General features: G+C 60.8%; 55 protein-coding genes (2 of these 55 cut by a window edge). 39 read left to right on the top strand and 16 right to left on the bottom strand.

Features of this window, described 5'->3' with window-relative positions; genetic code table 11:
• The 13 genes from AQ621_RS04350 to lpxC form a co-directional block, all read left to right on the top strand.
• Positions 1-262: the 3' portion of a peptidoglycan D,D-transpeptidase FtsI family protein gene (locus AQ621_RS04350; RefSeq protein WP_058340457.1), read on the top strand. Its footprint begins 1475 nt before the window's first position; the window shows 262 of its 1737 coding nt (coding positions 1476-1737); the start codon falls outside the window, past its left edge; its stop codon occupies positions 260-262.
• Between the two features lie 4 nt (positions 263-266).
• Complete coding sequence (locus tag AQ621_RS04345; protein WP_058340414.1) at positions 267-1751, top strand: UDP-N-acetylmuramoyl-L-alanyl-D-glutamate--2,6-diaminopimelate ligase; 1485 nt, start codon at positions 267-269, stop codon at positions 1749-1751.
• Positions 1748-3145 (top strand): UDP-N-acetylmuramoyl-tripeptide--D-alanyl-D-alanine ligase, encoded by a 1398-nt coding sequence (locus AQ621_RS04340; RefSeq protein ID WP_058340413.1) that lies wholly within the window; start codon positions 1748-1750, stop codon positions 3143-3145. Before AQ621_RS04345 ends, AQ621_RS04340 begins: the two co-directional genes overlap by 4 nt.
• The gene (gene mraY, locus AQ621_RS04335; protein ID WP_058340412.1) at positions 3130-4215 is read left to right on the top strand and encodes a phospho-N-acetylmuramoyl-pentapeptide-transferase; all 1086 of its coding nucleotides are present in this window, start codon (positions 3130-3132) and stop codon (positions 4213-4215) included. Before AQ621_RS04340 ends, mraY begins: the two co-directional genes overlap by 16 nt.
• A gap of 15 nt (positions 4216-4230) precedes the next feature.
• Positions 4231-5571 (top strand): UDP-N-acetylmuramoyl-L-alanine--D-glutamate ligase, encoded by a 1341-nt coding sequence (gene murD / locus AQ621_RS04330; RefSeq protein ID WP_058340411.1) that lies wholly within the window; start codon positions 4231-4233, stop codon positions 5569-5571.
• An 11-nt stretch (positions 5572-5582) separates the two neighbouring features.
• Positions 5583-6770, top strand: a complete 1188-nt coding sequence (gene ftsW, locus AQ621_RS04325; RefSeq protein ID WP_227508224.1) for a putative lipid II flippase FtsW — start codon at positions 5583-5585, stop codon at positions 6768-6770.
• On the top strand, positions 6763-7848 hold the full coding sequence (gene murG, locus AQ621_RS04320; protein ID WP_058340409.1) for an undecaprenyldiphospho-muramoylpentapeptide beta-N-acetylglucosaminyltransferase: 1086 nt from the start codon (positions 6763-6765) through the stop codon (positions 7846-7848). The genes ftsW and murG overlap by 8 nt, the downstream gene beginning before the upstream one ends.
• On the top strand, positions 7841-9286 hold the full coding sequence (murC, locus tag AQ621_RS04315; protein WP_058340408.1) for a UDP-N-acetylmuramate--L-alanine ligase: 1446 nt from the start codon (positions 7841-7843) through the stop codon (positions 9284-9286). The genes murG and murC overlap by 8 nt, the downstream gene beginning before the upstream one ends.
• Positions 9279-10256 carry a D-alanine--D-alanine ligase gene (locus AQ621_RS04310; RefSeq protein WP_022988686.1) on the top strand — a complete coding sequence of 326 codons (978 nt, stop codon included), beginning with the start codon at positions 9279-9281 and terminating at the stop codon, positions 10254-10256. Before murC ends, AQ621_RS04310 begins: the two co-directional genes overlap by 8 nt.
• A complete protein-coding gene (locus AQ621_RS04305; RefSeq protein ID WP_058340407.1) occupies positions 10249-11088 on the top strand; it encodes a cell division protein FtsQ/DivIB in 840 nt (279 codons plus the stop codon). Before AQ621_RS04310 ends, AQ621_RS04305 begins: the two co-directional genes overlap by 8 nt.
• A 36-nt stretch (positions 11089-11124) precedes the next feature.
• A complete protein-coding gene (gene ftsA, locus AQ621_RS04300; protein ID WP_022988688.1) occupies positions 11125-12360 on the top strand; it encodes a cell division protein FtsA in 1236 nt (411 codons plus the stop codon).
• 100 nt (positions 12361-12460) lie between these two features.
• Positions 12461-13618, top strand: coding sequence for a cell division protein FtsZ (ftsZ, locus tag AQ621_RS04295; protein WP_022988689.1), 1158 nt, complete (start codon positions 12461-12463; stop codon positions 13616-13618).
• A gap of 215 nt (positions 13619-13833) precedes the next feature.
• Positions 13834-14748 (top strand): UDP-3-O-acyl-N-acetylglucosamine deacetylase, encoded by a 915-nt coding sequence (lpxC, locus tag AQ621_RS04290; RefSeq protein ID WP_022988690.1) that lies wholly within the window; start codon positions 13834-13836, stop codon positions 14746-14748.
• A gap of 11 nt (positions 14749-14759) precedes the next feature.
• On the opposite strand, the gene AQ621_RS04285 is transcribed toward lpxC, so the two are convergent.
• Complete coding sequence (locus AQ621_RS04285; RefSeq protein WP_058340406.1) at positions 14760-15215, bottom strand: DUF721 domain-containing protein; 456 nt, start codon at positions 15213-15215, stop codon at positions 14760-14762.
• 231 nt (positions 15216-15446) lie between these two features.
• Here AQ621_RS04285 and AQ621_RS04280 point away from each other — a divergent pair, with 231 nt between their 5' ends.
• The 6 genes from AQ621_RS04280 (at position 15447) to ribA (ending at position 22705) form a co-directional block, all read left to right on the top strand.
• Entirely contained in the window at positions 15447-16385 is a 939-nt protein-coding gene (locus AQ621_RS04280; RefSeq protein WP_227508223.1) for a M23 family metallopeptidase, read from the top strand.
• Between the two features lie 89 nt (positions 16386-16474).
• A complete protein-coding gene (gene secA / locus AQ621_RS04275) occupies positions 16475-19222 on the top strand; it encodes a preprotein translocase subunit SecA (protein WP_058340404.1) in 2748 nt (915 codons plus the stop codon).
• A 103-nt stretch (positions 19223-19325) separates the two neighbouring features.
• Positions 19326-20543 (top strand): bifunctional glutamate N-acetyltransferase/amino-acid acetyltransferase ArgJ, encoded by a 1218-nt coding sequence (gene argJ / locus AQ621_RS04270; RefSeq protein WP_058340403.1) that lies wholly within the window; start codon positions 19326-19328, stop codon positions 20541-20543.
• Positions 20524-21504, top strand: coding sequence for a Nudix family hydrolase (locus AQ621_RS04265; RefSeq protein ID WP_145840243.1), 981 nt, complete (start codon positions 20524-20526; stop codon positions 21502-21504). Before argJ ends, AQ621_RS04265 begins: the two co-directional genes overlap by 20 nt.
• A 48-nt stretch (positions 21505-21552) precedes the next feature.
• Positions 21553-22041: a cyclic pyranopterin monophosphate synthase MoaC gene (gene moaC, locus AQ621_RS04260; protein ID WP_058340456.1), complete on the top strand. Its 489-nt coding sequence runs from the start codon at positions 21553-21555 to the stop codon at positions 22039-22041.
• A gap of 52 nt (positions 22042-22093) precedes the next feature.
• Entirely contained in the window at positions 22094-22705 is a 612-nt protein-coding gene (gene ribA, locus AQ621_RS04255; protein ID WP_022988697.1) for a GTP cyclohydrolase II, read from the top strand.
• Between the two features lie 42 nt (positions 22706-22747).
• On the opposite strand, the gene dxs is transcribed toward ribA, so the two are convergent.
• From dxs to AQ621_RS04235, 4 genes are all read right to left on the bottom strand, one after another.
• Positions 22748-24679 carry a 1-deoxy-D-xylulose-5-phosphate synthase gene (dxs, locus tag AQ621_RS04250; protein WP_058340401.1) on the bottom strand — a complete coding sequence of 644 codons (1932 nt, stop codon included), beginning with the start codon at positions 24677-24679 and terminating at the stop codon, positions 22748-22750.
• 120 nt (positions 24680-24799) lie between these two features.
• Positions 24800-25696 carry a (2E,6E)-farnesyl diphosphate synthase gene (gene ispA, locus AQ621_RS04245; RefSeq protein WP_058340400.1) on the bottom strand — a complete coding sequence of 299 codons (897 nt, stop codon included), beginning with the start codon at positions 25694-25696 and terminating at the stop codon, positions 24800-24802.
• Positions 25696-25953: an exodeoxyribonuclease VII small subunit gene (locus AQ621_RS04240; RefSeq protein WP_022988700.1), complete on the bottom strand. Its 258-nt coding sequence runs from the start codon at positions 25951-25953 to the stop codon at positions 25696-25698. The genes ispA and AQ621_RS04240 overlap by 1 nt, the downstream gene beginning before the upstream one ends.
• A gap of 57 nt (positions 25954-26010) precedes the next feature.
• Positions 26011-26784: an NRDE family protein gene (locus AQ621_RS04235; RefSeq protein WP_058340399.1), complete on the bottom strand. Its 774-nt coding sequence runs from the start codon at positions 26782-26784 to the stop codon at positions 26011-26013.
• 93 nt (positions 26785-26877) lie between these two features.
• Between AQ621_RS04235 and AQ621_RS04230 the strand changes: the two genes are divergently transcribed.
• The 4 genes from AQ621_RS04230 to AQ621_RS04215 all read left to right on the top strand — a co-directional run bounded on the left by AQ621_RS04230 (position 26878) and on the right by AQ621_RS04215 (position 30029).
• Positions 26878-27675 (top strand): sulfite exporter TauE/SafE family protein, encoded by a 798-nt coding sequence (locus AQ621_RS04230; protein WP_058340398.1) that lies wholly within the window; start codon positions 26878-26880, stop codon positions 27673-27675.
• A 10-nt stretch (positions 27676-27685) separates the two neighbouring features.
• Positions 27686-28474: a prolipoprotein diacylglyceryl transferase gene (gene lgt / locus AQ621_RS04225; protein WP_022988703.1), complete on the top strand. Its 789-nt coding sequence runs from the start codon at positions 27686-27688 to the stop codon at positions 28472-28474.
• Complete coding sequence (locus AQ621_RS04220; RefSeq protein ID WP_058340397.1) at positions 28471-29310, top strand: thymidylate synthase; 840 nt, start codon at positions 28471-28473, stop codon at positions 29308-29310. Before lgt ends, AQ621_RS04220 begins: the two co-directional genes overlap by 4 nt.
• Positions 29311-29513: 203 nt before the next feature.
• Positions 29514-30029: a dihydrofolate reductase gene (locus tag AQ621_RS04215; protein WP_058340396.1), complete on the top strand. Its 516-nt coding sequence runs from the start codon at positions 29514-29516 to the stop codon at positions 30027-30029.
• 19 nt (positions 30030-30048) lie between these two features.
• Here the strand turns inward: AQ621_RS04215 and AQ621_RS04210 are convergent, their stop codons facing one another.
• Positions 30049-31575: a DEAD/DEAH box helicase gene (locus tag AQ621_RS04210; protein ID WP_058340395.1), complete on the bottom strand. Its 1527-nt coding sequence runs from the start codon at positions 31573-31575 to the stop codon at positions 30049-30051.
• Between the two features lie 197 nt (positions 31576-31772).
• On the opposite strand from AQ621_RS04210, the gene AQ621_RS04205 reads away from it, so the two are divergent.
• Positions 31773-32561 carry an acyl-CoA thioesterase gene (locus AQ621_RS04205; RefSeq protein ID WP_058340394.1) on the top strand — a complete coding sequence of 263 codons (789 nt, stop codon included), beginning with the start codon at positions 31773-31775 and terminating at the stop codon, positions 32559-32561.
• Positions 32562-32575: 14 nt separating this feature from the next.
• Here the strand turns inward: AQ621_RS04205 and AQ621_RS04200 are convergent, their stop codons facing one another.
• From AQ621_RS04200 to AQ621_RS04190, 3 genes are all read right to left on the bottom strand, one after another.
• A complete protein-coding gene (locus tag AQ621_RS04200) occupies positions 32576-33475 on the bottom strand; it encodes a haloalkane dehalogenase (RefSeq protein ID WP_058340393.1) in 900 nt (299 codons plus the stop codon).
• Between the two features lie 122 nt (positions 33476-33597).
• On the bottom strand, positions 33598-33846 hold the full coding sequence (locus AQ621_RS04195) for a hypothetical protein (RefSeq protein WP_058340392.1): 249 nt from the start codon (positions 33844-33846) through the stop codon (positions 33598-33600).
• Between the two features lie 97 nt (positions 33847-33943).
• Entirely contained in the window at positions 33944-34294 is a 351-nt protein-coding gene (locus AQ621_RS04190) for a hypothetical protein (protein ID WP_022988710.1), read from the bottom strand.
• Positions 34295-34426: 132 nt separating this feature from the next.
• On the opposite strand from AQ621_RS04190, the gene AQ621_RS04185 reads away from it, so the two are divergent.
• Together AQ621_RS04185 and AQ621_RS04180 are read left to right on the top strand one after the other, a co-directional pair.
• Positions 34427-35518, top strand: a complete 1092-nt coding sequence (locus AQ621_RS04185; RefSeq protein ID WP_058340391.1) for an AI-2E family transporter — start codon at positions 34427-34429, stop codon at positions 35516-35518.
• Between the two features lie 124 nt (positions 35519-35642).
• Positions 35643-36017, top strand: a complete 375-nt coding sequence (locus AQ621_RS04180) for a peptidoglycan-binding domain-containing protein (RefSeq protein ID WP_145840242.1) — start codon at positions 35643-35645, stop codon at positions 36015-36017.
• Positions 36018-36102: 85 nt separating this feature from the next.
• Here the strand turns inward: AQ621_RS04180 and ilvD are convergent, their stop codons facing one another.
• Entirely contained in the window at positions 36103-37938 is a 1836-nt protein-coding gene (gene ilvD / locus AQ621_RS04175; protein ID WP_058340389.1) for a dihydroxy-acid dehydratase, read from the bottom strand.
• Positions 37939-38097: 159 nt separating this feature from the next.
• Here ilvD and AQ621_RS04170 point away from each other — a divergent pair, with 159 nt between their 5' ends.
• On the top strand, positions 38098-38694 hold the full coding sequence (locus tag AQ621_RS04170; protein WP_082640878.1) for an LON peptidase substrate-binding domain-containing protein: 597 nt from the start codon (positions 38098-38100) through the stop codon (positions 38692-38694).
• A 6-nt stretch (positions 38695-38700) separates the two neighbouring features.
• Here the strand turns inward: AQ621_RS04170 and AQ621_RS04165 are convergent, their stop codons facing one another.
• Genes AQ621_RS04165 through AQ621_RS04155 form a run of 3 tightly spaced genes read right to left on the bottom strand, consistent with a single transcriptional unit; the run spans position 38701 to position 42169 of the window.
• Positions 38701-40161 (bottom strand): bifunctional DedA family/phosphatase PAP2 family protein, encoded by a 1461-nt coding sequence (locus AQ621_RS04165; RefSeq protein ID WP_058340388.1) that lies wholly within the window; start codon positions 40159-40161, stop codon positions 38701-38703.
• Positions 40158-41156, bottom strand: a complete 999-nt coding sequence (locus AQ621_RS04160) for a GGDEF domain-containing protein (protein ID WP_058340387.1) — start codon at positions 41154-41156, stop codon at positions 40158-40160. The genes AQ621_RS04165 and AQ621_RS04160 overlap by 4 nt, the downstream gene beginning before the upstream one ends.
• Positions 41153-42169, bottom strand: a complete 1017-nt coding sequence (locus AQ621_RS04155) for a GGDEF domain-containing protein (RefSeq protein WP_058340386.1) — start codon at positions 42167-42169, stop codon at positions 41153-41155. Before AQ621_RS04155 ends, AQ621_RS04160 begins: the two co-directional genes overlap by 4 nt.
• A 145-nt stretch (positions 42170-42314) precedes the next feature.
• Here AQ621_RS04155 and AQ621_RS04150 point away from each other — a divergent pair, with 145 nt between their 5' ends.
• The 10 genes from AQ621_RS04150 (at position 42315) to lipB (ending at position 51373) form a co-directional block, all read left to right on the top strand.
• Positions 42315-43571: a glutamate-5-semialdehyde dehydrogenase gene (locus AQ621_RS04150; RefSeq protein WP_058340385.1), complete on the top strand. Its 1257-nt coding sequence runs from the start codon at positions 42315-42317 to the stop codon at positions 43569-43571.
• Between the two features lie 4 nt (positions 43572-43575).
• A complete protein-coding gene (nadD, locus tag AQ621_RS04145) occupies positions 43576-44226 on the top strand; it encodes a nicotinate-nucleotide adenylyltransferase (RefSeq protein WP_058340454.1) in 651 nt (216 codons plus the stop codon).
• Positions 44227-44319: 93 nt separating this feature from the next.
• Entirely contained in the window at positions 44320-44670 is a 351-nt protein-coding gene (gene rsfS / locus AQ621_RS04140; protein WP_022988720.1) for a ribosome silencing factor, read from the top strand.
• Between the two features lie 2 nt (positions 44671-44672).
• Positions 44673-45143, top strand: a complete 471-nt coding sequence (gene rlmH, locus AQ621_RS04135) for a 23S rRNA (pseudouridine(1915)-N(3))-methyltransferase RlmH (RefSeq protein WP_022988721.1) — start codon at positions 44673-44675, stop codon at positions 45141-45143.
• Positions 45144-45151: 8 nt separating this feature from the next.
• Positions 45152-47047 carry a penicillin-binding protein 2 gene (mrdA, locus tag AQ621_RS04130; RefSeq protein ID WP_058340384.1) on the top strand — a complete coding sequence of 632 codons (1896 nt, stop codon included), beginning with the start codon at positions 45152-45154 and terminating at the stop codon, positions 47045-47047.
• Positions 47047-48189, top strand: coding sequence for a rod shape-determining protein RodA (gene rodA / locus AQ621_RS04125; RefSeq protein ID WP_022988723.1), 1143 nt, complete (start codon positions 47047-47049; stop codon positions 48187-48189). The genes mrdA and rodA overlap by 1 nt, the downstream gene beginning before the upstream one ends.
• A 113-nt stretch (positions 48190-48302) precedes the next feature.
• On the top strand, positions 48303-49202 hold the full coding sequence (locus AQ621_RS04120) for a septal ring lytic transglycosylase RlpA family protein (RefSeq protein ID WP_058340383.1): 900 nt from the start codon (positions 48303-48305) through the stop codon (positions 49200-49202).
• A gap of 39 nt (positions 49203-49241) precedes the next feature.
• A complete protein-coding gene (locus tag AQ621_RS04115) occupies positions 49242-50423 on the top strand; it encodes a D-alanyl-D-alanine carboxypeptidase family protein (protein WP_058340382.1) in 1182 nt (393 codons plus the stop codon).
• A gap of 41 nt (positions 50424-50464) precedes the next feature.
• Entirely contained in the window at positions 50465-50734 is a 270-nt protein-coding gene (locus AQ621_RS04110) for an HP0495 family protein (RefSeq protein ID WP_036219349.1), read from the top strand.
• Complete coding sequence (gene lipB, locus AQ621_RS04105) at positions 50735-51373, top strand: lipoyl(octanoyl) transferase LipB (RefSeq protein WP_058340381.1); 639 nt, start codon at positions 50735-50737, stop codon at positions 51371-51373.
• Between the two features lie 6 nt (positions 51374-51379).
• On the opposite strand, the gene AQ621_RS04100 is transcribed toward lipB, so the two are convergent.
• Entirely contained in the window at positions 51380-52471 is a 1092-nt protein-coding gene (locus tag AQ621_RS04100; RefSeq protein WP_058340380.1) for a GGDEF domain-containing protein, read from the bottom strand.
• A gap of 254 nt (positions 52472-52725) precedes the next feature.
• Here AQ621_RS04100 and AQ621_RS04095 point away from each other — a divergent pair, with 254 nt between their 5' ends.
• A complete protein-coding gene (locus tag AQ621_RS04095; protein ID WP_058340379.1) occupies positions 52726-54171 on the top strand; it encodes an ABC1 kinase family protein in 1446 nt (481 codons plus the stop codon).
• Here the strand turns inward: AQ621_RS04095 and AQ621_RS04090 are convergent.
• Positions 54111-54554 (bottom strand): YqaA family protein, encoded by a 444-nt coding sequence (locus tag AQ621_RS04090; RefSeq protein ID WP_058340378.1) that lies wholly within the window; start codon positions 54552-54554, stop codon positions 54111-54113. The genes AQ621_RS04095 and AQ621_RS04090 overlap by 61 nt on opposite strands.
• 131 nt (positions 54555-54685) lie before the next feature.
• On the opposite strand from AQ621_RS04090, the gene AQ621_RS04085 reads away from it, so the two are divergent.
• On the top strand, positions 54686-54928 hold the full coding sequence (locus tag AQ621_RS04085) for a GrxA family glutaredoxin (RefSeq protein ID WP_022988731.1): 243 nt from the start codon (positions 54686-54688) through the stop codon (positions 54926-54928).
• A gap of 75 nt (positions 54929-55003) precedes the next feature.
• Here the strand turns inward: AQ621_RS04085 and AQ621_RS04080 are convergent, their stop codons facing one another.
• Positions 55004-55553 carry the 3' end of a 6-phosphofructokinase gene (locus tag AQ621_RS04080; protein ID WP_058340377.1) on the bottom strand. It continues 713 nt past the right edge of the window, so 550 of the gene's 1263 nt are visible here — the last part of the coding sequence; the start codon falls outside the window, past its right edge — the gene reads right to left on this strand; the stop codon is at positions 55004-55006.

The following is a 55553-nucleotide window of genomic DNA, read 5'->3' as shown; positions in this document are numbered from 1 at the left end:
CGGCACGGTGCACCTGGTGGGTGCCCAGGGCTATGAAGACAGCCAGTACAAGGCCATTTTTGCCGGCATGGCGCCCATTGATGATCCGCGAATCGTAACCGTTGTGGCCGTTGATGCGCCGCAGTCCGGGGAATACTACGGTGGTGAAGTTGCCGCCCCGGTATTTGCCCGGGTTATGGGAGACGCATTGCGACTGCTGAATGTGAAGCCTGAACTGGAAGTGTCCGACGCCAAGGCGACGGCATCCGGAGAGAGAGGTTAACGCCATGTGCATCACATCAATCAGCACTCTGCTTCAGGGCATTGTGGACGTGCCATCGGTCTTTGACGTGACCATCCACGGCCTTCAGACGGACAGCCGGGCGGTACGATCGGGCGACGCCTTTATTGCCCTGGCGGGTTCTGCCACGTCAGCGGAACACTATGTAGATGATGCCATCGCTGCGGGTGCTACCGCAGTGTTGCTGGAAGCCAGTGAACACCGGGAATGTCATGAACGCTCAGGCGCCCTGATTGTTCCGGTTGTCGGCCTGCGCGCCCAGTTGGGGCGCGTCGCCACCCGGTTTTTCGAGCATCCGTCCCGGCATTTGCGGCTTATTGGGGTCACCGGTACCAACGGCAAGACTTCGGTAACCCAGTACATCGCCCAGCTGCTGAAAGACACCGGCACCCCGTGCGGCGTGCTGGGCACCCTGGGTTATGGCATGCCGGGCAACCTTATGCCGGCCACACATACCACGCCGGACGTGGTGCAGGTGAATCGTGTGCTGCATCGCATCCGGACCGATGGTGGCAGGGCTGCGGTGATGGAAGTGTCTTCCCACGCTCTGGATCAGGGCCGGATCGACAAGCTGACCATGACCGGAGCCGTGTTTACCAACCTGACCCGGGACCACCTGGATTACCACGGCAGCATGGAGGCCTACGGCGAGGCCAAGGCCAGGCTGTTCCAGCGTGAGGAATTGCACTTCTCGGTGATCAATTTCGACGATCCGTTCGGGCGCCAGCTGTATGGCCAGCTTGAAGGGTTGTGTGACCGTGTCCGCTACAGCCTGCACGAGGGGCAGACCGAGTTGTGGCTGAAAGAATTCAGACCTGAAGCTTCCGGCTTCCGTGCCCTGGTGGATGGCCAGTGGGGCGAATTTGAGCTGCAGGTGCCGCTGCTTGGCAGCTTTAACGCCAGTAACGTGCTGGCGGCCCTGGCCACGGTGCTCACCCTGGGTGTACCGCTGGAGCGTGCAGTCGAAGCCAGCTCGCACCTCACGCCGCCTCCGGGCCGGCTTGAGCGTTTCACCGGTGCCGATGGCAAGCATGTCATTGTGGACTACGCGCATACCCCGGACGCCCTGGCCAATGCCCTGGCGGCCTTGCGGCCCCATGCGGCAGGCAAGCTGATTTGTGTATTTGGCTGTGGCGGCGACCGGGATGCCGGAAAACGCCCGGAAATGGCAGCAGAAGCGGAAAAGCGTGCAGATGTGGTGATCGTGACTGACGACAACCCGCGCTCTGAAGATCCGGCGAAGATTGCTGCCGATATTGTGCAGGGCTTTTCTGCAGGTGCCGCGTACCGGGTTATCCATGACCGTGCGGCGGCCATCGCCGAAGCCATTGCCATGGCCGGTCCGGACGACCTGGTGCTGGTGGCCGGAAAGGGCCACGAGGCCTACCAGGAAGTGGCTGGCCAGAAGCTGCCATTCAGTGATGCCGAGCAGGTGCGCCACCACTTGAACCTCAATGGAGGTGTGGCATGATGCGCGCCTTTTCGCTGGCGGAAGCTCAGGGCTTCCTGCAGGCCAAACTGGCCGGCGCGCCGGTGGATGCGGATACGCTCCGCTTTGATGGTGTGTCGACCGATACCCGGGCAGTCAAGCCGGGCCAGTTGTTTGTGGCGCTGCGCGGCGACCGTTTCGATGGCCACAAGTTTCTGGAGCAGGCCCGGGCACAGGGTGCGGTGGCGGCAGTGGTCGATACCGCAGATGACACCGTTGCCATGCCGCAACTGGTAGTGGCCGATACCGTCAATGCACTGGCAGGTCTGGCGGCCGCAAATCGAAGCGAAAGCCGGGCAGCGCTGGTGGCGATTACCGGTAGCAGTGGTAAGACCACCGTGCGGCAGATGACTTCCGCCATTCTGGCGCAGATGGGGGCTACCCTGGCGACAGAGGGCAACCTGAACAATCACATCGGGGTTCCGCTGACCCTGTTCCGGCTGGAGCCTGCGCATCGTTACGGTGCCATCGAGCTGGGTGCCAGCGGGCTGGGCGAGATTGCCCACACGGTGAACATTGTTCGCCCGCAGGTGGTCATTCTGACCAACGCCGGGCAGGCGCACCTGGAAGGTTTCGGCAGTTACCAGAATATCGTGCAGGCCAAGGGTGAGATTATTGATGGCGTGGCCGCCGATGGTGCGGTGGTGCTGAACCGGGACGACCCTGCCTTTGACCAGTGGTTACAGCGGGCCGGATCGAAGCGGGTCGTGAGTGTGTCCCGCATGGGGCACCCGCAAGCGGATTACCGCGCCAGGGCAGCAATCCAGGCAGACCAGTCCCAGGCGCTGGAGATTGACGGCCCTGACGGCTGGCATTGCCGCCTGGTACTGCCGCTGCCGGGTGAACACAACATTACCAATGCACTGCTGGCGCTGGCGGCATGCCGGGAGCTGGGTGCGACCGAACAGCAGCTGGTGCACGGGCTGAGCGGTGTGCAGCCGGTAAAAGGGCGGTTGCAGGTACTGAAGCTGACCGACGATTTCACGGTGATCGACGACAGCTATAACGCCAATCCCGCGTCCATGAAGGCGGCGCTGGATGTCCTGGCGGCCTGTCCGGGTACCCGGGTGGCCGTATTCGGCGCCATGGCTGAGCTGGGTGAAGGCGCTGAGGCGCTGCACCAGGAAGTAGGCGCCCACGCCCGGGCAAAGGGTATCGAACGCCTGTTGGCGGTGGGTGCCGGTAGCGAAGGCTACGCCCGGGGTTTCGGAACAAATGCCGAGCAGGTCCAGAGCCATGAACAGGCGATGGAGGCCATTCTGAATGGCCGGCAGGGAAATACCACTGTACTGGTGAAAGGTTCTCGCAGTTCCGCCATGGATCGCGTGGTGGAGGGAATTCAGAAAAAGGTGACAAACACATGCTGCTCTGGCTGACAGAGATACTATCGCAATACTTTTCATCACTGACGGTGTTTCAGTACCTGACCCTGCGCGCCATTCTGGGTGTGCTGACGGCGCTGCTGATCTCGCTGCTGATCGGCCCGGTGATGATCCGGAAACTCAGCCAGTACCAGATTGGCCAGGCGGTTCGGGATGATGGCCCGCAAACCCACCTGAGCAAAGCAGGCACCCCCACCATGGGCGGCGCGCTGATTCTGGTGGCTATCGCGATTTCCACCCTGCTGTGGGCAGACCTGAGCAACCGCTATGTCTGGATTGTACTGCTGGTCACCTTGTTGTTCGGTGCCATTGGCTGGGTAGACGACTACCGCAAGGTGGTGGAGCGTAATCCGCGCGGCCTGCCGGGCCGCTGGAAGTATTTCTGGCAGTCGGTGATTGGTGCCGCGGCGGCGGTAGGGCTGTATTTCAGCTCCTCATTGCCCCAGGAAACGTCCCTGTACCTGCCGTTCCTGAAAGATGTGTCCATCACCCTGGGGCCGGTGATGTTCATTCTGCTGACCTATTTTGTGATTGTCGGCAGCAGTAACGCGGTGAACCTGACAGACGGCCTCGACGGCCTGGCGATTATGCCTACGGTGATGGTGGCCAGCGCCCTGGCCATCTTCGCGTATGTGTCCGGCCATGCCCAATTCGCCAACTACTTGCTGATTCCGCATCTGCCGGGAACCGGCGAGCTGATTGTGTTCTGTTGTGCCCTGGTGGGCGCGGGCCTGGGTTTCCTCTGGTTCAACACCTATCCGGCCCAGGTATTTATGGGTGATGTAGGTGCGCTCGCCTTGGGGGCGGCTCTGGGTGTGGTGGCTGTGATCGTCCGCCAGGAAATCGTGTTGTTCATCATGGGTGGTGTGTTTGTGATGGAAACCATCTCGGTGATCCTGCAGGTGGCATCGTTCCGCCTGACCGGCCGCCGGATTTTCCGGATGGCACCGTTGCACCACCATTTCGAGCTTAAGGGCTGGCCCGAGCCGCGAGTCATCGTGCGCTTCTGGGTCATTACCGTGGTCCTGGTCCTGGTTGGCCTGGCCAGTCTGAAAATCCGATAGGAAGTTGCTACGGCTATGAGTGTCATTGTTTCGGATCGTCGCACATTGGTAGTAGGGCTCGGTAAAACCGGGCTCTCCTGCGTGCGCTATCTGTCTGGAACAGGCAGGGACATTGCCGTGGCCGACAGCAGGAGTAACCCGCCGGGGCTGGATGAGCTGAAGGCCGGCTGGCCGGATGTGCCGGTGTACCTGGGCGATTTCGATGAAGAGCTGTTTGCCCGTTTTAACGAACTGGTGGTCAGCCCGGGCATCAGCGTTGCCGAGCCCGCCATTGCCGGTGCCGCGCAGAAAGGCGCCGTGATTCGCGGTGACATCGACCTGTTTGCGGAAGCCGCAGACGCACCGATCATCGCCATTACCGGTTCTAACGGTAAAACCACGGTGACTACCCTGGTGGGCGAAATGGCGAAGGCGGCCGGCCGCAAGGTTCAGGTAGGCGGCAATATCGGTACCCCGGCCCTGGATCTGCTGGGTCAGGGCGTTGATCTGTATGTGTTGGAACTGTCCAGCTTCCAGCTGGAAACCACGGCGGAACTGAATGCCCAGGCTGCCACCGTACTGAACGTCAGTGACGATCATATGGACCGGTACCCGGACAAGATGGCGTATTTCCAGGCCAAGCAGCGGATCTATCGCGGTTGCCGCAATGCCATTGTGAACCTGGACGATGCCCTGAGCACGCCGATGGCCCGGGATAACCTGAGATTTCTGTGTTTCGGTTTTAACCGGGTGAATCCGGAAACCTTCAGCACCCGGGATGACGAACGGGGCACCTGGATTACCTTCGGCTTCGACAACCTGCTGCTGGCCAGCGAACTGAAACTGATGGGCCTGCACAACATCAGCAATGTGATGGCTGCGCTGGCCCTGGGCCACGCCGCCGGCCTTGCGATGGAACCGATGCTGCAGGTGGCACGTGAGTTCCGTGGCTTGCCTCATCGCTGCGAGTTTATCCGGCAACTGGGCGGCGTGGATTACATCAACGATTCCAAGGGTACCAACGTGGGTGCCACGGTTGCCGCCATTGAAAGCCTGGCCCCCGAGCAGGGCAAGGTGGTGCTGATTGCCGGCGGTGATGGCAAGGGTGCTGATTTCCAGCCGTTGGCTCAGCCGGTGGCACAGCATTGCCGGGCGGTGGTGCTGATTGGCCGTGATGCACCGGCGATTGCCGCCGCCTTGCCGGAAGACGTGGTGACGGTGATGGCGAGCAGTTTTGAGCGGGCGGTGTCTGATGCCCGGGAAATGGCCCATGAGGGCGACCGGGTCTTGTTATCGCCGGCTTGCGCCAGCTTCGACATGTTCCGGGATTACAACGATCGGGGTGATCAGTTCCGCACCCTGGTGGAGGCACTGTGATGCAGGCAGGTATGACCATACCGCAAATCAGGACCTGGGACGGCCAGTTGCAGCCGCTGCCGGTGTTGGTGGTGTCTGCGGTAGCCCTGCTGGTGGTGGGTGTGGTGATGATCTCCTCGGCCTCCATGGATATGGCCGAGGCCACCCTGGGCAATGGCTATCACTATGTGATCCGGCAGTTGCTGTATGCGGCCATGGGCTGCGTCGCCGCGCTGATTGCGGTGAACGTGCCAGTAAGCTGGTGGGAGCGCAGTGGCTGGCTGATGCTGGGTATTGGCCTGGCGGTGCTGGTGCTGGTGCTGACGCCGCTGGGGCGGACTGTTAACGGTTCTACCCGCTGGATCCCGATGCTGGTGTTCAATGTGCAGGTATCGGAAGTGGCCAAGCTGTGCCTGATTGCCTACCTGGCAGGCTACGTGGTGCGCCGCCGGGAAGAGCTGCTGAATACCTGGCCCGGCTTCCTGAAGCCCCTGGTTGTTCTGGGTGTGGCTTCGGTGCTGCTGGTAATCCAGCCCGACTTTGGCGCCACGGTGGTTCTGGTGACCGCGGCGGCGGGCATGATTTTTCTCAGTGGTGTGCGGCTGACCCGCTTCGCACCGCTGATCGCCATCCTGGCGGTACTGGGCACGGTGCTGGTGGTTACCCAGCCGTACCGGCTGAAGCGGGTAGTGAGTTACCTGGACCCCTGGAAGGACCAGTTTGATTCTGGCTATCAGCTCACCCAGTCACTGATTGCCTTCGGGCGCGGTGAGTGGTTCGGCGTTGGCCTGGGCAATTCGGTGCAGAAGCTGTTCTTCCTGCCGGAAGCCCACACAGACTTTATTTTCTCGATCATTGCCGAGGAGTTCGGGCTGGTCGGTGCATTGATTGTGCTGGGGCTGTTTACCGCCCTGGTGGTGAGCGGGTTTGTGATTGCCCGCCGGGCGGAAAAATCGGGCATGCCGTTCGGGGCCTGTTTCAGCTATGGCCTGACGCTGCTGATCGGTTTGCAGGCCGGCATCAACATGGCCGTTGCCACCGGCCTGCTGCCCACCAAGGGCCTGACCCTGCCGCTGGTGAGCTATGGCGGCTCCAGCCTGATGGTCACCTGCGTGGCGATCGGGGTGCTGGTACGGGTTGAAATGGAACGGCTGGATCGGGTTCGTATGTCCGAACAGGAAAAGACAAGCAAGGTACGGGGAGGGGCTGTGTATGACTGAACCTCGCCGTTTTCTGATGATGGCCGGTGGTACCGGCGGCCACGTATTCCCGGCCCTGGCAACGGCCCGGGCGCTGCAGGAGCGCGGCCATGAAGTTTACTGGCTCGGCGCCAGTGGCGGCATGGAAGAGCGGCTGGTGGGTAACACCGATATTCCGTTATCCACCATTCATATCTCCGGCCTGCGGGGCAAGGGCAAGCTGGCGCTGCTGCTGGCGCCGTTCCGCCTGATGCGGGCTCTGGGCGAGGCCTGGACACTGCTGCGCCGGATCAATCCGGATTGCGTGGTGGGTATGGGCGGCTTTGTGACCGGCCCTGGTGGAGTAGCCGCCTGGATGCAGCGCCGGCCGCTGGTGGTGCATGAGCAGAACGCGGTTGCCGGTATGACCAACCGCTGGCTGACCCGCTTTGCCGAAACCGTGCTGGAAGCTTTTCCCGGCAGTTTCGGCGACAAGGTCATTACCCGCTGCACCGGTAACCCGGTGCGCAAGGATGTCGCCGAGCTGCCGGAGCCGGCAGAGCGTTTTGCCGGCCGAACCGGGCCGGTACGCATCCTGGTAGTGGGCGGCAGCCTGGGCGCCCAGGTGTTCAACGAACAGTTGCCGAAGGCCCTGGCGCTGTTGCCGGAAGCCGACCGGCCGCAGGTGCGCCACCAGTGTGGCGAAAAGAATCTCGAAGCCGCGCAGCAGTCCTATGATGCTGCCGGCGTGAAGGCCAGCGTAGAGCCCTTTATTGCGGATATGGCAGAAGCCTACGCCTGGGCAGACCTGGTGGTGTGCCGGGCGGGTGCCCTGACGGTGTCGGAGCTGTGTGCTGCCGGGGTAGGCGCGATCCTGGTGCCGTTCCCCCACGCGGTGGACGACCATCAGACCCGCAACGGCCAGCACATGGTCAAGGCCGGTGCCGCCATTCTGGTGCCGCAGCCAAGGTTTACCCCCGAGGCACTGGCCGACACCCTGAAAGGGTTGTCCGGTGACCGGGAAAAAATTCTGGGAATGGCGCAGGCCGCGCGCTCGCTGGCCCGTCCCGATGCAACGGAGAGAGTCGTGAATTACTGTCTGGAGGCCGCCAATGGCTGATGCAAACAATCCGCCGCTGGTGTACCAGGTGCCGGAAATGCGCCGAATTCGCCATATCCACTTTGTCGGTATCGGCGGTGCCGGCATGAGCGGTATTGCCGAAGTATTGAAGAACCAGGGCTACGACGTGTCCGGTTCCGACATCAAGGAAAGCCCGGTAACAGACCGGCTTCGGGCCATGGGTGTGGAAGTGCAGATCGGCCACCGCGCCGAGAACAGCGCCAGGGCAGATGTGGTAGTGGTGTCCACCGCCGTGGGCAGTGATAACGCGGAAGTGGCAGCGGCCCGCAGCCGCCGGGTGCCGATTGTGCCCCGGGCGGAAATGCTGGCGGAAATCATGCGCTATCGCCACGGCATTGCGGTAGCCGGCACCCACGGTAAGACCACCACAACGAGCCTGATTGCCTCGGTGCTGGGTGAGGCGGGGCTGGACCCGACCTTCGTGATTGGCGGCAAGCTCAACAGCGCCGGCACCAATGCCCAGTTGGGTGGTTCCCGCTACCTGGTGGCGGAAGCCGACGAAAGCGATGCCTCGTTCCTGCATCTCACACCGGTTATTTCCGTGGTCACCAACATCGAAGCGGACCACATGGACACCTACGGTGGCGATGTCGAAAAGCTGAAGCAGACGTTCGTCGATTTCCTGCACAACCTGCCGTTTTACGGTGTGGCAGTGATGTGTGTAGACGACGACTATGTGCAGGAAATCATTCCCCGCATTTCCCGCGCCATCATCACCTACGGCATCGATAACCCCGACGCGGACTACCGCGCCGAGCAGATTACCTCGGACGGCCTGAAAACCCGCTTTGTGGTGCGCCGCCCCGGTGGCCGGCCAGACCTGGCCGTGGAACTGAAGATGCCGGGTCGCCACAACGTGCTGAACGCACTGGCGACCATCGCGGTGGCAACGGACGAAGGCGTGGACGACCAGGCGATCTGTCGCGGGCTGGCCGGCTTTGCCGGTGTCGGCCGCCGGTTCCAGGTTTACGGCGAGTATCAGATTCCGAAAGGTACTGTGACCCTGGTGGATGACTACGGCCATCACCCCACTGAAGTGGAAGCCGTCATCCGTGCCGCCCGGGATGCCTGGCCGGGCCGCCGTATTGTGATGCTGTATCAGCCGCACCGGTTTACCCGTACCCGGGACCTGTACGAAGACTTCGTACGGGTGCTGGCAGAAGTCGACGGCCTGCTGCTGATGGATGTGTATTCCGCCGGCGAACCCGCCATTCCGGGCGCTGACGGTCGGGCCCTGTGCCGGAGCATCCGTCAGCGGGGCAAGGTGGAACCGGTGTTTGTGGAAGACAACCGCGAGATTGAAAGTCTCCTGACCAACGTGTTGCAGGATGGCGACCTGCTGATTACCCAGGGGGCAGGAGACATTGGTGGAGTAGCGGCACGACTGGCCGCAGCAGGAGTAACAGCAAGTGAGTGATCTGACGCATACCGACGCACAGCCGTATCAGGCATCGCCCGGGCTGGTGAAAGCCCTGGGCCGGGTGGCGGTATTCATGGGCGGCGATTCGGCCGAGCGGGAAGTGTCGCTGAAGAGCGGCCAGGCCGTGCTGTCGGCCCTGCAATCTGCTGGTGTGGATGCCGTGGGTATGGATATCCGGGGCTGCCTGCTGGGTACCGTCGAGAATCCGGAGTTTGACCGGGTGTTTATTGCCCTGCACGGTCGTGGTGGTGAAGACGGCACCCTGCAGGCGATTCTGGGCCAGGCGGGTATTCCCTACACCGGCAGCGAAGTGCTGGCATCGTCACTGGCCATGGACAAACTGCGCACCAAGTATGTGTTCGAAGGCTGCGGCCTGCCGACACCGGCATTTCGGGCCATGAAATCGGTGGATGAAGCCGAAGCTATTGTGGCAGCTCTGGGCACACCCCTGAGCGTCAAGCCGGCCCACGAGGGCTCCAGCATTGGTATCCGCAAGGTGCGAAGCGCCAGCGAGCTGGCAGAAGCCTATGAAGCGGCTGCCGCCATGGACGACCTGGTGCTGGTGGAAAAATGGATCGAAGGGCCGGAGTTCACCGTCAGCCTGTTGCAGGACCGGGCCCTGCCGGCCATCGGTCTGAGCACCGACCACGATTTCTATGATTACGACGCCAAGTACCTGGCTGATGACACCCGCTACCGCATTCCCTGCGGACTGGCGCCGGATGATGAACTGCGGCTGCAGCACCTCGCCCTGGAAGCCTTCCGGGTGCTGGGCTGCCGCACCTGGGGCCGGGTAGACATCATGCAGGATGCCGATGGTGAGTTCTGGCTGCTGGAAGTAAACACCGTGCCGGGCATGACCGACCACAGCCTGGTGCCGATGGCGGCAAGGGCTGCGGGCATCAGCTTTGAAGAACTGGTGGTGCGCATCCTGAAGGACACCGTGCAGGAGGCTGCGAATGCTTGAAACACTGCAGATCCGGAGCCGGGCGGTACCGCCCGAGCAGCCCCGGCGCCGGGGGGCAACCTCCGTGGGTCCGGAGCGGGACCGGTTTGGAGTGTTGAAAGCCATTCTGGCGACTGTGCCCTGGATGCAGGTAGGGCTGGGAGCCCTGGTGGTTCTGCTGGCGGCCATGGTGCCCTGGGGCACCGACCGCCTGCTGACGGCCATGGATCAGCAGATTCTGGCGGTGGATGTGCGCGGCAACTTTATTGGTGAAAACCCGGTGGACGTAGAGCGGGCAGCCAGTGCCTGGGTCGGCAAGAGCTATTTTGCCACCGACCTGGCCGACATCAAGGCTGAGCTGGAGCGCCGGCCCTGGGTCGAGTCTGCTGCCGTCAGGCGGGTATGGCCCGGTCGCCTGGAAATCGACATCCGGGAGAAAAAGCCACTGGCCTACTGGACAGATGGTCGCCTGGTCAGCCGCGCCGGGGAACTGTTTGCCCCGGCCAATCCGGAAGTTGCGGGCAAGCTGCCCCGGTTGGCAGGGCCTGACGAGCGGGTGCGAGATGTCATCGACATGGCCCGCAATATGAGCGAGCAATTACTGGGATACGGGCTGGGCTTTGCCGGCCTGACCCTTGAACAAAGGGGGGCCTGGACCCTTACCCTGGCCAACGGCATCGAAGTGGTGCTGGGCCGGGACCAGGTAGAGCAGCGCTTCGAGCGTTTTATAACAGTTTACGAGAACCGGCTGGCTTCAAGAGTCAGCGAAGTCAGCCGGGTTGATGCCCGTTACTCGAACGGAGTCGCGGTGCAGTGGAAAGCGGATGTGGCACAGGCCACTCCGAAATCCTGATAACGATTATTACGAACCTGGGGTTTGGTGAAACACATGTCATCGGTTGAAACGGAAAACATGATTGTCGGCCTGGATATCGGAACCTCCAAGGTGGTTGCGATTGTCGGCAAGCGCAAGATGGATGGAACGATCGAAGTAGTGGGGATCGGTTCCCACCCGTCCCGCGGCCTCAAGCGTGGTGTGGTGGTGAATATCGAAACCACTGTTCAGGCTATCCAGCGCGCCGTGGAAGAAGCGGAGCTGATGGCGGGGTGCCGGATTCACTCGGTGTATGCCGGCATTGCCGGCAGCCACATCAAGAGCCTGAATTCCCACGGCATCGTGGCCATCCGGGACCGGGAAGTGACCCAGGCGGATATCGACCGGGTGATCGATGCTGCCCAGGCTGTGGCCATTCCGGCGGATCAGAAAATCCTGCATATCCTGCCGCAGGAATTTGTGATCGATAACCAGGAAGGCATCAAGGAGCCTATGGGCATGTCCGGCGTGCGCCTCGAAGCCAAGGTGCACCTGGTTACCTGCGCCGTGAACGCCGCCCAGAACATTGAAAAGTGCGTGGAGCGCTGCGGCCTGGAGGTGGACGACATCATCCTGGAACAGCTGGCCTCGAGCCACGCCATTCTCACCGAAGACGAGAAAGAGCTGGGTGTGTGCGTGGTGGACGTCGGTGGCGGTACCACCGATATCGCCGTGTTTACCGGTGGCGCCATTCGCCATACTGCGGTGATTCCCATCGCCGGCGACCAGGTGACCAACGACATCGCCATGGCCTTGCGTACGCCCACCCAGAACGCAGAAGAGATCAAGATCAAATATGCCTGTGCGCTGACCCAGCTCGCAGGCGCCGACGAAACCATCAAGGTGCCCAGTGTGGGCGATCGCGCACCCCGCGATCTGTCCCGCCAGGCCCTGGCAGAAGTGGTGGAGCCCCGTTACGAGGAGCTGTTCACCCTGGTTCAGTCGGAGCTGCGCCGGTCCGGGTTTGAAGACCTGATTCCGGCCGGCATCGTGATTACCGGCGGTTCTTCCACCATGGAAGGGGTGGTGGAACTGGCCGAAGAAATCTTCCACATGCCGGTCAGGCTTGCCTGTCCGCAGAAAGTCTCCGGCATGACGGAAGTGGTCAACAACCCGATTTACGCCACGGGCGTGGGGTTGCTGATCCATGGCTTCCGGCAAATGGATCTTGGCCGGGCGCCGGCGCTCAAGGGTGAGGATGCACCCTCACTGGTTGAGCGGATGAAAGCCTGGTTTACCGGTCATTTCTGACGGTAGGCCGGGGGTAAGGCACGAAGGTTTCTCGAAAAGCAAAAAACGATCGAAATAGCCGGCCGGGACAGGTCGGAAACCGCACGAAGGAGTAGGGGATATGTTTGAACTCGTTGATAATGTTCAGCAAAACGCAGTAATCAAGGTTGTCGGTGTTGGTGGTGGTGGCGGTAACGCTGTTCGCCACATGCTTAACAGCGACATTGAAGGTGTGGAATTTATCTGCGCCAACACAGACGCCCAGGCACTGAAGAACCTGGACGCCCGCCAGATCATCCAGCTCGGTGGAAACATCACCAAGGGCCTGGGTGCCGGCGCCAACCCGGAAGTCGGTCGCCAGTCTGCGCTGGAAGACCGTGACCGCATTGCCGAGGCCCTGAGCGGCTCAGACATGGTGTTCATCACCGCAGGTATGGGCGGTGGTACCGGTACCGGTGCTGCGCCGATCGTGGCAGAGGTTGCCCGTGAACTGGGTATCCTGACCGTTGCCGTGGTCACCAAGCCGTTCCAGTTCGAAGGCGGCAAGCGCATGAGCGTGGCTGAATCCGGCCTGAAGGAACTGGAAGAGAGCGTTGACTCCCTGATTACCATTCCGAACGAAAAACTGCTGGCGGTCATGGGCAAGAAAACCAGCCTGCTGGACGCCTTTGCCTCCGCCAACGACGTACTGCTTGGCGCTGTGCAGGGTATTGCCGACCTGATTACCCGTAACGGTATGATCAACGTCGACTTTGCCGACGTGAAAACCGTAATGTCCGAAATGGGCATGGCGATGATGGGTACCGGCCGCGCCACCGGCGAGAACCGAGCCCGTGAAGCAGCAGAAGCGGCCGTACGCAGCCCGCTGCTGGAAGATATCAACCTGCAGGGCGCCAAGGGCATCCTGGTTAATATCACTGCCGGTATGGACCTCAACCTGGGTGAGTTCTCCGAGGTGGGCGATATCGTTCGCGAATTCGCGTCTGACTCCGCCACCGTGGTGGTGGGCACCGTGATCGATCCGGAAATGACCGAAGAACTGAAGGTTACTGTGGTTGCGACCGGTCTGGGCGGTGAGCGCGAGAAGCCGACCAAGGTGGTGGATAACACCCGTACCCTGGATGGCAAGACCGACTACAACCAGCTGGACCGCCCGGCGGTGTTGCGTCGTCGCGCGGTAACCCAGGGCAATGTGGCACTGGACCAGAGCAAAGAAAGCGAAGAGCAGGGCGTGGACTATCTCGATATTCCCGCATTCCTTCGCCGGCAGGCTGATTGATAATCTGTCTCAAATATGACGGAGGTCCGGTTTCTGATGTTTCTCCAGGGAACCGAAAGCCTTAGTCAAACGTGAGCTGATTGACCATAGCCGATGACTATTGCAAAAGTTAAGTAAAGTCATGCTGGTTAAATGGTGCTCAGTCTTGAATTCTGATATTCTGCGGGCAGTTTTTTGCTCAGAATATCGAACTTTTGTGACGGAATAATGAACCGATGATCAGACAACGGACACTCAAAAACACCATCCGCGCGACTGGTGTAGGCCTGCACTCAGGGGAAAAGGTTTACCTGACGCTGAAGCCGGCACCTGTCGATGCAGGAATCATCTTCCGCCGCACCGACCTGGACCCGATGGTCGAGATCCGTGCCTGTGCGGAGAATGTGGGTGAGACCATGCTGTCCACGACGCTGGTAAAAGACGGTGTCCGTGTGGCGACGGTTGAGCATTTGCTCTCGGCCATGGCTGGTCTCGGAATCGACAACTGCTATGTCGAACTCAGTGCGGCAGAAGTGCCGATCATGGACGGTTCCGCCGGCCCGTTTGTATTCCTGCTGCAGTCTGCAGGGATCGCCGAGCAGGAAGCCGCCAAGCGCTTCATCCGCATCAAGCGTGAAGTCACCGTGGAAGAAGACGGTAAGAAAGCAACCTTCCTGCCGTTCGAAGGCTTCAAGGTCAGCTTCGGTATCGACTTCGACCATCCGGTGTTCAAGGGTCGCGCCCAGACCGCAACGGTAGACTTCTCTTCCACGTCGTTCGTGAAAGAAGTATCCCGTGCCCGTACTTTCGGCTTTATGCGGGATATCGAGAAGCTGCGGGCCATGAACCTGGCCCTCGGTGGTAGCGTCGACAACGCCATCGTGGTTGACGACTACAAGATCCTGAACGAAGACGGTCTGCGCTACGACGACGAGTTCGTCAAGCACAAGGTACTGGATGCTATCGGCGACCTTTACCTGTTGGGCAACAGCCTGATTGGTGAGTTCCGTGGTATCAAATCAGGTCACGACCTGAACAACAAGCTGCTGCGCAAGCTCAGGGCTGAAGAAGATGCATGGGAAGTGGTGACCTTCGATGACGAAGCCACTGCACCTATCTCTTATATGAAGCCTGTGCTGGCGGTGGGTTAAGGCCGGACGCCTTAATCCCGCACGTGGCTGGCGAGTTTTTCGAGAACCTCGCGCAAAGCTTTATCCTTCGTGTGCCCGGCTTCCTCTTTGAGGAGCCGGGCATTTTCTTGGCTCAAAGGTATTTTTTCGACTTTCTTGCGCGCCCGATATCTGAGCGGGCTGACCTTGATGCGCACCTTCCAGACAAAGCGGAACAGTTCGTTCTCCCGTAATGCCTCCATAATTTCGTGCTGGCGGAAGCGCAATCGCGTGGCCTTGCTGGCGTTATCTGTAGCCAGAACCAGTTCGCCATCCTGGCAACTGACAAATCGGGTGCCTGTCCGAAGTTCTGCGGGTATGGCTTCGAGCACCTGTTGTTCCGCCTGTAAATGCAGTTCCGCCCGGGCCATCAGCTCCTTCAGGGTGGAGGCGGGGGCCGGGCCGCTGTTTGTGCGGAAGATCATTTTTTGATCGGATTTTTCATTCATTGACAGTTTTTGTCTCGACGAGCCCGTTTACGATTGGTTACACTTCGGCACGTTTTTTTGATGGTGCCAGCATTGCTCCCGTTTTACATTGTCGCGAGAGAGTGTGTCCAGCTGGCACTGCGTCTATTCAATACGTAGTTGTTGCAAGGATAGCAGACCCACTCGAAAATTTTCCGGGTCGCAGCACTACAGGGAACAGGTTGCGACTCTTCGATGGCACCGAATGACGATATGAATGTAATTTTCGTTGGCAAACGCCATGGCCAGTCAAAGGCTGTCGCGTTGAATGGCGGTGTTCTGGCCGGGCTGATTTTCCTTGTGCTGGCGCTTATCCTGGCGGCCGGCTGGGCGGGCTATCAGGTAGCCGTTACCAAGGCAGCCGCTGAACAACCGACCGAATCCGAGTTGGTGGCTGAATGGCGTTCAAAGCTGGAGCAGCAGAAGGCCCAGCTTGCCCGTGTTCGGGAAGATGTACAACAGCAGGTCGACGCACTGACCCTTCGCCTGGGCCAGATCCAGGGCCGGATGCTGCGCCTGGATGCGCTCGGCCAGCGCTTTATGGAATCGGGCCTGGTGGCCAGTGATGAATTCAACTTCGACCAGCCGCCGGCGGTGGGTGGTCCGGAAGAACTGGGCCTTGCCGGTGATTCCTACAGTGCCCCGGAGCTGACCGAAATGATTTTCCAGCTGGAGCGTCAGCTGGAAGACCGCGAGAAACAACTGCGCCTGCTGGATAAGGTGTCGTCCCGGCAAAAGCTGGAAGATGAACGCTATGTGCAGGGCCGGCCGATCACCTGGGGCTGGCTGTCTTCCAAGTACGGTTACCGTTCCGATCCGTTCACCGGCAAACGTACCTGGCACGGTGGCGTGGACCTGGCCGGCAAGGACGGCAGCGACATTATTGCCGTGGCCAGTGGTGTGGTCACCTGGGCCGGCGAGCGTTACGGCTATGGCAACCTGGTAGAAGTGGACCACGGCGATGGCCTGGTTACCCGCTACGCCCACGCCAAAACCGTCAAGGTCAAGATCGGCGATGTGGTCCAGAAAGGCCAGGTGGTTGCACTGATGGGCAGCACCGGTCGCTCTACCGGACCGCACGTACATTTCGAAGTTATCCGTAATGGAAAGACCGAAGATCCTGTCAAATATATCCAGCGGGCAAGCCGCTGATATCATTCCCGTGAACCCTGCCTTTTGTCCTGTCGCCAAATAAGGTTAGAATGCCGGCTTCCTCCGTTTAACTGAAGAAGCAGTGGTCTATGTTCTCAAAGCTTGCAACCAAGATGTTCGGCAGTAAAAACGCCAGAGAGATCAAGCGCATGCGCAAGGCGGTCTTGCGCATCAACGACCTTGAAGAACAATTTGGCGGTTTGTCGGATACAGAGCTGCAAGGCAAGACGGCGGAGTTCCGCCGGCGCCTTGAAGAAGGCGAAGCGCTGGATGCGCTGCTTCCCGAAGCCTTTGCCACCGTACGTGAAGCCAGCCGCCGGGTAATGGGCATGCGCCATTACGACGTGCAGCTGATCGGTGGTATGACCCTGCACGAAGGCCGCATCGCCGAGATGAAGACCGGTGAGGGTAAAACCCTGGTGGCTACTGCGTCGGTATACCTCAACGCATTGCCGGGCAAGGGTGTTCACGTTGTTACCGTGAACGATTACCTGGCCAGCCGTGATGCCGAGTGGATGGGCAAGCTGTACCGGTTCCTGGGGCTCACCATCGGCGTAGTGGTTGCCGGCCAGCCGCCGGAAGAAAAGCGCGCGGCCTACCAGGCCGATATTACCTACGGTACCAACAACGAGTTCGGCTTCGATTACCTGCGCGACAACATGGCCTTCAGTATTGAAGACAAGGTCCAGCGCGGGCTGAACTATGCCATCGTGGATGAGGTGGATTCCATCCTGATCGACGAAGCCCGTACCCCGCTGATTATTTCCGGTGCGGCAGAAGATTCCTCCAAGCTGTATCAGGCGGTTAACGGCCTGGTACCGAGCCTGGAAAAAGGTGAGGTAGACGAAGCCGGCGAAGCCAGCGGCGACTTCACCATCGATGAAAAATCCCGTCAGGTGGAGCTGACCGAGAGCGGTCACGAGAAAGTGGAAGAACTGCTGCTGGGCCGTGGCCTGCTGCAGGAAGGTGAAAGCCTGTATTCCGCGGCTAACCTGAGCCTGCTGCACCACGTCCACTCAGCCCTGCGCGCCCACCACCTGTTCCAGAAAGATGTGGATTACATTGTCCAGGGCGGGCAGGTGGTCATTGTTGACGAACACACCGGCCGCACCATGCCGGGCCGCCGCTGGAGCGAAGGCCTTCACCAGGCCATCGAGGCGAAAGAGGGTCTGAAAATCCAGGCCGAGAGCCAGACCCTGGCCTCCACCACCTTCCAGAACTATTTCCGTTTGTACGAGAAGCTTGCGGGCATGACCGGTACCGCCGATACCGAAGCCTTCGAGTTCCGCCAGATCTACGGCCTGGACGTGGTGGTGATTCCACCCAACAAGCCGATCCAGCGGATTGACTACAACGACCTGGTGTACCTGACCCAGGAAGAGAAATTCCACGCCATTATCGACGAGATCAAGGATGTAACCTCCGAAGGTCGCCCGGTACTGGTGGGTACGGCCTCCATCGAGGCGTCTGAATTGCTGTCCATGCTGCTGAAAAAGGCACGGATCGACCACAAGATCCTGAACGCCAAGCAGCACGAGTCTGAAGCTCAGATCATTGCCCAGGCGGGCCGCCCCGGTGCGGTCACCATCGCCACCAATATGGCGGGCCGTGGTACCGATATTGTGCTGGGTGGTAACTGGGAGCACGAAGTGGCCGGCCTGGACAACCCTTCCGAGGAAGAAGTTGCCCGCATCAAGGCCGAGTGGACCGAGCGTCACAACCAGGTGCTGGACGCCGGTGGCCTGCACATTGTCGGTACCGAGCGCCACGAATCCCGCCGTATCGACAACCAGTTGCGGGGCCGTGCCGGCCGTCAGGGCGATCCGGGTTCTTCCCGCTTCTTCCTGTCACTGGAAGATAACCTGATGCGGATCTTTGCCCCGGAGCGGGTGAAGAACCTGATGCAGGCCATGGGCATGAAGAAGGGCGAGGCCATCGAACACCGCATGGTTTCCAACGCCATCGAGAAATCCCAGCGCAAGGTGGAAGGTCGCAACTTCGACATGCGTAAAACCCTGCTGGAATACGATGACGTGGCCAACGACCAGCGTACGGTGATCTATGATCAGCGTAACGAGGTGATGGCCTCCAACGATATTTCCGAGATGGTCGACACCATCCGGGCCGATGTGGTGGATGCCCTGATCAGCGAGTTCATTCCGCCCCAGAGCATGCCGGAGCAGTGGGATGTGGCCGGCCTGGAAGCTCAGCTGCAGTCCGAGATGGCCGTGGACCTTCCGGTTCAGAAGTGGCTGGAAGAAGACAACAAGCTGTACGAGGAGAACCTTCGCCAGAAGATCCTCGACGCGATTGTGGCCGAATACCGCTCCAAGGAAGAAATCGCCGGCGCCGAAGCCATGCGCAAGTTCGAAAAACAGGTGTTCCTGCAGGTGCTCGACACCTTGTGGAAAGAACACCTGTCGAACATGGATCATCTGCGTCGCGGTATTCACCTGCGTGGCTACGCCCAGAAGAACCCGAAGCAGGAATACAAGCGTGAGGCTTTCAACCTGTTCGAGACCATGCTTGATACCATGAAGCGTGATGTTGCCCGGGTGCTGAGCCACGTTCGGGTGCAGAGCCGCGAGGAAATGGAAGAGATCGAGCGCCGTCGCAAGGAAGAGCTGGAGCGGGAAATGGCCCTTGCCAAGCTCCGCCATGACGAAACCAGCGCCGCCCGGGCAGCGGAAGGTGAAGGTGACGGCGAAGACGGCCAGCAAGGCCAGCAGACCACGCCGGATACCTTTGTACGCCAGGAGCGAAAAGTGGGCCGAAACGAGCCCTGCCCCTGCGGATCTGGCAAGAAATACAAACAGTGCTGCGGCAAGGTCAGCTAACCGACCAGCCCGGCACCGAAGCACCAGAACCCGCAAACCGCCAGAGTGCTGGCAGCTTGCGGGTTTTGTCGTTTATTGATCAGGATTATTCAAGGAGACAGGCATGGCGGTAGGTCCAGGAACCTTACCCGAGTTTTTCCCGGTGGCCGGGGTGAAGATTGGCATTGCCAGCGCCGGCATCAAAAAGCCCGGCCGCAAAGACGTCGTGGTGTTCGAGCTGGCACCGGGTGCCCGGGTGGCCGGTATTTTTACCACTAACCAGTTCTGTGCCGCCCCGGTGGTGCTGAGCCGGCGCCACCTGGAGCAGGGTGCTCCCCGTTACCTGCTGATCAACACCGGCAACGCCAATGCCGGTACCGGCGCCCGTGGTATGGCCGATGCCGAACGTTGCTGCGCCGAGCTGGCCGGGCAGGCTGGTGTCCAGACGGCTGACGTTCTGCCGTTCTCGACCGGCGTCATCGGCGAGCCGCTGCCGGTGGACAAGATTGTTGCTGCGTTGCCGGAAGCCCTTTCGGGCAGCCGTGAAGATCGCTGGACGGAAGCTGCCAGCGGCATTATGACCACGGATACCCGGCCCAAGGGTGCCAGCTGCCAGGTGGACCTGGATGGCCACACGGTAACCATATCCGGCATCAGCAAGGGTGCCGGCATGATTCGCCCCAACATGGCGACCATGCTGGGCTTTATCGCTACCGATGCCAATATTGCGCCGGACGTGCTCCAGAGCCTGGCCTCCGAGCTGGGCGAGAAGTCCTTCAACCGGATTACCATCGACAGTGACACCTCCACCAATGATGCCTGCATGCTGGTGGCCACTGGCCAGTACTCCGGCCCGGAAATTACCGCAGACAGCCCGTTGCTGCCCAGGCTGAAGGAAGTCCTGAGGCAGGTCTACCTGGACCTGGCCCATGCCATTGTTCGTGACGGCGAAGGTGCCACCAAGTTTGTCACCATTGACGTAGCCGGCGCCGGTAACCAGCAGGAAGCCCTGGACGTAGCCTATACCGTGGCCCACTCGCCGCTGGTAAAGACCGCCCTGTTTGCGTCAGACCCGAACTGGGGCCGGATCCTGGCGGCCGTAGGCCGGGCCGGTGTACCAGATCTCGACCTGGAAGCGCTGGAAATCTATCTGGGCGATGTCTGCCTGGTACGCAATGGCGGCAGGGCGGATGATTATTCCGAAGCCCGCGGCCAGACAGTAATGGACCAGGAAGAAATTACCATCGCCATTGACCTGAAGCGGGGCGATGTCCACGAAACCGTGTGGACCTGCGACTTCTCCCACGACTATGTGACCATCAATGCCGAATACCGCACCTGAGCCGTCGGCCATGGCAGTGAAGAAACTGATCCATGTCGCGGTAGCGGTAATCGTGCGTGATGGCCGGATACTGATCGCCCGGCGGCCGGAGCACGTACATCAGGGAGGATTGCTGGAATTTCCCGGCGGCAAGGTAGAGTCGGGAGAAACCGTACAGCAGGCCCTGGTGCGGGAAATCGCCGAAGAAACCGGGCTTCGGGTGCCGGCTGAAACGCTGGAGCCGGTGATTGGTATTCGCCATGACTACGGCGACAAGCAAGTGTTCCTGGATGTCTGGCAGACCGCATCGGCGGAAGGCGAAGCCGAGGGCAGGGAAGGTCAGCCGGTGTTCTGGCTGACCCCGGAAGAGCTGCGGGATGAAGACTTTCCTGCGGCGAACCGGCCGATCATCCGGGCCCTGAGACTGCCCCGGACTTTGCACATTACCGGTTCCCTGGCTGGGCCAGGCGAGGGTGAATGCCGGCTCGACCAGGCCCTGCAGCGGGTTACCGACGGCCTGGTAGTGCTAAGGGCGCCGGGGCTGGTTCCGGAGCAGTACCGGCGGCTGGTCTCGATGGCGCTGGCGCGCTGTTCCGGCTCATCGGTCGGGGTAATGCTCCATGGTGGACCAGCCCTGCTTTCGGAATTTACGGAGGCCGACGGCCTGCATTTGCCCTGGCGTGAAGCTGAAAGGCTTTCAGGGCGCCCTGTAGCGGGTAATGTCCGGCTGGGTGTGTCTTGCCATAGTGCAGAGCAACTGCGCCAGGCAGAGCGCCTGGGAGCGGATTACGCGGTGCTGGGGCCGGTGTTGCCCACGGCCAGCCACCCTGGAGAACCAACCCTGGGCTGGGAGGCCTTTGAGCAACTGGTCGCTGCAGCCAGGCTGCCGGTCTACGCACTGGGCGGTATGCAGCCCGGCCACATAGCAAAGGCCAGGGCCCTTGGCGGCCAGGGGATTGCCGGGATCGGTTTCTGGTGGTAACCGGGCCTTGCTGAAATAACCCATTGAATGACTGAGGCGGAAACAATCGTGAGCAAGCTGACTCATCTTGATGATAAGGGCGAAGCCCGGATGGTCGATGTAACCGACAAGGCCGTAACCGAGCGCGAGGCCCGGGCCGAGGCGACTATCCGTATGCAACCGGAAACCCTGCGTATGATCGTGGATGGCGAGCATCCGAAGGGTGACGTACTGGCCACTGCACGAATTGCCGGCATTATGGCGGCCAAGAGGACCCACGACCTGATTCCCCTTTGTCATGCACTGAACCTTACCTCGGTGAAGGTGGAGCTGACCCCGGGGGACGATGGCGCCTCGGTCCATATCCTGACCCGATGCAAGCTCTCCGGCCAGACCGGTGTCGAGATGGAAGCACTGACGGCAGCCAGCATTGCGGCCCTCACCCTGTACGATATGTGCAAGGCGGTGGACAAGGGTATGGAGGTTGATAACGTCCGTTTGCTTGAGAAAAAAGGTGGTCGTTCCGGTCACTGGGTTGCCGGCACTACGCCCGCCTAGTACCACCGTGATAGAATGCCCGCCCCATTTGTCAGAACCACGAGGAATTACAGTGGCTGTTCGTTACATTGAGACCTGCCGTTTGCCCACCCCGTTCGGTGTTTTCGACATGCACGGCTTTGAAGAGCCGGATACCGGCAAGGAGCATGTAGCGCTGACGTTGGGTGATATCAGCTCAGACGAGCCACTGCTGGCCCGTACCCACTCGGAGTGTCTGACCGGTGACGCCCTGTACAGCATGCGCTGTGATTGCGGCTACCAGCTGGAAGAAGCGCTGCGCAGTATTGCCCGGGAAGGCCGTGGCATTCTGTTGTACCTGCGCCAGGAAGGCCGGGGTATCGGCCTGCTGAACAAGATCCGGGCCTACCGGTTGCAGGATGAGGGCGCAGATACGGTCGAGGCGAACGAGCGGCTGGGCTTCGGGGCAGACCTGAGGGATTACAGCATGTGCAAAGACATGCTGGAGCATCTGGGCATTACCAGCCTGAGGCTGATGACCAATAATCCGCGGAAAGTGAAGGCGCTGGAATCTTACGGCATCCGGATTGCCGAGCGGGTGCCTTTGCATGTGGGCCGTAACCCCCATAACGAGCATTACCTGAATACCAAGCAAAGCAAGCTGGGCCACTGGCTTGAGACCCACCAGGACGACGACCTGGCCTGAATAATTGATTGCTGCGGGCAACCCGGGTTGCCCGCGTACCGGTTACCTGGTGGCGGTCAGCCCCGGGTAACCCAGTTGCTCCAGGCGCCGGGCGATGGCCTCGCGAATGCCTGCGGCATTCAGCCCGCACTCTTCCAGCAGTTCCTCGTGCTTGCCGTGCTCCACGAACCGGTCAGGTAGGCCCAGCTGCAGCACCGGCATGGTAACCAGGCTGGCGTTCAGGAATTCGGTCACTGCACTGCCGGCACCACCGGCAACCACGTTCTCTTCCAGGGTCACCAGCAGGTCATGCTGTTCGGCCAGTTCCAGCACCAGGGCTTCGTCCAGCGGTTTAACAAAGCGCATGTCGGCCACGGTGGCATCCAGGGCTTCGGCCGCTTCCAGTGCCGGTGTCAGCAGTGTGCCGAAATTGAGAATGGCCACCCGGCTGCCGTCCCGAACCCGGCGGCCCTTGCCGATGGGCAGCGCCTGCAGCTGTTGCTGGATGTCGGCGCCCGGGCCGGTGCCCCGGGGATAACGCACCGCCGCCGGGCCCTGGAATTCCAGGCCGGTGTGCAGCAGCTGGCGGGTTTCGTTTTCATCCGACGGCGTCATGATCACCATGTTCGGGATGCAACGCAGGTAGCTGATATCGAAGGCGCCGGCGTGGGTGGGGCCGTCTTCGCCCACCAGGCCTGCCCGGTCGATGGCAAACAGCACATCCAGGTTCTGGATGGCCACATCGTGCACCAGCTGATCGTAGCCCCGCTGCAGGAAGGTGGAGTAAATGGCCACCACCGGCTTGGCGCCGTCACAGGCCATACCGGCCGCCAGGGTTACGGCGTGCTGTTCGGCAATGGCAACATCGAAATAGCGCTCCGGGAAGCGTTCGGAGAAGGCCAGCAGGTCTGACCCTTCACACATGGCCGGGGTAATGCCGACAACCCGCTCGTCCTGTTCTGCCGCATCACACAGCCACTGGCCGAAGACGTTGGCGTACTTGGGTTTGGGGGAGGCGGGTTTTACCGGCTCCGGTTTGCTGGCCGGCACCGGTTCGATCTTGTTGATGGCGTGGTAGCCGATCGGATCGGCCTCGGCCGGGGCAAAGCCCTTGCCCTTGGTGGTCACCACGTGCAGGAATTGCGGGCCTTCAAGCTCGCGGATATTTTCCAGTGTTTCCACCAGCAACGGCAGGTCATGGCCATCGATGGGGCCGATGTAGTTGAAGCCCAGCTCTTCAAACAGGGTGCCAGGTGCGATCATGCCCTTGAAGTGCTCTTCGGTCTTCTTGGCCAGCGCCATCAGGTGTGGCGTGCCTTTCAGGACCTTCTTGCTGCTGTCGCGAACCTGGTTGTAGGTGCGGCTGGCCAGCAGCTTGGCAAAGTAGTTGGACAGGCCACCGACGTTGCGGGAGATGGACATGTCGTTGTCGTTCAGGATTACCAGCATGTCGGCATGCAGGTGGCCTGCGTGGTTCAGGGCCTCGAAGGCCATGCCTGCGGTCATGGCGCCATCGCCGATCACGGCAATGCTCTTGCGCCCGGTGTTTTGCATGCGGGCGGCAATGGCCATGCCCAGGGCGGCACTGATAGACGTGCTGGAGTGGCCCACGCCGAAGGTGTCGTATTCACTTTCGGCCCGTTTCGGGAAGCCGGCCAGGCCATCCTTGCGGCGGATGCTGCCCATCTGCTCGCGGCGGCCGGTCAGGATCTTGTGGGGGTAGGCCTGGTGGCCCACATCCCATACCAGCCGGTCTTCAGGCGTGTTGAACACAAAATGCAGAGCCAGGGTCAGTTCCAGAACCCCCAGGCCGGCACCGAAATGCCCACCGGTCTGGCCCACCGACCAGAGCAGGAATGCTCGCAGCTCCCGGGCCAGTTGGGGCAGATCTTCCGGCGGAAGTTCACGCAGCTGGGCCGGAACTTCAATCCGGTCCAGTAGCGGAGTGTTGGGCCGCTGTGACGGGATTTCCCTGAAAATATATGTGTCCTGCATCAGCTCGGGTCTTTGTCGGAAAGATGAATTCTCTGGCGGGCATTATAAGGGAACAGGACAGGCTGTTTCATACTTCCCGGGCCAGTTGTTACAAAAAGGTATGTTGCGGCGATAATCCGGTCAGTGGTTCCGGCTGACCACATAGTCTGCCATGGCCCGCAACGGAGCGGCTTCTTCGCTAAACCCGTCCAGCGCCTGCTTGGATTGGAGCAGCAATGCACCGAGCCGCTCCCGGGCACCATCCAGCCCCAGCAGGGCCGGGTAGGTGGGCTTGGCCTTGGCGGCGTCGGAGCCCTGGCGCTTGCCGATGATTTCAGTGTCGCCCTCGATGTCCAGCAGGTCGTCCTGCACCTGGAATGCCAGGCCAAGGGCGCTGGCGTAATCCGACAAGGCGCTCAGTTGCTGTTCGCTGACCGCCGGAGCGGTCAGGGCGCCCAGCCGCACGCTGGCTTCAATCAGCGCGCCGGTCTTGTGCCGGTGCATGGTTTCCAGCTGTTCGATGTTCAGCGCAAGGCCGACCGATTCAAGGTCAATGGCCTGGCCGCCCACCATGCCCTGATGGCCGCTGGCCCGGGCCAGCTCGGCAATCATGCGAACCCGCTGGGTATCGGATAGTTGCGGGGCATCAGCGAGCAGCGTGAACGCCAGGGTCTGCAGCGCATCGCCGGCCAGGATCGCGGTAGCTTCGTCAAAGGCAATATGGGCTGTAGGCCGCCCCCGGCGCAGGTCGTCGTCATCCATGGCGGGCAGGTCGTCGTGCACCAGCGAATAGGCGTGGATCAGTTCCAGTGAACAGGCCGGTGCCACGGCGGCATCTTCCGGGCTGCCCACAGCCCTGGCGGCGGCCAGGCACAGCGCCGGGCGAATCCGTTTGCCGCCTCCCAGTACGCTGTAGCGCATGGCTTCCTGCAGGCGGTCTGATACCGAGGCCTGCTGGATGCCCTGGGCAAGTTCGTGGTCAATGCGGGTGCGGCAGTGTTCCAGGTAGGCGAGGGCCGGGGAAGTGCTGTCGGTCATCAGTTGCTGTCATCCGCGGAAAAGGGCCGGGTTTCCAGCGAACCATCGCTGTTCTGGACGAGCTGTTCCACCCGTTGCTCGGCGGATTTCAGGGCGCTCTGGCATTCCCGGGTGAGTTTTACGCCCCGCTCGAACGCGGCCAGTGACTGCTCCAGCGACAGCTCGCCTTGCTCCAGGTCGCGAACCAGCTTTTCCAGTTCGTCCAGGGATTTTTCAAAGTCGGCAATGGATGTGCTGTTGTTGCTCTCGCCGGCCATGGGGCCCTCCGGGTCCGGTGTGTCAGAAATTGGGCGGATTATATCAGAGTCCCCGGGCTACCGCTGCCAGCTGAACTGACGTCGCTCAAGGGCGGCGCCGAACGGCCCCCAGGATTGTTCGGTTACGTGGATTTCGCCTTCCCGGGAGACCGTCACCACCGTGGTGGCCCGGGTGCCATAGTGCTCACCGGTGACGAAGGGCGCCGACAGAAATCGCTCGGTTTCGATGCCCACGCCGGTATCCGGCAGTTCGTGGTCCGGGGCCGGGCTGTTGTCCTGCAGCAGGGGAATCAGTTGCTGATGGAGTGCGCCGGCATCGCCGCCGGCCTGTTCGACACAGTGGCCCACGGCGGTGCGCAGGCGCAGCAGCTTCGGCCAGGGCGTCTGCAACAGGTGATTGCTCAGGCCGTACATGCCCCGGAATACCTGCCGGCCGGGATGGGCGTCCCGGTTACTGTAATACCAGCCGCCGGAACCGGCCAGCGACACCAGGTTAAACCCGGCGTAGCGGCCGGGTTCGGAATTCAGATGATGTTGCAATTCCGCCCGTGGCCGGGCCAATGCCAGCAGTGGCAGCTCACCCCGGCTGTGGCGACCGCTTTCGGTACTGCCTTCGCGCACGTTGGTAACCGCAGCCACCTGGCCGTCCGGAGAAATAGCCAGCCAGGTACCGCCGGATTCCAGGTCCCTGCCTGCCAGTACTTTTTGCCCGTGGGAATCTTGCCACCAGTCCATGCCGGCAGTGGGGCGCCGGAAAAATTCATCCCGGTTGGCCGCCACCACCAGCGGGAAGCGGGGATTCTGGCCAACGGCGAAGGCAATCAGGCACATGGTTCAGGCGTTTCCTTTGGTTCGGGAGGCTGCAGATACAGTCAACTATGCGTATCATACCAGCCTGAAATCCTACCGGGACCCTTGAGACTCATGACCCTGTTCGGCGTATTTATTCTGTACCTGCTGCTCGGCGCCCTGGCCGGCACCATGGCGGGCCTGTTCGGCATTGGTGGCGGCCTGGTGATCGTACCTGTGCTGATCTTCAGCTTCGGATTTGTGGGTGTCAGCCCTGAAATCGCTGCGCACCTGGCCATCGGCACATCCCTGGCCACTATTGTGTTCACCTCGATCAGCTCCATCCGAACCCACCACCAGCACCAGGCGGTGCGCTGGGAACTGTTCCGGCCCCTGACTGTGGGTATTGTCGGCGGTGCAGTGGTCGGGGCCTGGACGGCGTCTTTACTGAGCGGGCCGGCCCTGGAAACCATCATCGGTGCCTTCGCTATCCTGGTGGCCCTGAAAATGATCCTGGAAGTGAACCCCAAGCCGGGCCGGGATGTGCCGGGAACAACCGGCCTTGGCGTAGCCGGCGGCTTTATCGGCTGGGCCTCCGCCATTTTCGGGATTGGCGGCGGCACCATATCGGTGCCTTACCTGACCTGGTGTAACGTGAAAATGCAGCAGGCGGTGGGAACCTCCGCCGCCCTTGGCCTGCCTATTGCCCTGGCCGGAGCCACTGCCAACATCTGGACCGGCTGGGGACACCCGGGTTTGCCGGAAATGAGTCTTGGCTTCATATATATGCCGGCCCTGATCGGTATTGTGGTTACCAGCGTGTTCTTTGCCCGCATCGGCGCAAAGCTGGCGCACAAACTCGACGGCCGCCTGCTGAAGCGAATCTTCGCCATCGTCCTGATCATCGTCGGCCTCCGATTCCTGCTGAGCTGAGAGACACTCCATGCTGCAACACCCGCAATTTGACCCGGTGGCCATCGCCATCGGCCCGCTGAAAATTCACTGGTATGGCCTGACCTACCTGCTCGGCTTTGCCGCCGGCTGGTGGCTGGGCCGCCTGCGCACCCGCAAGCCCTGGTCGCCCCTGCACGAAGAACAGGTGGGCGACATGCTGTTCTACCTGGCGCTGGGGGTCATCCTCGGTGGCCGCTTCGGCTACGTGGTGTTCTACAACTTCGACACCTTCCTGGCAGACCCGCTGTGGCTGCTCAGGGTCTGGGAAGGCGGCATGTCGTTCCACGGCGGATTGCTGGGCGTGATGCTGGCCATGTGGTGGTTTGGCCGCAAAACCGGGGCCGGCTTCTGGAAAATTGCGGACTTCGTGGCACCCCTGGTGCCGGTGGGTCTGGGTGCCGGGCGCATCGGCAACTTCATCAACGGCGAACTCTGGGGCAAGCCCACCGACGTGTCCTGGGGCATGGTCTTCCCCCAGGCACCGGACAGCCTGGCGCGGCACCCGTCCCAGCTCTACCAGTTCGCCCTGGAAGGCGTGGTGCTGTTCGCGTTGCTGTGGTGGTTCTCCTCAAAACCCCGCCCGAAAATGGCCGTCTCCGGCCTGTTCCTGGTGGGCTACGGCAGCTTCCGCTTCCTGACCGAATTCGTGCGCCAGCCAGACCCGCAACTGGGCTACCTGGCCTTTGACTGGCTCACCATGGGGCAGGTGCTCTCCACCCCCATGATTGCCGCCGGCGCCGCCCTGATGATCCTCGCTTACCGGAGAAACGCCCAATGAAAGCCTACCTCGACCTGATGCAAGACGTAGTCGACAACGGATTCGACAAAGGCGACCGCACCGGCGTAGGTACCCGCTCGGTATTCGGCCGGCAAATCCGCTTCAACCTGCAGGACGGCTTCCCCCTGGTCACCACCAAGAAAGTGCACCTGCGCAGCATCATCTACGAACTACTGTGGTTCCTGAAAGGCTCCACCGACAACACCTGGCTGGCGGAACGCAAAGTCAGCATCTGGAACGAATGGGCCCTCGAAAACGGCGACCTGGGCCCCATCTACGGCAAACAATGGCGCAGCTGGCAATGCCACGACGGCCGCGTGATTGACCAGATCAGCGAAGTCATCGACCAGATCCGCACCAAACCCAACTCCCGGCGCCTGATCGTCTCCGCCTGGAACCCGGCAGAATTGCCGGACGAGTCCGTTAGCCCTCAGGACAACGTGCGTGAAGGTCGCATGGCACTGGCGCCTTGCCACTGCCTGTTCCAGTTCTACGTAGCCGACGGCAAACTCTCCTGCCAGTTATACCAGCGCAGCGCCGACCTGTTCCTCGGTGTTCCGTTCAACATCGCCAGCTACGCGCTGCTGACCCACATGATCGCCCAGCAGTGTGATCTGGAGGTAGGTGAATTCGTCCACACCTTCGGCGACTGCCACCTGTACAGCAACCACCTGACCGACGACATCGTATTCGAGCAGTTGAAGCGTGAGCCGCGGCCGCTGCCCAAGCTGGTCATCAAGCGTAAACCTGAATCCATCTTCGATTACGAACTGGAAGACTTCGAGTTCGAAGGCTATGAGCCATACCCGGTGATTAAGGCCCCTATAGCAATCTGAGTCCTAAAGACGGCATACGCTCAAGTTGGGGTGCCGGGGACAGGGTAAGGCTTTCCAAAAATTTGCGGAGCCATGGATGGCGGAGCAGAAGCGCCACATGGATGTGCCGCAAGGAGCGTTTTTTGGAAAGCCTTACCCTGTCCCCCGCTAAACCCAAGCAAGCGGTAAGCGGCGGCAGGGCATAATATGAGAGGTACAGAAGCGTGAGAAAGGCACTGATCGTAGCCATGGCCCGAAACCGGGTGATCGGCCGGAATAACCAGCTGCCCTGGTATCTGCCGGGGGATTTGAAGTACTTCAAGCAGGCCACCATGGGCAAGCCCATCATCATGGGGCGGAAAACCTGGGATTCCATTGGCCGGCCGTTGCCCGGGCGCATGAATGTGGTGATATCAAGGAACGCAGACTGGCAGGCACCCGCAGGCACCGTTGCTGCGTCATCACTGGAAGCGGCACTGGTCAAAGCGGAAGCGCAGGCTGAGCTGGAAGGCGGAGACGAAGTAATGATCATCGGCGGCGGCCAGATCTATGCTGAAGCCCTGCCAATGGTCGATCGTATGTACATCACCCAGGTACACGCCGAGGTAGACGGAGATGCGTATTTTCCGGAAGTGAACTGGGATGAGTGGGAAGAAATCGGACGCGAAGACTTCTCCGCGTCAGACAACAATCCTTACGACTACAGCTTCGTAGTCTACCAGCGTAGCCGGTCAAGCTGACCGGCTAGCTGATCAGGCCTCAGCGCGGGGCGCGCTTGGGGCCCTTGGCTGCAGGCTTGCCGCCCTTGCCGGCGGGCTTGCCAGATTTCGGGCCGCTCTTGCGGAAGCCCGGCTTGCCATCCTTGCTGAACTTCTTGCCTGGGGCGCCCTTACGGAAACCACCTTTGCCTGGCGGCGGGCCTTTGCGATCACGGCGGGGTGCGGCAGAAATCTCCGGCAGGGCTTCCGGCTGCTCCAGTGGCAGGGAATCCGGCTGGGAGGCTTCCAGCAGGCAGGCCAGGGCGCCGGCTACGGCCGCCATGTCCATGTCGTTACGCTCGGCAATCTCGTCCAGCAGGGCGATAGCCTTGCCAGAACGGGGATCGTTGGTGAAGCCCAGCAGCTGCTCTTCAAACTGTTCTACCCGCATTTTCTGCAGGGCAGCCGGTGACGGCAGCTGGTACGGTTCCATCGGAGAGTTGGTGGCCCGCTCCAGAGTACGCAGCCAGCTGCGCTCACGCGGAGTGACCAGCAGGATAGCCTTGCCGGTACGGCCGGCACGACCGGTACGACCAACACGGTGAATATACGCTTCAGTGTCGTAGGGCACATCGTAGTTGATAACGTGGGTAATCCGGGGCACGTCCAGGCCACGAGCCGCTACGTCGGTGGCAATGATGATGTCTTTCTTGCCACGCTTGAGATCTTCAACGGTCTGCTCGCGCTGGCGCTGGTTCAGGTCACCGCTCAGGGGTGCCACAGCGTGGCCACGGGCTGACAGCTTTTCAGCCAGCAGGGTGGTTTCGGCCTTGGTGCGCACAAAGATAATGGAGGCATCGAACGGCTCCACTTCCAGGATGCGGGTCAGGGCATCCAGCTTGCGCTCGGCATACACCGGCAGAACGAACTGGGAGATACGCTCAACCGTGCGGGTCTCGCTCTCGATTTTTACTTCAGTCGCGTTCTTCAGGTAGGTCTGCGCAACTTTCTTGATCTGCGGCGGCATGGTGGCCGAGAACAGGGCGCGCTGACAGGTATCCGGGGTTTTCGACAGAATCGCTTCTACGTCGTCGATAAAGCCCATGCGCAGCATTTCGTCGGCTTCATCCAGCACCAGTGCCTTCAGGCTGCCCAGTTTCAGGGTGCCTTTGCGCAGGTGGTCGAGCATCCGGCCCGGGGTGCCGACAATAACCTGGGCGCCACGCTTGAGGCCGCGAATCTGCGGAGCAAAGTCCTGGCCGCCGTAAATGGGCAGTACATGGAAGTTGCGGAACTTGCTGGCGTAGGTCGTGAAGGCCTCTGCCACCTGGATGGCCAGCTCTCGTGTCGGAGCCAGTACCAGGATCTGGGGTTCAGCAATGTTGGCGTCGATGCGGCTCAGCAGCGGCAGGGCAAAGGCTGCGGTCTTGCCGGTACCGGTCTGGGCAACGCCCAACAGGTGGTTACCGGCCAGGAGGGCAGGGATGGATTGCGCCTGGATGGGCGACGGAGTTTCATAGCCAACAGCGGAAACGGCTTCCAGTACAGCTGGATCCAGCCCCAGTTCGGCAAAAGACAATTCTGACATGAATGTACTCGGTATTCGGAGGGTATTGCACCGCAGGGCAGTGCGTGATTTTGAAACATTATAGTCGTTTTGTCGCTGCTTTAATATGAATAATGCCGGTTTGGTGGTAGGTAGTTGCCGGGGCAAGGTTATTGCGGGCGTGTTGCGATTGGTGCAGTCTATGAGGTTTGCATACTAACCAACTGGAAAATAAGCCTATGACCTTTGATCAGCTGCTGGCCGAAGTACGCCAGGATGGCACAGTGACCCTTCCTTCTGACTGGGCTCAGGGGCGCGCCACGTTTGGCGGCCTGGTTGCGGCCCTCGCATTTGATGTGATGGCAGCAAAGGTAGCGGAAGGCCGGGCTATGAGAGCCCTGCAGGTATCCTTTGTCGGGCCGGTGGAGCCCGGCGTGCCGGCGCAGTTCGAGGCCGAACTGTTGCGCGAAGGCAAGGCCGTTTCGCAAGTACAGGGGCGGATTCTGCAGAATGGCGAGCCTCGCCTGGTCTGCCTGGCCAGCTTCGGCGGAGACCGGGAATCCGCCATTCAGGTGGAGCCGCTTCCGGCGCCCGAAGCCAGGCCGGTCGACCAGTGTCAGGGGCTGCCCTACATCAAGGGTATGACTCCGGAGTTCACCCAGCACATCGAGATGCGCTGGGCGTTCGGCAATTTGCCGTTTTCCGGTAAGGGTGGCCGTGAAATGGGCGGCTGGATGCAGTTCCGGGAAACTCCGGAAGTGTTCACAGATGCCCACATTGTTGCGCTGGTAGATGCCTGGCCACCGGCGGTACTGCCGCACCTGAAAGATCGTGCGCCGGCCAGTTCCCTGAGCTGGGCGCTGGAAATTGTGCATCCCCGGCCGGTGATCAATCCCGGTGACTGGCTGCTGTACCGGGCCACCATTGACCAGGCGGGAGCGGGTTACGGCCACACCCATGCCGGTATCTGGACTGCCAGCGGAGAGCTGGTGGCGCTGAGCCGGCAGACGGTTACCGTGTTCGGATAAGCCAGGAGTGGGCGTCAGGCGGCCATCTCGGCCTTCAGGGCGTCCAGTATCACCCGGGCAAACTGGCGGGGTGAATCTTCCTGCAGGAAGTGACCGCCACTGAGGGTAATGTGGGGCTGGCCGAAGGCGCCGGGAATGCGGCGCTGCATCAGCCGGTCTCCGCCCCGGGTAATCGGGTCACTGCTGCTGAAGCAGGTAATAAACGGCTTGCGCCATTTTTCCAGTATCCGCCAGGCTTCCCGGTTCGCTGCGCTGGATGGATCCGAGGGCGAGGTGGGCACCAGTTTCGGAAAGGCCCGTGCCCCGGCTTTGTGGCGGGCGTCCGGAAAGGGGGCTTCGTAGGCGGCCAGTTCGCCGCTGGACAGGGTTCTCTCGGTACCCAGCTGGATGATCCGTGCTACGGGAAACCAGGGGCTGTGGCTGGCAAAGGCTTTCCACAGGCGAAAAACAGACGGTACCGGTGAGTCTCCGGTGGGCAGCATTCCGTTACCGACAATAATGCGGCTGAAGCGCCGGTGGTTTTCTGCAGCCAGTCGCAAGCCCAGCAGTGAGCCCCAGTTCTGGCATACCAGCGTGATATTCCACAGGTCCAGCTCTTCGACCCATCGGGTCAGCCAGTTTACGTGGTTGTCCGAGGTGTAGTCTGCGGTGTCGACGGGTTTGTCCGATTTTCCGAAACCGACGAGGTCCGGCGCCAGTACCCGGTGCCCGGCATCGGCGACCACGGGGATCATGTGCCGGTACAGGTACGACCAGGAAGGCTCACCGTGCAGCATCACCACCGGTGCCGCACTTTTCGGGCCTTCATCCACGAAGTGCATTCGCAGGCCCGGTTCGACATCCAGATAGTTGGGGGAGAAAGGGTAATCCGGGAGGCCTGCGAAGCGGGCTTCGTCAGTTCTCAGAATACGCATGCCATCGACTGTCCTGACTGATAGGTTGCGCGATTGTCGCGGTGACAATGTTCAGTCTTCAGGATAATGCAGATGGAATGTTGCTGTGTTTGAGTTCGGTAACAGAGCGTTGCGGCTTTGAATCAGGACGCAATATCGAACAGGCGCTCGGGGTTGTCGACCTGCGCGAGGGCTTCGTCACAGCAGTTGACGGCGCCGCAGTCGTCGGCCGAGCACAGGCCGATGGTGTCGCAGCAGATGTCCCGGTGGTTGTCGCCCTGGTTCCGGAAAATCCGGGCCCGGGACAGTATCGAGCGGCAATGTCCGCACAGCAGCGTGGGTACTGCGCTTCTTTCTGCCAGAAAGGCATTGAAGTGTTGATGTTGTGTCATAAGAATTCCTCCTGATCTACCTACCATAGGGACGCTTTGTGACAATTCAAAGTCTGCCAGCGGGCGTTCCACAGTTCGGGTTCAGCAGTTATACGTATCAGGCGTCAGGATCGACTACCGGGCGGCGGTTGGAACGTTTGTCGTCCCAGTCCAGGTCTTTCGGGTCGTACCAGCCCAGCCGGTCGGTTACCTTGCGCCGGGTGAACTCGGAAAGCGTGGGCCAGAGTTCCTGGAAGTCTTCCAGCCCTCTTTCCCGTTGCCGTAACTGCTTGCTGGTCAGCCGGCTGATGGTGCGGGGCAGGTGCAGGGCTTCGCCGAGTTGCCCGGGCACCAATACCTCCTGCCCCATCACTTTCCGGCGATGGGTGCGGGCGGCCAGCACCTTCTGCAGTTCGGTGGCAGCCTCAAGGGCGGTTTCGATGGTAAAGCTATCGGGATCCAACAACATGGCCTGTTTATTTGCTGTTCGATAACCTGTCACTATAACGTGAATCCGGCTACAGTGGCCACGCTCTCGTGGTAGTCTGCGGGGCTGGAAAACCGGTTCGCCGGGAACGTCATTGCTTCAGGAATGTTTGATATGTACGCAAAACTCGAGACACGGACCTTTCTGGCCATGCTGGTGGGTGTGTCGTTTGCTTTTATCTGGCTGATGAAGCCGTTTTTCGGGCCGATTTTCTGGGCCGTGGCCATTGCCCTGATTTTTCACCCGGTCCAGCAACTGCTGGTCAGGCGCCTGGGCGAGCGCCCCAACATCAATGCCCTGATCACCCTTATGATCTGCATGATTATCGTGGTGATTCCGGTGCTGTTTCTCGGGACTGCGCTGATTGCCGAAGGCGTTGGCATCTACCAGAAAATCCAGGAAGGGGAAATCCGGCCGGGGGAATACATTGACCAGGTGAACCGGTCATTTCCGGCCATTCAGGCTTTCCTGGCCCAGTTTGACATCAACTTCGGTGAACTTCGGGATCGTGCGGTGAGCGCCATTCTGGGCGGCAGTCAGTTCCTGGCCAAGCAGGCCCTGGGCATTGGCCAGAACACCTTCCAGTTTTTTCTGGGGCTGGCGCTGATGGTTTACCTGGCATTTTTCCTGCTGCGGGACGGCCATAAACTGGTTGAGTTGCTGATCAAGGCGTTGCCGCTCGGGGATGAGCGTGAGCGGCTGTTGTTTGCCAAGTTTGCCGAGGTTACCCGGGCTACCGTGAAGGGTAACCTGCTGATTGCCATTATCCAGGGTGCGCTGGGGGGGCTGATCTTCTGGGCCCTGGGTATTACCGGCGCCTTGCTGTGGGGGGTGGTGATGGCGATTGTCTCGCTGCTGCCGGCCGTGGGGGCAGCGATTGTGTGGGTGCCGGCAGCGGTCTACCTGGCAGCCGTTGGCGATATCATTCCGGCGATCATCCTGACGGCGTTTGGCACCATTGTGATCGGCCTGGCCGACAACCTGCTGCGCCCGATACTGGTGGGCCGGGACACCAAGATGCCGGATTACCTGGTGCTTCTGTCCACCCTCGGTGGCATCGTGCTGTTCGGCATCAATGGCTTTGTTATGGGGCCACTGGTGGCAGCGCTGTTTATGGCGTTCTGGGGGATTTTTATCCGGGAGTTCGGCGAAGAGGCGCATGCTTCCCGGCCAGAATGTGAACCAGGTAGCAAGGATGAGGGTTAGCTTGTGCTAGGGTCGGGTTAATGCCCTCGACCGTGGAGATGGGCGCCGCATTACCCTAATAACAAGATATTCAAGCGATATCAGGAGTAAGCCGGCGTTTACCACGAAAACTGCCAGCCATCCATTGCACAAACTGGTCCTCGCTGCGGGAGCCGTTGCGCTCCTTGGCACTGCCTCTTTGTCCCACGCCAATGATGTTGTCGCACTAAAGCACGCTTTATATGGCGCCGGGTACGATATAAACAATGTGAACCCCAAACTGGATGAACATACCCGGGCCGAGTTAACCCAATATCAGCAAGATCAGGGGCTGGAAGCCAGCGGTACCCTGAATGAAGAAACCAAGAAGGCGCTCGGGATGGTGGTCGTTGCAGAGGCTGCTCCCGAATCCAGGGCGCCCGCTCAGGCAGCTGCGAAGCCGGAAAGTGAGCCGCAGCCTGAAGCTGCCGAGCAAGCTGAAGAAAAGGATGACGAAGACGAAGCCTGGTCGCTCTGGTAATCCCGGCCCGGCCGCTTTGGCCAATGTCATAAAAAAGCCCGCAGGCTTGGCAGCTTGCGGGCTTTTTGTTTAAGGCCTGTTGGGATCAGTCCAGCTTGGACAGGTCCCGGACCGCGCCTTTATCTGCGCTGGTGGCCAGCAGGGCGTAGGCCTTCAGGGCCGCCGACACCTTTCGGGGACGGGAGTTTTCCGGTTTCCAGCCCTTGGCATCCCGCGCTTCGCGGCGCTTCTGCAGCTCGTCGTTGCTGACCTGCACATTGATGCTGCGGTTCGGGATGTCGATCAGGATGGTGTCTCCTTCCTCGATCAGGCCGATAGCGCCGCCGGCAGCCGCTTCCGGAGACGCATGGCCGATGGACAGGCCCGAAGTACCGCCAGAGAAGCGGCCGTCAGTCAGCAGGGCGCATTCCTTGCCCAGTCCCTTGGATTTCAGGTAACTGGTGGGGTAGAGCATTTCCTGCATGCCGGGGCCACCTTTCGGGCCTTCGTAGCGAATGATGACCACGTCGCCTGCCTTCACTTCGTCATTCAGGATACCGGCCACGGCCGTGTCCTGGCTCTCGAAGACCTTGGCCTTGCCTTCGAATACGAAGATGCTTTCGTCTACACCAGCGGTTTTTACCACGCAGCCGTCGACCGCGATGTTGCCGAACAGTACGGCCAGGCCGCCTTCGGACGAGTAGGCGTTTTCGACAGAACGGATACAGCCGTTCTCACGGTCACCGTCCAGGCTTGGCCAGCGGGTGCTCTGGCTGAATGCGGTCTGGGTGGGAATGCCGGCCGGGCCGGCCTTATAGAATTCCACCACTTCAGCGGTGGGGGAGCGCATGATGTCCCACACTTCCAGGGCTTCTTTCATGGTCTTGCTGTGTACGGTGGGCAGATCGGTGTTGATCAGGCCGCCGCGTTCCAGTTCACCCAGAATGCCCATGATGCCGCCGGCGCGGTGCACATCTTCCATATGGTACAGGGGCGAGTTCGGGGCCACCTTGCACAGCTGCGGTACCTCCCGGGACAACAGGTCGATATCGGCCAGGGTGAAGTCCACCTGGCCTTCCTGGGCTGCTGCCAGCAGGTGCAGGATGGTGTTGGTGGAGCCGCCCATGGCAATGTCCATGGTCATGGCGTTCTGGAAAGCTTCCATGGAGGCAATGCTGCGGGGCAGCACGCTGGCATCGTTCTGCTCGTAATAGCGCTTGGCGTTTTCGACAATCTGACGGCCAGCCTTCAGGAACAGTTGTTCGCGGTCGGCATGGGTAGCCAGCAGCGAACCGTTGCCAGGCAGTGCCAGGCCAATGGCTTCGGTCAGGCAGTTCATGGAGTTGGCGGTGAACATGCCGGAGCAGGAGCCACAGGTGGGGCACGCGCTGCGTTCGTATTCTTCCACCATCTCGTCGGTGGCGGTCGGATCAGCCGCGATCACCATGGCATCTACCAGGTCCAGCTTGTTCTCGGACAGCTTGGTTTTACCGGCTTCCATGGGACCGCCGGAAACGAAGATCGTCGGAATGTTCAGGCGCAGCGCGGCCATCAGCATGCCCGGGGTGATCTTGTCGCAGTTGGAAATGCACACCAGTGCATCGGCACAGTGGGCGTTGGCCATGTACTCTACGGAGTCGGCAATGATCTCCCGGGAGGGCAGGGAATACAGCATGCCGTCGTGGCCCATGGCGATACCGTCGTCTACGGCGATGGTGTTGAATTCCTTCGCCACACCACCGGCGGCTTCGATTTCGCGACAGACCAGCTGGCCCAGGTCTTTCAGGTGCACGTGGCCGGGCACAAACTGGGTGAACGAGTTGGCAACGGCGATAATCGGTTTGCCGAAATCGTCATTTTTCATACCGGTGGCGCGCCAGAGCGCACGGGCTCCGGCCATGTTGCGGCCGGCGGTTGAGGTGTGGGAACGATACTGGGGCATGGCGTGCTGCTCTCTCCCTTAATTTTGAACGGACTAAGCGAAACCGAGAGGATAACAGATTCCGTGCCCCTCGCATGGCTGTTTTCCGGATCGGTGTTTACAATAAACCTTCAGCCCGCAGGCTGAATTCCATAAAACCAACCAAGAGCCATTCCCACAGTGACTGACTCACTTTCCAGCGTGCCGCTGTTTCCGCTCAATTCCATTATCCTGCCCAAGGGGCGTATTCCCCTGCAGCTGTTCGAGCCCCGCTACATAGATATGCTGACCCGCTGCCTGAAAGAGCAGCAGGGCTTTGTGGTAGTGCTTTTACAGGATGGCGACGAGGTTGGCCGCAAGGCCCTGTTCCACGATCAGGGCACCTATGTGCGGATTATCGACTTCCAGCAGCTGGAGAACGGCTTGCTGGGTATCACCGTTGAAGGCGACACCAAGGTGCGGGTAGTCCGCAACTGGCAGCAGGAAGACGGTTTGCACATGGGGGATGCCGAGGCGCTGGAGCCGGAGCAGCAGGTTGATATACCGGACCGGCACTATGAATTGCCGGCGGTTCTGCAGGCCCTGTTCCGGCATCCGGTGGTGAAGGATCTGGGCATGGATGTCGATTTCGAAGATGCCCGTGAGGTGGGCTGGCGGCTTACCGAGCTGTTGCCCCTGGACAAGTCCGAGAAGCAGCAGCTGGCGGAGTGCCAGGATCCGGTCGAACGCCTGGACCGGTTGCAAGCCCTGCTGGACATCCTTGAACAAGGCTCCTGAAACCGGTCAGGGCGTCACAGGCTGCGGCGAGTAGGCCAGAACGGCACCGTCCCAATGGCTGGCCATGTAAACGGCGGTGAATGCCAACCACAGGCCCAGCGCTGCCCAGGTGAACGGATCCGGGCTCAGGGGCACGCGATCATATCGGCTGTAGCTGGCGCGGATAACCCCGGTAATGGCCAGTCCCAGGAACAACCCTCCCAGAACATCGGTAAACCAGTGCACCCCCAGATACAGCCGGCTCAGGGCTACCGGCAGCAATGGCAGTGACAGCAGCACGTAGCTTTGCCAGCGTTGCCGTTGCCGGCTTTCCGCCGCAATGAAGCTGGCGCACAGGGTTACCAGCACCGTGGCCCCGGCGGTGTGTCCGCTGGGAAAGGCTCCTGAAGATGGCGGGAGCATCACCGTATCGGGCCGTGGTATTCCGAAGCCGGCTTTCAGTAACCAGATGCTCCCGCTGGCCAGGATGGCGGCGGCTGCAACGTGGATAGCGGCGGCATAGTAGCCGCGAAATACCAGCACCAGAAACCCGAGCACGGCGGCGACAATCAGTACCGGTGGGTCTCCGGCCAGGGTAAAGGCAACCATCGGCAAATCCAGCAGCGGCTGGCGCAGCAGGGCAAACCAGGCCAGCACCTGTTGGTTCAGTTCATACAGTTTGCTGCTGACCGTCACCACCTGTGCCAGTATCAGGAACAGCGCCAGGGCTGTAACGGACATCATCAGGGACGGCAGCGGGAATTCACCACGGCGGGCCGGCCGCTCGCTGGTGTACAGCCGCCAGAACCGGTGGGTTGCATCGTAGCGGGCCATGGTGGTTTCCAGCCACCGGTACGGGCGGCTGCCTTCTCCCAGGCCCAGTCGCATTTGCAGCAGGGTCAGGTAAACCACCAGCAGTACCCCAAAGCTGACTCCGAGCACCAGGTAGAAGTGAGGTGGCGGCTTGATTTCGCTGGCCAGTGCCGTGCCTACGGTGAACCCGGGCAGGATATACACCAGTGCCCATCCTACTGCCGACAGCAAGTTAAAGGTAATGAAGGTGCGCCAGGGCATGTGCAGTGCGCCTGCCACCATGGGGATGATAGGGCGTATCGGGCCCACGAATCGCCCGATGATGACGCTCTTGCCGCCATGGGCCCGGAAGAAGTTTTCTCCCTTGGCAATCAGGCCGGGGTAACGGCTCAAGGGCCACACGGTGTCGAGTCGTCCTTTGAGTAGCCGGCCGATGGAGAAGCTCAGGACATCGCCGGCCACGGCGCCAAGGCCAGCCCAGATCAGGGCTTCGGACAGGGGAATGCCGGTTTTACCGGCCAGGGCGGCAAAGGCAAACAGCATGGCCACGCCAGGCACGATGATGCCGGCGATAGCCAGGGATTCAATCAGGGCCGTGGCAAACAGGGCGAACACCAGCCAGCCCGGGTTGCCAGCTACCCAGGTGGTCAGCTCAGTGAACCAGCTCCCGGTCATGCCCGGACCGGCTCTCCCGGGGTGAACCAGGCGGAATCAGCCCCGTGTTTCCTGGCTTCCAGCATGGCATTGGTTGCCCGCTGGCGAAGCAGCTCGGTGCTGGTATCGCCATTGCCCCGTGTAGTACAGCCAAGGCTTACGGACACCTTGCCGGTTTCCGGCCAGTCCCGTTCGGCGATGGTGCGGCGGATGCGTTCGGCAATGACCCGCAGGCCTTCTTCCGGGGTGAATGGCAGGATCAGGAAAAACTCGGAATCCTGCAGGCTGTACAGGGAGTCTCCCGCCCGGATGGTTTCGAACAGTTGCCGGGTAATCTGGCTCAGCAGGCGGTTCAGGCCGCGCTTGCCGTGCAGGTCGCGGATCTGGTCGTGGTGGTCCAGGCTCAGGCTGATGACCGACAGCGGGTGGCCGGTGGCAATGGCCCGGCTGATTTCCTTTTGCAGGGTTTCATCCAGGAACCGGGCATTGTGGGCGCCGGTGATCGGGTCGGTAATGGCCAGGTCCTGGGCGGACTGGGTCATGTGGTCGTAGTGCCAGACATAAAGCGCGGTGACGGCGGCCAGCAACAGCAGCCCCGCACTGGTGATAACGGCATCGGTTACAGGGTTGCCGAGCCAGGTCACGGCAATCACCGGTAGCAGTAGCAGGGCGCACAGCGCCAGCCCCTGCCGAAGGGGCAGGATTAGCAGGTTGAGCACCAGCAGGGGCATGGCCCAGTGGCTGATGCCGGGCGCGTTCATGGTCAGAACGGCCGCCACCAGGCCACTGTTCAGGCCGGCCAGGATGATCAGCTGGCCCGGTGCCGAAAGCTGGTGGCGACGGCAGAAGTAGGTATACACCAGCCCGGCCAGCAGCAGGGCGGTCATTGCCAGGGCCAGGTAAAACAGTTGGTAGAAGCCGTAGCGCAGGTTCTGCAACGCCAGGACGGAAATAACCAGGGCTGTCAGGCTGTAGGCGGCGCTGTGGCTCCAGGTACGCAGGCGGGTTTCGGTCATTGAGCGTTGGCCTCCGGATCCTGTTTGCCCGGAAGGTCGGACGGCAGCGGGTTGCTGAAGGTCTGGGTGCGATTGCCACCCTGTTGCTGGGCCCGGCGCAGGGCGTTGGCCACGCTTTGCTGCAGGCTGTCGGCATCATCGCCAATGTTCAGGCCGGCGACGCCGGTGCTGACGGTGAGTTTCAGGCCGTGAGACTCCATCAATTTATCAAGTCCCTGGCGGATGAGGTCTGCCTTCTTTGCGGTTTCGGCGGTATTTGCGCCCGGCAGAATCGCCAGGAATTGCAGGTCGGCCACCCGGTAATAGGTATCGAAGTCCCGTAACTGGGAATGCAGGTAACGGCCGATTCTGGGCAGGATAGCGCGGATGTCTTCGTCCGGGTCGCTGTCACTCAGATGGGTGTCGAGGCCGATCATCATCACCGACAGGTTGGTGCCCTCCCGTTCGCTGCGCTGGATTTCCTTGTGCAGGTCCGCCGACAGGTACTCCCGGCTGGCGGCCTGGGTGAGCTCGTCGGTGCGGCGCAGTGGCGCCAGCTGGCGGGACTTGTATTCCCGCAGGAACACCAGGATGCCGGCCAACAGCGTGGTCAGTACAAACGCGCTGACCATCTGGTGGCGGTCTGGCAGGTTGACCAGCCATTGGGCGCTGGACAGCACAAGGACCAGCAGAACCAGGGTCACCGGTGCCGCCAGGTAAACCGGCAGCAGGGCGAAGGTGGCCAGCGGCAGGGCATAGAGCCAGTGGCTTAGCGACCACGGCCCCAGCCACAGGGCGGCGACAAGCGCCAGGGCCAGGACGCCGAGGAAAAAATACCTCAGTTGTGGCCATGGCAGTTTGCCCTGTTGATTGTTCAGGGGGCTGCCTGCCAGGCACAACCCCGCCGCAGCCGCCGCAGAAGCCGCCGCAAGGGGTTCGCCAAGCAGCACACTCAGGGCGCTGGTTAGCGCCAGGGCGGCACAACCGGCTTTGGTGAGGGTGCTGGGCAGGAATTTTTCGGCCGACTGGGGCATGGAACCTCTGTCCTTCGCTGGCACATCCATTGAATATTGAAAGCAGTGCAGCGGTATAATAGTCGTTTGGGGTGCGGACTTGAAACGGGAAAGGTAAAGTAACCGCCCGGTTTTGGAATCAGCTAGCAGAATAAAAGGTAAATCGATGGATGTTGCAGCCTATATGGCGGAGCTTGGCCAGCAGGCCAGGGTCGCCTCAAGAGAAGTCGCCCGTTCGGCAACCGCAGTGCGCAACCAGGCCCTGCTGGCGACAGCGGAAGCGCTGGATGCGGCGCGCCAGGCACTGGCAGAGGCTAACCGGAAAGACCTGGAAAACGGCCGGGCCAATGGCCTGGACGAAGCCATGCTGGACCGCCTTGAGCTGACGCCGGCCCGTATCGACACCATGATTGAAGGCCTGCGCCAGGTGGCAACCCTGCCGGACCCGGTGGGCGAAATCACCGATATGACCTATCGCCCCTCCGGTATCCAGGTGGGCAAGATGCGCGTTCCGCTGGGCGTTATCGGCATCATCTACGAATCCCGGCCAAATGTGACGGTTGAGGCGGCCAGCCTTTGCCTGAAGTCCGGCAATGCCACCATTCTGCGTGGTGGCTCCGAGGCCATCCATTCCAACCAGGCGATTGCCGAATGCCTGGCCACCGGCCTGGCGGCCGCCGGGCTGCCGGAAACCGCTGTGCAGGTGGTGAAGACCACGGACCGCGCCGCGGTGGGCGAACTGATTACTATGCCCCAGTACGTGGATGTGATTGTGCCCCGGGGTGGCAAGGGCCTGATCGAGCGCATCAGCCGCGATGCCCGGGTGCCGGTGATCAAGCACCTGGACGGTGTTTGCCATGTGTACATCGACAGTCATGCCGACCCTGAAAAGGCCTTGAAGGTTGCGGTTAACGCCAAGACCCACCGTTACGGCACCTGCAACACCATGGAAACCCTGTTGGTGGACCAGGAAGTGGCAGACGATATGCTGCCCCTGCTGGCGGCCGAATTTGCCGCAAAGGGTGTGGAACTGCGGGGTTGTGAGCGTACCTGTGCGATTCTTGAAGGCATCAGCGCTGCCACCGAGGACGACTGGCACGAAGAGTACCTGGCGCCGATTCTTGCGGTGCGTGTGGTCGACGGCCTGGATGGCGCCATCGAGCACATCAACCGGTACAGCTCCCAGCATACCGACAGCATCATCACCGAGAACTACACCCGGGCCCGCCGGTTCCTGACCGAGGTGGATTCCAGTTCGGTGATGGTCAACGCCTCCACCCGCTTTGCGGACGGTTTCGAATATGGCCTGGGGGCTGAAATCGGCATTTCCACCGACAAGATCCACGCCCGTGGCCCGGTTGGCCTGGAAGGCCTGACTTCCCAGAAATATGTGGTATTCGGCGACGGCCAAATCCGGGCCTGATGCCATGCATGTAATCTACGGTGGCACCTTTGACCCCATCCACCACGGACATCTCCGGCTGGCGCTGGAGGTATCCGACGCCCTGGCGGTGGATCGGGTTCACCTGGTGCCCTGTCATATTCCTCCCCATCGGGGCGATACGGGAGCGACCTCTGCCCAGCGGCTTGAGCTGATCCGTCTGGCCATCGCCGGCGAAGAACGCCTGCGGGTAGATGACCGTGAACTTCAGCGGGCCGGTGCCTCTTACACCGCAGACACTTTGCGCCAGCTCCGGCAGGAACTGGGTGCGGAGGCGCCCCTGGTGATGGTCGTGGGCACCGATTCCTTTGCCGGTTTTGACCGCTGGCAGGACTGGCAGCAGATTCCCGAACTGGCGCACATTGTGGTGGTACGCCGGCCCGGGGCTCAGCTGCCTGAAAACAGTGGTGCGGCACACTTGCTTGCGGGCCGGCGCGCTGCCGGTGCGGCCAGTTTGCGGGAGAGCCCCGCTGGCCGGGTATTGGAGCTGGATCCGCCACTGCTGGACATCTCGGCAACCGGCATTCGGGAGCGCATTGCAACCGGCCGTTCTCCCCGATACCTGATGCCCGATGCCGTGTGGCAGAGAGTGCAGGCACTGGGCCTTTATGGTTCCGGCAGCGCCAACGGTTTTTAGGAGTTATCCACAGCCGGCTTTGATGCTACAATCGCGGCTGAATATCACTTATCGGGCGGCCGCTCCGGCCAGAGCCCGGAAAACAGGGTAATTATGCAGGCAGAACAACTGAAAGATCTGGTCGTAAACGCTCTTGAAGAGGTCAAGGCACAGGATATCAGCGTGATTGATGTCCGTGATCGCACCAGCGTGACCGACTTTATGGTTCTCGCATCGGGTACTTCCAACCGTCACATCAAATCCCTTGCCGATTCCGTGGTTATCGAAGCCAAGGAGCAGGGTGTGCGCGCCAACAATGTTGAAGGCGGTGCCGGTAGTGACTGGATTCTGGTAGATCTGGGCGATGTGGTGGTTCACGTGATGATGCCTGCTACCCGCGAATTCTACGATCTGGAGCGCTTCTGGCGTGATGCTCCGGACCTTGGTGCAGCGGGCAGCGAGTAACCATGCGCCTGCGTCTGATCTGTGTCGGGCAGAAAATGCCCGACTGGGTCAGTGCGGGGTACAACGACTACGCCCGCCGGATGCCTCCGGAGTTGCCCCTCGAACTGACTGAAATCCCCATGGCCCATCGCGGCAAGAATCCGGATATTCCCCGGTTGATGCAGCGTGAAAGCGACGCCATCCTGTCGGCAGTGGGTCAGCGTGACCGCGTGATTGCACTGGAAGTGGGTGGCCGGCCCTGGTCCACCGAGAAACTGGCGAGTCAGCTGGAAAACTGGCAGCAGGATGGTCAGGATGTCTGCTTTCTGGTGGGCGGCCCCGATGGCCTGGCTGACGCCTGTCGCAACCGTGCCGACCAGCAATGGTCACTTTCCCCCCTTACCCTGCCGCACCCGCTGGTGCGTATCGTCCTGGCCGAACAACTGTACCGGGCCTGGTCCATCACCCGTAACCATCCTTACCACCGGGCATAGGGCTGCCAATGGCCTGGGGCGAATTCAAGGACACCGTAGCAGAGCGCCGACTGTTCCAGCGCCGGGCAATGGTTATGCTGGTGCTGGTTATGCTTGCGCTGGGTGGTTTGCTGGCGCGCATGTACCAGTTACAGATCGTCGAGCATGAAATCTATACCACGCTGTCTGACAAGAACCGGGTGCAGGTGCAGTCGGTCCCGCCTCCCAGAGGGCTGGTTTACGACCGCAATAACCTGCTGCTGGCGGAAAACCGGCCGGTGTTCAGCCTCACCCTGGTGCCCGAGCGGATTGGCAGCATGGATGAAACCCTGGCCCGGCTGACGGAAATCCTGAGCATTTCCGATGAAGACATTGAACGCTTCCAGCGCCGGCTGAATGAACCGCGCCGCCCGTTCCAGGAAATTCCCCTGAGTTACGACCTGAACGAAGAGGAAATCGCCCGGATGGCGGTACACCGGCACCGGTTCCCCGGTGTCGAGGTCAAGGCCGAACTGGTTCGCTATTACCCTCACAGTGAGTTGACCGCCCATGCCCTGGGCTATGTCGGCCGTATCAACCGGAATGAACTGCAGCGCATTGATCCGGTGAATTACGCCGGCACCAACTACATCGGCAAATCCGGTGTGGAGCGATTCTATGAAAAAGTGTTGCACGGCAAGGTGGGGTACCAGCACGTAGAAACCAATGCCCGGGGGCGGATACTCCGGGTACTGGAGCGGGAAAACCCGGTACCCGGGGAAGACCTGCAGCTGCACCTGGATCTGCGCCTGCAACGCAAGGCCCACGAATTGCTGGAAGGCCGGCGTGGCGCCATCATTGCGATCGAGCCCGCCACCGGTGGCATCCTGGCCCTGGCCAGCGTGCCCGGCTTCGATGCCAACAAGTTTGTGACCGGTATCAGTGTCAAAGACTACCGGGATCTGAGTGAAAGCATCGACAAGCCCCTGTTCAACCGGGCCCTGCGTGGCCAGTATCCCCCCGGCTCCACCATCAAGCCCATGATGGCCGTGGCTGCCCTGGACAGTGGCGTAACCACCCGCGAGCGAACCATCTGGGACCCGGGTTATTTCCAGCTCAAGGAAAGCGGTCGACGCTACCGGGACTGGAAGCGAACCGGGCATGGCTGGGTAGACCTGATGGATTCCGTGGCGGAGTCCTGCGATGTGTATTTTTATCAGATCGGCGTCGAAATGGGTGTCGACGTGATGTACGACTATCTGTCCCGCTTCGGGTTTGGTGAAGACGCCACCCTCGACGTCGCCGGTGCCCTCAGTGGTCTGCTGCCGTCCCGGGACTGGAAGCGGGCGGTCCGCAGTGAACCCTGGTATCCGGGGGATTCCGTCAATATGAGTATCGGCCAGGGCTTTTTCCTGGCTACACCCCTGCAGCTCGCGACTGCCACGGCCCTGATTGCCAACCGGGGTGAGTGGGTAGAACCGCGCCTGCTGAAAGATATCCGTGGTGACCGCCCGGTGGAAGAGTTCCTGCCGGCATCCACCCATAAGCCCCTGGATCTCAAGAATCCTGACGATTGGGAATACGTGGTGGATACCATGGAAGAAGTTATGCACGGAACCCGCGGCACGGCTCGTGGTGCCGCCAGGGGTGCCAGCTACCGGATGGCGGGTAAAACCGGTACCGCCCAGGTGTTCAGCCTGGGTGAAGATGAAGAATACGATGCCGAGGAGATCCGCGAGCGCCTGCGGGATCACGCGTTGTTTGTCGGCTTTGCCCCCACAGACGATCCGAAAATCGCCGTTGCCATCATTGTCGAGAATGGCGGTGGCGGCAGCAGTGTCGCGGCACCGGTTGCCCGCGGGCTGTTTGATGCGTGGCTGGAGGAATTCCCTGCGGCAGAGGCGGCCCAGGTGGTGGGCCAGGCTGAAACCGGAGGTGAGGGCTGATGGCACTCGGAAAGCTGTTGAACAGCCAGGAATCGGGCGCTCTGGGCCGGCCCAGAAGCATCTGGTCAACGTTACACCTGGATCCCATCTTACTGGCTCTATTGTTGCTGCTTGTCGGTGGTGGACTGTTTGTATTGTACAGCGGCGCAGACCGGAACTTTGCCGTGGTTAAGGGCCAGATGATCCGGTTGGGCGTGGCCTTTGTAGTGATGTTTGTGTTTGCCCAGCTGGACCCTGCAATATTCCGGCGCTGGGCTCCCTGGCTGTACCTGGCTGGCCTGGCCGGGTTGGTGGCGGTGTTGCTGGTGGGTGTTGGTGCCAAGGGTGCCCAGCGCTGGCTGGCGCTACCCGGGCTGCCCCGTTTCCAGCCTTCGGAGCTGATGAAACTGGTGGTACCGATGATGGCGGCCTGGTATTTGTCCCGCTATTACCTGCCACCCACGTTTTCGCGGATTGTGGTTGGCCTGGTGATTGTTCTGTTGCCCATGTTCCTGATCATCCAGCAGCCTGACCTGGGTACTTCGCTGCTGGTGGGCATGGCGGGCATCTTCGTGGTGTTCTTTGCCGGCATCAGCTGGAAGCTCATCACCGCTTTTTTCGGCATGGTGGCGGTTTCCGCGCCGCTGATGTGGTTCTACGTGATGCGGGACTATCAGAAGCAACGGGTGCTGACCCTGCTTGATCCGCAAAGTGATCCTCTGGGGGCGGGCTGGAACATTATCCAGTCGAAAACCGCCATCGGCTCCGGCGGGATGGATGGCAAGGGCTGGCTCCAGGGCACCCAGTCGCACCTGGAATTCCTGCCGGAAAGCCATACCGACTTTATTGTGGCGGTGCTTGCCGAGGAATTCGGTTTTGTCGGCATGATGCTGCTGATGGCGGTGTATTTCCTGATTATCCTGCGGTGTCTCTACATTTCCGTAACCGCCCAGGATTCCTTCAGCCGTTTGCTGGCGGGTGCCCTGACCATGACGTTCTTCATCTACATCTTTGTGAACGTGGGAATGGTCAGCGGGCTGCTGCCGGTGGTTGGTGTGCCGCTGCCGCTGATCAGTTACGGGGGCACGTCCGGGGTCACCCTGATGGCGGCCTTCGGGGTGCTGATGTCGATTCACACCCACCGCCGGATGATCTCGGCGTAGCCTGGCTGGCAATAATGGCCGGCCGGTAATGGTGAATCACGCCTGGAACCCGTTACAATGTTGCCGGTCAGTAATGACTGACCAACCGAGACAATACAGGGGTAGGCGCTGATATGCTGCAGGTTCCGAAACATTGGCTGCCGGGGTTGATCACACTGGTTCTGGTGTCTGGCTGTGCCAGCACTCCGGCTCCGGAAACCGATCATTCCTCGCGCTATACCATAAAGCAGGATCGTGGCCCTTCCGGTGACTACGACATCAGCGGCCTGACCGACGCGGTGCCCCGGTATGAGGAGCCTCGCCGGGCCGGTAACAAATCCCCGTACACCGTGTGGGGCAAGAGTTACCGGGTGATCGACAGCAATGACGGTTATGTGGCCCGGGGTACAGCCAGCTGGTATGGTGAGAAATTCCACGGCCACAAAACGTCCAATGGCGAGACCTTCGACATGTACGCCATGTCGGCCGCCCACAAGTCTTTGCGCATACCGGGATATGCCCGGGTGACCAACCTGGACAATGGCCGGTCGGTGATTGTCCGGGTGAATGATCGTGGCCCGTTTCACGGCGACCGCCTGATTGATCTGTCCTATGCGGCAGCCAAGAAGCTGGATTATCACGCCCGCGGCACAGCCCGGGTGGAAGTGGCCGCTATCACGGTTCGTCCGGATGGCGCCATGTTCCTGGCGGGCGAGCCATTTGAGCCCACCGGCAAGGTCCAGGCACCGGTGCAGGTAGCCTCAGAACCTGCCTCTGCGCCGGCAGCATCGGGACAGGCGTTGTTTGTGCAGCTGGGTGCCTTCAGCAGTCGGGACCCGGCCGAAGCCCTGCTGGCCAGGGCCCGGGAAGCAACGGAGACTCCGGCACGATTGCGTGAAGTGAGCACCGGCTCGGGACGTTTCCACCGTGTACAGGTGGGCCCGTTCCCGAATGAAGACGAAGCCCGCTATGCCCGGAACCTGCTGGAATCCCGGGGTTTCGGCCAGCCCATAGTCCTGACGGATTCGCACTGAGTTGCCGCCGGCACACATAAGACCAACATCTGACGACGAATGACACAACCCATGGCTTTCAAAATGTTTACCCGAATTTTTCTACTGGCATTTGCTCTGTTTGTAACCGCAGGGACGGCCTCGGCCCAGTCCCAGTCGGTCCTGATTCCTTCTCCTCCGGCCATTGCCGGCAGCTCCTGGGTTCTGATGGACCCCCTGAGCGGCCGTGTGATCATGGAGAACAACAGCAACGAGCGTTTGCCCCCGGCCAGCCTGACCAAGATGATGACGGCTTACATCGTTGAGCGTGAGCTGGACGAAGGCCGGATTTCCATGTCTGACATGGTGCCCATCAGTGTGAAAGCCTGGCGTACCGAGGGTTCCAGGACCTTCGTACAGGAAGGCACCACGGTATCCGTGGAAAACCTGCTGAAAGGCGTGATCATCCAGTCCGGTAACGATGCCTCCGTGGCGCTGGCCGAATTTATTGCCGGCAGTGAGGGGGCGTTCGTGGACATCATGAACCAGCAGGCGCAATTGCTGGGTATGACGAACACCAACTTCCAGAATGCCACCGGCTTGCCGGCCCCGGATCATTTCTCGACCGCCTACGACCTGGCCCTGCTGGCCCGGGCAATTATCCAGGACTATCCGGAAAACTATCCGCTGTATGCGGAGAAGCACTTCACCTACAACAATATCCGTCAGCCAAACCGCAACGCCCTGTTGTGGCGGGATGACAGCGTGGATGGCCTGAAGACCGGCCACACCGAAGAAGCTGGTTACTGCCTGGTGGCGTCTGCCAAGCGTAACGACACCCGGCTGATTGCCTCGGTAATGGGCACCTCGAGTTCCGAAGCCCGGGCCCAGGAAGTTCAGAAAATGCTGAACTACGGTTTCCGTTACTACGAAACCGAGCGTTTGTTCCGTGCCGGCCAGGAGCTGGTGCAGGCAAAGGTCTGGGGCGGCCAGGCTGACCAGATTTCCGTGGGTATGCCGGAAGATGTGTACGTAACCATTCCCCGCGGCTCCAGAAACCAGCTGGAATCTACCGTAGACCTTGATTCTGTGATCAAGGCACCCATCAATGTGGGAGACGAGCTGGGTCGCGTTCGGGTTATCCTGGATGGCGAAACCCTGGTGGACGAACCGGTACTGGCGCTGACCGAAGTGCCGGAAGGCGGGCTGTTCAAGCGGCTTTGGGATGCCATCAAGCTCTTTTTTGTTCAACTGTTTGAGTGAGCCACAGGCACAGAGTGTGCCCTGGCCGGGAGAAAGACGGCGTGAGTGAGCCGAAAGCACCGAAAATTGAATTTCCCTGCGATTACGTGATCAAGGTGATCGGTAACGCCGCCCCGGATTTCACGGAATTCGTGGTGGAAGTGGTGGAGCAGCACGCGCCGGGCATCTGCGAGGCAGATATCTCGGTAAACGACAGCAGCAAGGGCCGGTTTTCGTCTGTGCAGCTGAAAATCGTTGCCACCGGTGAAGAGCAACTCAAGGCACTGTTTGAGGACCTCAAAGCCAGTGGCCGGGTTCACATGGTGCTGTAAATGCCAGACCTGATTGTCCGCTCGCTGGGCCAGCAGCCCTACATGGAAGCCTGGGAGGCGATGAAAACTTTCACCGCCAACCGGGACGAATCCTCGGTCGACGAACTCTGGTGCCTGGAACATCCCCGGGTGTTTACCCAGGGGCAGGCGGGCAAGGCCGAGCATATCCTGTTACCGGGTGATATCCCGGTTATCCAGGTAGATCGTGGCGGCCAGGTGACGTACCACGGCCCGGGCCAGCTGGTGATCTACCTGTTGATTGACCTGTCCCGGCGCAAGCTGGGAGTCCGGGCCCTGGTGGATGTGATCGAGCAGGCTATTGTGCGCACACTGGCCCAGTCCGGTGTGGAAGCGGCACCCCGTGCCGACGCGCCCGGTGTCTATGTGAACGGGGCCAAGATTGCATCGCTGGGCCTGCGGGTACGCCGGGGCTGTTCTTTCCACGGCCTGGCCCTGAACGTGAATATGGACATGGAACCGTTCTCCCGCATCAATCCCTGTGGCTATGCCGGCATGAATATGTGCCAGGTGAAAGACTTCGAGCAGGGCGCCTCGGTATACGAGCTTGAACGCCGCCTGGTGAAAGAGCTGGTAGCCGGGCTGGGCAACCAGCAGGTGGAGCATCGCCAGGGCTGGTAAGCCGGTTCAGCGTGCAGCCGTGGCCTCGATGCACACCTGGTCCCGGCCGCCGGACTTGGCGGCATACAGGGCTTCATCGGCCCGCTGCAACAGCCGGTCAATCGATTCCGATCCCCGAATGCTGGCAACGCCGGTACTGATGGTAACCCCCATGGTTTTGCCGCTTTCGGTCCGAACGGACTGCCTGGCTACTGCGGCCCGCATCCGTTCAGCGCTGGCACTGGCTTCGGCCAGAGCCGTTTCCGGTAACAGCACCAGGAATTCCTCCCCGCCCCACCGGGCAATGGTATCCATCTTGCGACAGCCGGATGCCAGCGTGCGCGCCACCAGGATAATCAGTTCGTCGCCCACCTGGTGGCCATGCTGGTCGTTCACGGTCTTGAACAGGTCAATGTCCATCAGTAACACCGAGAAAGGCCGCCCGTTGCGCAGGTAGCGCTGGTATTCGCCTTCGAGCTGGGTCAGGCCTTCGCGGCGGTTGGCCAGCCCGGTCAGGGCATCGTGCTTGGCCGCATATTCGAACTCGGCCGCCAGTTTCAGCAGCCCCAGCTTGCTGCGGCGCCGGCTCTGGTCGAGGATGTAGCAAGTGACCATCTCGAACGCGAGCACGATCACCAGGGAAATCCGGAAACTGCTGCTGTAAGTGGCGCCAAACAGCCATTCGCCGGCGGGGCTGAACAGAAACAGTACGGCCAGCCAGCCGCCAGCACAGGCAAACACGCCCACCCGGGCTTCACTGATGTAAAAGATGATGGGCGGGTAGGCAAACAGCCAGATAATGGCAGAGCCATCTTCCACCGCGTGCACGGCAAGGTACGTGAACAGCACGGTGATCAGCGAAATGAAGCCCCGACGCTGCAAGGTTTTGTGGCGAAAGCCGAGAAACACCAGCAGGTTGAGTGCCAGCAGGCCGGAGAATACCAGCAGCACGCTGGCGTTCAGGTTGTCGCCATGCTGGCTCGAGCGCCAGGCGAAGAAGGCCAGTATGGGAACCGCGGCCGCGCTCAGCCAGTTGATCAGGGCCGGTACAGGAATTTCGCCTTTAACCCGAAACTGAGACAGCTCGGAATCGGCAGCGGAGTGGGGTGTCTGCGTCATGGCATTATTGTTGTGTAAGATTTCAGGGCGGCCAGTCGTGGCCGGTCTGTACATAGTAGAGGCACTTAAGTGCTGTGACTGTATCGAATCGTAACCTTCAGCGGGTACTGATTATTGCTGGTTAAAGTTCGTGCACATTGGCCCCGGAAGCGGAAATCCGGCGACGAATCGGTTAGCTTGTATCGGGGCAGGATCCGTATAATGCATGGAAGTATCGGAAAAGCAGCAAATTCCCAGACAAAGACAGGTCGTTCATGACAGAAAGGCGCTCCGGAAAATCCGTCTCACGCATCAAGACCGGTAGTTTTGAGCGTCGGCTGTCGCTGACCAAGGCCGGTCTCTTTGCTGGAACCCGCATGGCCTCCCACATGGCTACCAACTGGTTCAGCAGCAAAGACACCCGTGAACAAAGGCACAAGGCCATGCTGTCCAGCCAGGCCCGGTTCCTGGTGGATGAGCTTGGCCGCCTGAAGGGCAGTGTGGTCAAGATCGGCCAGGTGATGGCGCTGTACGGCGAGCACTTTCTGCCGGAAGAAGTGACTGAAGCCCTGCATACCCTGGAAGACCAGACCACGTCCCTGGAGTGGCCGGCCATTGAACGGGTGCTGAAGGCGGAAATCGGTGCGGACCGGCTGGCAGAGCTGGAGGTAGACCCGGAACCCATAGGCGCTGCCTCGCTGGGGCAGGTGCACCGCGCCGTGCGCCGCAGTGATGGCCTGGAACTGGTGCTGAAGGTTCAGTACCCCGGCGTGGCCGATGCCGTAGACAGCGACCTCAACGCCGTGGCCCAGTTATTGAAAGTAGCCAGGCTGGTGAGCTTCGGCCCTGAATTCAATGACTGGCTCGAAGAAGTCCGGCAGATGATGCACCGGGAGGTGGACTACCGGCTGGAAGCCCGCACCACGGAAAAATTCCGCCAGATGCTGGCGGACGATCCCCGGTTTATCGTGCCTCGGGTGCTGCCGGAATATTCCACCGATCACATCATCGCCTCAACCTATGAACACGGCCATTCCGTAGGCTCCCAGGAAGTGCGGGAGCTGTCCCTGGAGCGCCGGAGCGCCCTGGGCAAGGCGGCCCTTGAGCTGTTTTTCCGGGAGCTGTTTGTCTGGGGCGAAATCCAGACCGATCCCAACTTCGGCAATTACCGGATCCGTATTGCCGGTGAAGCCGGGGAGGAGCCGGATTATGATCGCATTGTGCTGCTCGATTTCGGTGCGGTACAAAGCTATTCCCGGGAGTTTCTGGACCCGGTCATCCAGATGATCCGGGCGTCCTATGAAGACGACCTGGAACAGGTGATCGAGGGCGGCGTGAAGCTGCGTTTTATGAGCTACGACTGGCCCCGGGAAGTGCTGGAAAAGTTCGGACAGGTTTGCATGTCGGTGCTGGAGCCCCTGGCCCGGGACCAGGGCCAGTGGCCGGACTATGCGGTAAACAGCCACGGCCAGTACCGCTGGAAACAGAGCGACCTGCCATCCCGGGTGGCCCGGCAGGCAGCACGCTCGGCCATCAGCCGTTACTTCCGGGTACCGCCCAAGGAGTTCGTGTTCCTGAACCGGAAGCTGATTGGTGTGTACACCTTTGTGGCGGTGATGCACTCCGAGTTTAATGGTGAACCACTGTTGCGCCGTTACCTTTACGGTGAGGATCCGACCAAACCGGACGCTTCCAGTACCACCCAGATCACAAAGGCGTAGCGCAAGCCCTTGCCGATGGCTACCAGCACCACAAAGTTGAGCCAGGGCACCCGCATAATGCCGCCCACCAGTGTGAGCGCGTCACCCCCGATCGGCAGCCAGCCGAGCAGCAAAGACCACTGCCCGTAGCGGTTGAACCGGTTGCGGGCTTTGTGCAGTTGTAGTTCGCTGACCGGAAACCAGCGTTTGTGTTTGAACCTGTCTACCTGACGGCCAATGATGCCATTCACCACCGAGCCCAGGGTATTGCCGGCGGTGGCCCAGAACCAGATCCAGAACAGGGCGTAATCCTGGTTCACCAGGGTGCCCACCAGGATCTCGGAGTAGGCTGGCAGCAGGGTAGCGGCCGCGAAGGCGGTCAGGAAAAGGGTCAGGTAGGCCATGGCGTCTCCATGGCTGAATCGTAAAGTACTATGGCTGTAATGGTAAGTGCCAATTTCCAATCCCCGGACGAGCTGTCATCATTTGCGCAACTTTCAGGTTTTGGTTTTCCTTTATTTCCCGAGGAGGTTTTATGGAGCAGGTTACCATCTACGGTCGCATGAGCTGCCCGTTCTGCGTTGCCGCGAAGAATCTGTGCGAGTCCCGGAACATGCCCTACACATGGGTCGACATGATCGAGAAAGGGCTGAGCAAGCAGGATATTGCTGACAGGATTGGCCGCCCGGTGTATACCGTGCCGCAGATCCTGGTGGGTGACGAATACGTTGGCGGCTACGACGATTTCTCCGCCTACGTGCGCAGGCAGCCCGCCTGACGCCATTTTCTCTTTTCCAGAAACACAAAGGCCCGACTGTAAAAAGCCGGGCCTTTGTGTTTCTGGCGATAGCTGTTACAGGGTGAACTCTGTTTTCAGCTTTTTCTCGGCCAGTTGGTTTTTCAGCTTGGCCACCTTGGGCAGACCATTCTCGAACGGCGGGAAGCTTTCACCCTCGATCAGCGGCTGCAGGTAGTCACGGCACTCCTCGGTAATGCCGAAGCCGTCATCCGTAATGTAGTGGATGGGCATTTTCTTTTCCTGGTTAGCCACTTCGCTCAGGTTGGCCTGGCCAATGCTCCAGCGGTAAGGCTTGGCCTGGTCCCGCACGATGGTGGGCATCAATGCCTGTTTGCCATCCAGGGCCATTTCCACGGCAGCCTTGCCCACGGAGTAGGCCTGTTCTACGTCGGTAGCGGAGGCAATGTGCCGCGCTGCGCGCTGCAGATAATCGGCAACGGCCCAGTGGTACTTGTGGCCCAGGGCCTGCTTCACCATGTTGGCCAGGGCCGGTGCAACACCGCCCAGCTGGGTGTGGCCGAAGGCATCCTTGGCGCCAGCGTCAGCTACAAACCGGCCGTCTTCGTACTGGGCACCTTCCGAGGCAACCACCACGCAGTAGCCG

It is taken from the genome of Marinobacter sp. P4B1 (genome assembly GCF_001447135.1).
Taxonomy (GTDB): domain Bacteria; phylum Pseudomonadota; class Gammaproteobacteria; order Pseudomonadales; family Oleiphilaceae; genus Marinobacter; species Marinobacter vinifirmus.
This window is presented reverse-complemented; position numbering and strand designations above follow the sequence as displayed.

What these genes read in the sequence shown, in the direction of transcription:
- AQ621_RS04345 (WP_058340414.1), top strand. Translation starts at nt 267, where the DNA reads ATGTGCATCACATCAATCAGCACTCTGCTTCAGGGCATTGTGGACGTG.
- AQ621_RS04340 (WP_058340413.1), top strand. Translation starts at nt 1,748, where the DNA reads ATGATGCGCGCCTTTTCGCTGGCGGAAGCTCAGGGCTTCCTGCAGGCC.
- mraY (WP_058340412.1), top strand. Translation starts at nt 3,130, where the DNA reads ATGCTGCTCTGGCTGACAGAGATACTATCGCAATACTTTTCATCACTG.
- murD (WP_058340411.1), top strand. Translation starts at nt 4,231, where the DNA reads ATGAGTGTCATTGTTTCGGATCGTCGCACATTGGTAGTAGGGCTCGGT.
- ftsW (WP_227508224.1), top strand. Translation starts at nt 5,583, where the DNA reads ATGACCATACCGCAAATCAGGACCTGGGACGGCCAGTTGCAGCCGCTG.
- murG (WP_058340409.1), top strand. Translation starts at nt 6,763, where the DNA reads ATGACTGAACCTCGCCGTTTTCTGATGATGGCCGGTGGTACCGGCGGC.
- murC (WP_058340408.1), top strand. Translation starts at nt 7,841, where the DNA reads ATGGCTGATGCAAACAATCCGCCGCTGGTGTACCAGGTGCCGGAAATG.
- AQ621_RS04305 (WP_058340407.1), top strand. Translation starts at nt 10,249, where the DNA reads ATGCTTGAAACACTGCAGATCCGGAGCCGGGCGGTACCGCCCGAGCAG.
- ftsA (WP_022988688.1), top strand. Translation starts at nt 11,125, where the DNA reads ATGTCATCGGTTGAAACGGAAAACATGATTGTCGGCCTGGATATCGGA.
- ftsZ (WP_022988689.1), top strand. Translation starts at nt 12,461, where the DNA reads ATGTTTGAACTCGTTGATAATGTTCAGCAAAACGCAGTAATCAAGGTT.
- lpxC (WP_022988690.1), top strand. Translation starts at nt 13,834, where the DNA reads ATGATCAGACAACGGACACTCAAAAACACCATCCGCGCGACTGGTGTA.
- AQ621_RS04285 (WP_058340406.1), bottom strand. Translation starts at nt 15,215, where the DNA reads ATGAATGAAAAATCCGATCAAAAAATGATCTTCCGCACAAACAGCGGC.
- AQ621_RS04280 (WP_227508223.1), top strand. Translation starts at nt 15,447, where the DNA reads ATGAATGTAATTTTCGTTGGCAAACGCCATGGCCAGTCAAAGGCTGTC.
- secA (WP_058340404.1), top strand. Translation starts at nt 16,475, where the DNA reads ATGTTCTCAAAGCTTGCAACCAAGATGTTCGGCAGTAAAAACGCCAGA.
- argJ (WP_058340403.1), top strand. Translation starts at nt 19,326, where the DNA reads ATGGCGGTAGGTCCAGGAACCTTACCCGAGTTTTTCCCGGTGGCCGGG.
- AQ621_RS04265 (WP_145840243.1), top strand. Translation starts at nt 20,524, where the DNA reads ATGCCGAATACCGCACCTGAGCCGTCGGCCATGGCAGTGAAGAAACTG.
- dxs (WP_058340401.1), bottom strand. Translation starts at nt 24,679, where the DNA reads ATGCAGGACACATATATTTTCAGGGAAATCCCGTCACAGCGGCCCAAC.
- ispA (WP_058340400.1), bottom strand. Translation starts at nt 25,696, where the DNA reads ATGACCGACAGCACTTCCCCGGCCCTCGCCTACCTGGAACACTGCCGC.
- AQ621_RS04240 (WP_022988700.1), bottom strand. Translation starts at nt 25,953, where the DNA reads ATGGCCGGCGAGAGCAACAACAGCACATCCATTGCCGACTTTGAAAAA.
- AQ621_RS04235 (WP_058340399.1), bottom strand. Translation starts at nt 26,784, where the DNA reads ATGTGCCTGATTGCCTTCGCCGTTGGCCAGAATCCCCGCTTCCCGCTG.
- AQ621_RS04230 (WP_058340398.1), top strand. Translation starts at nt 26,878, where the DNA reads ATGACCCTGTTCGGCGTATTTATTCTGTACCTGCTGCTCGGCGCCCTG.
- lgt (WP_022988703.1), top strand. Translation starts at nt 27,686, where the DNA reads ATGCTGCAACACCCGCAATTTGACCCGGTGGCCATCGCCATCGGCCCG.
- AQ621_RS04220 (WP_058340397.1), top strand. Translation starts at nt 28,471, where the DNA reads ATGAAAGCCTACCTCGACCTGATGCAAGACGTAGTCGACAACGGATTC.
- AQ621_RS04210 (WP_058340395.1), bottom strand. Translation starts at nt 31,575, where the DNA reads ATGTCAGAATTGTCTTTTGCCGAACTGGGGCTGGATCCAGCTGTACTG.
- AQ621_RS04205 (WP_058340394.1), top strand. Translation starts at nt 31,773, where the DNA reads ATGACCTTTGATCAGCTGCTGGCCGAAGTACGCCAGGATGGCACAGTG.
- AQ621_RS04200 (WP_058340393.1), bottom strand. Translation starts at nt 33,475, where the DNA reads ATGCGTATTCTGAGAACTGACGAAGCCCGCTTCGCAGGCCTCCCGGAT.
- AQ621_RS04195 (WP_058340392.1), bottom strand. Translation starts at nt 33,846, where the DNA reads ATGACACAACATCAACACTTCAATGCCTTTCTGGCAGAAAGAAGCGCA.
- AQ621_RS04190 (WP_022988710.1), bottom strand. Translation starts at nt 34,294, where the DNA reads ATGTTGTTGGATCCCGATAGCTTTACCATCGAAACCGCCCTTGAGGCT.
- AQ621_RS04185 (WP_058340391.1), top strand. Translation starts at nt 34,427, where the DNA reads ATGTACGCAAAACTCGAGACACGGACCTTTCTGGCCATGCTGGTGGGT.
- ilvD (WP_058340389.1), bottom strand. Translation starts at nt 37,938, where the DNA reads ATGCCCCAGTATCGTTCCCACACCTCAACCGCCGGCCGCAACATGGCC.
- AQ621_RS04165 (WP_058340388.1), bottom strand. Translation starts at nt 40,161, where the DNA reads ATGACCGGGAGCTGGTTCACTGAGCTGACCACCTGGGTAGCTGGCAAC.
- AQ621_RS04160 (WP_058340387.1), bottom strand. Translation starts at nt 41,156, where the DNA reads ATGACCGAAACCCGCCTGCGTACCTGGAGCCACAGCGCCGCCTACAGC.
- AQ621_RS04155 (WP_058340386.1), bottom strand. Translation starts at nt 42,169, where the DNA reads ATGCCCCAGTCGGCCGAAAAATTCCTGCCCAGCACCCTCACCAAAGCC.
- AQ621_RS04150 (WP_058340385.1), top strand. Translation starts at nt 42,315, where the DNA reads ATGGATGTTGCAGCCTATATGGCGGAGCTTGGCCAGCAGGCCAGGGTC.
- nadD (WP_058340454.1), top strand. Translation starts at nt 43,576, where the DNA reads ATGCATGTAATCTACGGTGGCACCTTTGACCCCATCCACCACGGACAT.
- rsfS (WP_022988720.1), top strand. Translation starts at nt 44,320, where the DNA reads ATGCAGGCAGAACAACTGAAAGATCTGGTCGTAAACGCTCTTGAAGAG.
- rlmH (WP_022988721.1), top strand. Translation starts at nt 44,673, where the DNA reads ATGCGCCTGCGTCTGATCTGTGTCGGGCAGAAAATGCCCGACTGGGTC.
- mrdA (WP_058340384.1), top strand. Translation starts at nt 45,152, where the DNA reads ATGGCCTGGGGCGAATTCAAGGACACCGTAGCAGAGCGCCGACTGTTC.
- rodA (WP_022988723.1), top strand. Translation starts at nt 47,047, where the DNA reads ATGGCACTCGGAAAGCTGTTGAACAGCCAGGAATCGGGCGCTCTGGGC.
- AQ621_RS04120 (WP_058340383.1), top strand. Translation starts at nt 48,303, where the DNA reads ATGCTGCAGGTTCCGAAACATTGGCTGCCGGGGTTGATCACACTGGTT.
- AQ621_RS04115 (WP_058340382.1), top strand. Translation starts at nt 49,242, where the DNA reads ATGACACAACCCATGGCTTTCAAAATGTTTACCCGAATTTTTCTACTG.
- lipB (WP_058340381.1), top strand. Translation starts at nt 50,735, where the DNA reads ATGCCAGACCTGATTGTCCGCTCGCTGGGCCAGCAGCCCTACATGGAA.
- AQ621_RS04100 (WP_058340380.1), bottom strand. Translation starts at nt 52,471, where the DNA reads ATGACGCAGACACCCCACTCCGCTGCCGATTCCGAGCTGTCTCAGTTT.
- AQ621_RS04095 (WP_058340379.1), top strand. Translation starts at nt 52,726, where the DNA reads ATGACAGAAAGGCGCTCCGGAAAATCCGTCTCACGCATCAAGACCGGT.
- AQ621_RS04090 (WP_058340378.1), bottom strand. Translation starts at nt 54,554, where the DNA reads ATGGCCTACCTGACCCTTTTCCTGACCGCCTTCGCGGCCGCTACCCTG.
- AQ621_RS04085 (WP_022988731.1), top strand. Translation starts at nt 54,686, where the DNA reads ATGGAGCAGGTTACCATCTACGGTCGCATGAGCTGCCCGTTCTGCGTT.